Genomic DNA, 57352 nt, shown 5'->3' on the forward strand with positions numbered 1-57352 from the left:
TGTAAGTGTCTACCATGTCTCCGAACAAGTGTTCACTATGTCCCCGGACTGTACAGGGAGAGGGCTGGGGTGAGGGTGAAACCACCCCACCCCGCATCGTCTGCGTCACCTGCTCCTTCGCCATATTCACCGCGCTCAGTTGCCCGTTTACCGTGGGCTTGAGCGGTGCGTCTGCCTGCACTGCCCCGGTGGCGGTGAGCTGAAGGTTACCGTCGCCGCTGATGGGCAGCGCTGGCCATCCCCAGGCCTGCAACGTATTCAGCGGCACGCCGCGAGCGTCGAGGCTGACGTTCACCTGCCGTTGCGGCAACTGAGAAACCGTGGCGGTGGCGTTGAGCTTGCCTTTCTCTGTGTATGCTGCAAGTTCGCTGATATTCACCGTCGAGGCGTTTGCCGACAGCGCGAGGCTCGGACGATTGACGTCTACGCGATTAAACGTCGCCGCTGCCGCGTTGAGTTGCACATTTCCGCCCCATACGCCCCACAGGCGATTTTTCACCAGCTGTAGATTGGTGGCGCTGCCTTCCAGTGCCGTAATCTGCCACGGGAAAGCCGGGTCGATATCGATAACCAGATTGCGGCTGGCGGTGAATTTCTTCAGGGTCACACTGTTGAGCCACTCCGGCAATGCGTCCATCCACAACTGCTTCCAGTTATTGGGTAACGTGTATTCAAGGCCGATAACAGACGCATCATCCAGCGTCAGCGCCTGCCCGTTGCGCAACCAGAAACCGGACGTTCGCACCGTGCTGCCTTCCCAGCGAGTGGTAAACTGGCGCAGAGCGATGCCCTGGTCTGAGAGCTCGCCGTTGAAAATGGGGTCCAGCAGATGCAACGAGCCATAGATAAACTCGCTGGCGTTGAGGGTGATTTTGCCGTCCGTACTTTGCCAGCCCCCCTGGCTTAGGGTCAGGTTGCGCACATTCATATCGAGGTCGGTCACCGCCCAGTCCGGCCCCTGTAAACGGGCATCCACCACCTCAAGGCGGCCAATTTGCAGCGACGGAACGGTACTGAGCGGGGCGAAGAAATCGACCAATGTTTTATCACTTTGCAGACGAATATCGTTCAGGCGCAGATTTTCCACCACCCAGCTTCCGTCGGCGTTGCGGCGGGCATCGCCGGCCAGCGAGCCGCGAGCGACCTCCGCGCCAAGGCTGGTGAGCGTCACTACACCGTTGTCAATATCCCCTTCGATAACGGCGTTGCTGGTGGGTACGCCATTGAGCGTCAGGGAACCGGCATTCACCTGTAGATGCGTTTTCTTGCCCAGTACGTTGCCCGCTTCCGGCGTCCATGGCGCAATGCTGCCGTTAACCCGTTGCGCACTTAATTCCCAGCCGGTTTCCGGGCTGTTGAAAGCCATGTTATTGAGCTGCAGGCGATCGGCGGCAAAGGGAAGTGGCGCGTTAGATGGCGAGAGATTTAACGTCCCGTCTTGCAGCAGGATAGTGTCAACGTGTAGCGGGTCGGTCACCTGGCGGGTGCTCAGGCCGATGTCGACAGCTTTAGCGACCAGCGTCGCGGGTTTGCCATCGCGCCCGAAGGTCACATTTCTGAACAAGAGATGGGAAGGCGATGAGAAACGGTGATCCATCGCATCGAACGTCACCTGGTAATCGGTGTTTTCCGTGAGCCACTGACTGACTTCACGCGCGCCCCAGCGGGTTTGCAGCAGGAAGTAGAAGGCGAGAATGACCAGCAGCAGTGCGACGAGAAGCCAGAGAATCAGCTTTCCAATAAATTTCATGATCTTCCATCCTGAGAAGGGCACATAAGGCAGTTATGCACGAATTATGCGCAATGCTCAAGGTAAGAAGGGTGAAATTCGGTGTCAGCGTGTGGGGATAATGCCGGATGACGTCACCGCCATCCGGCAAAGCGGATCACTCTTTCTCTGGCGGGAAGACCAGATTCAGAACAATCGCGGTGATACCGCCAGCGGCGATACCAGAAGAGAGCAGGTTTTTCAGCCAGTCCGGGGCAAACTGAAGGATTTGCGGCTGCTGGGAAACGCCCAGGCCGATGGCCAGTGAAAGGGCAATAATCAGAATTGCGCGGCGATTCAGCGGTTCGCGGGAAACAATACGCACGCCGGATGCGGCGATGGTGCCGAACATCACAAGCGTTGCGCCGCCCAGAACCGGCTCAGGGATGTGCTGCACAAAACCGCTTACCGCCGGGAACAGACCCAGCACGATCAACATCAGCGCAACGACAAAGCCAACGTAGCGGCTGGCAACGCCGGTCAACTGAATTACGCCATTGTTCTGACCAAAGCAGGAGTTCGGGAAGGTGTTGAACACCGCAGAGACAAACGAGTTCAGGCCATTAGCCAGCACGCCGCCTTTCAGGCGCTTCATGTATACCGGGCCGGAGACCGGTTGCTCAGAGACGTCAGAAGTCGCCGTAATATCACCAATTGTTTCCAGTGAGGTGATCATAAAGACCAGCATCAGCGGTAGCAGCAGGTTCCAGTCAATCCCCAGGCCATAGTACAGCGGGGTTGGGATCATCAACAGGTCGGTGTTGGTCGGCGCGGTATTTTCCGGCAGCATCCCGAGGAACCAGGCCATCAGATAACCCGCCGCCATGGCAATGACCAGAGATGCAATACGCAGGTACGGGTTGCGCTGGCGGTTAAGAAGAATAATCAGTACCAGTACGATACCCGCCAGCAGCAGATTTTTTGGCGCGCCAAAGGTGTTGTTGCTCATCGCCGCATAACCGCCACCAATGGATGTCAGGCCAACCTGAATCAGTGACAGCCCGATAATCATGACTACCACGCCGGAAACCAGCGGCGTGATAATCCGACGCGCCAGATGCAGCACGCGCGAAAGCACCATTTCTGTACAACTCGCCAGCATCAGCGTACCAAACAGCGCCGCCATCATCGTCGGTACATCGGCACCACCGGTTTTCAGCGCGGTACCGCCCATAATCAGCGGCGCAACAAAGTTAAAGCTGGTGCCCTGAATAGACAATAGACCCGAACCCACCGGCCCCCAGGCTTTAATCTGAATGATGGACGCCACACCGGAAGCGAAGAGCGACATACTGATAATGTGCTGAGTATCCGCCGCCGGCAGACCCAGCGCCTGACAAATCAGCAGGGCAGGCGTGATCACCGCAACAAACATCGCCAGCAAGTGTTGCAGTGCGGCAAAGAGGGTTTGTGGCAGCGGCGGGCGGTCTTCTAAGCGGTAAATCAATTCGCTGTTTTGAGTGTGCGCAACCGGTTGCGCATTTTCTGACTCAAGGGTGTTGGCGGACATCAGAGGCGATCTCGTGGTGGAAAAGTGGCGATTTTATCGGACTGGTGGGTAAAAGCAAACGGTTGCTTTGGGAAGGCGTTAAAAAAATATCGGATCTTAATTTTTATCAATTATTCATTACATAAATGATTAATCGGCGTGATTAACCTTTTTCTGTCATTTTTGCGCATTTATTGATTACAATCTGCTCCCTGATCTTACGATGAGATCTCAACGACACAGGAAATACGTCGCGTATGAATGAATCATGCGTCAGGTAAGGAGCTTCAAATATGTTTCATCTCGATACGTTATCTACGCTGGTCGCGGCGACTATGGTGCTGCTGTTAGGGCGCAAACTGGTTCACTCCGTCCCCTTCTTTAAAAAATATACCATTCCAGAACCGGTCGCCGGTGGGCTGCTGGTGGCGCTGGCTCTGCTGGTGCTGAAAAAAAGCATGGGCTGGGAAATCGACTTCGATATGAGTCTGAAAGACCCGCTGATGCTGGCCTTCTTCGCCACCATTGGTCTGAACGCCAACCTCTCCAGTCTGCGAGCGGGCGGAAAAGTATTAGGCACCTTTCTGATAGTGGTGGTGGGGCTGCTGCTGATGCAGAACGCCATCGGCATTGGCATGGCGAAAATGCTGGGGCTGGATCCGCTAATGGGCTTACTGGCAGGCTCGATTACGCTCTCTGGCGGGCATGGTACCGGGGCGGCGTGGGGCAAACTGTTTACCGAACGCTACGGTTTTACCAGCGCAACGGAAGTCGCGATGGCTTGCGCAACATTTGGCCTGGTGCTGGGTGGCCTGATTGGCGGGCCCGTGGCGCGTTATCTGGTCAAACACTCTTCCTCGCCGGACGGTACACCAGAGGATCAGGAAGTGCCGACGGCGTTTGAAAAGCCGGACGTTGGGCGCGTTATCACCTCGCTGGTGTTGATTGAAACCATCGCATTGATTGCGATTTGTCTGACGGTCGGGCGAGTCGTTGCGCAACTGCTGACCGGCACCATGTTTGAATTGCCAACCTTTGTGTGCGTGCTGTTTATTGGCGTTATCCTGAGTAACGGCCTCGCGCTGGTCGGGTTTTATCGTGTCTTTGGACGTGCGGTGTCGGTGCTTGGCAACGTCAGCCTGTCACTCTTCCTGGCGATGGCCTTAATGAGCCTCAAACTGTGGGAGTTGGCTTCATTAGCGCTACCGATGTTGGCGATTCTGGGGGCACAGACGCTGGCGATGGCGCTGTACGCGATGTTCGTCACCTACCGGATGATGGGTAAAAACTACGATGCGGCGGTGCTGGCAGCAGGTCACTGCGGCTTTGGCCTGGGGGCGACGCCAACGGCGATTGCTAATATGCAGGCGATTACCGAACGTTTCGGCCCGTCGCATACGGCGTTCCTGGTGGTACCGATGGTAGGGGCGTTCTTCCTTGATATCGTCAATGCGCTGGTGATTAAGCTCTATCTGATGTTACCGATGTTTGGCTAATCAGTGCGGGGAATGTGGCGGGGGCGCTTCGCTTGCCTGCCCTACAAAGAATTGCGATCGATGTAGGGCGGGCAAGCGAAGCGCCCCCGCCATCGTTTTTTACTCGTCGTGATCTTCCCACGCCAGCGCGCGTTTCACCGCTTTTTTCCAGCCGCTGTAACGATAATTACGCTCGGTCGTTTCGATGCCCGGGCGGAATTCACGCTCAATTACCGCTTTCTCCTGCAATTCATCCAGATTCTGCCAGAAGCCTACTGCCAGGCCCGCGAGATACGCAGCACCTAACGCGGTCACTTCACGGACTTCCGGGCGCTCTACACGGGTACCCAGAATGTCTGACTGGAACTGCATCAGGAAATTATTGGCAACCGCGCCGCCATCCACGCGCAGGGCGTGCAGACGAATGCCGGAGTCAGCCTGCATCGCTTCCAGCACGTCGCGCGTTTGATATGCAATGGATTCCAGCGTGGCGCGAATAATGTGATTCGAGTTGACGCCGCGCGTCAGGCCGAAAATCGCGCCGCGCGCATACGGATCCCAGTAGGGGGCTCCAAGGCCGGTAAACGCCGGAACCACATACACACCGTTGGTATCTTTCACTTTGGTGGCGAAATACTCAGAGTCGAACGCGTCGCTGATGAGTTTCATTTCATCACGCAGCCACTGAATAGAGGCACCAGCCATAAACACCGCGCCTTCCAGCGCATAGTTCACTTCACCGCGCGGGCCACAGGCAATGGTGGTCAGCAGGCCATGCTCCGATTTCACCGCTTTTTCGCCGGTGTTCATCAGCATAAAGCAGCCGGTGCCGTAGGTGTTTTTCGCCATCCCTTCCTTCACGCACAGCTGACCGAAAAGCGCCGCCTGCTGATCGCCTGCGATCCCGGCGATCGGTATACGCGTGCCGCCTTTCCCACCGATGTTGGTCTGGCCATATACTTCGGAGGATTTGCGCACTTCCGGCAGCATAGCGCGCGGGATGTCGAGCACCTCGAGCATTTTGTCGTCCCAGTCCAGTTCATTGATGTTGAACAGCATGGTACGTGAGGCGTTGGTGTAATCAGTGACGTGCACGCGCCCCTGAGTCATTTTCCAGATAAGCCAGGTGTCGACGGTACCGAACAGCAGTTCACCACGGCGGGCGCGCTCGCGGGAACCCTCAACGTGGTCGAGGATCCACTTCACTTTGGTGCCGGAGAAGTACGGGTCAACCACCAGGCCGGTAGCTTTACGCACATACTCTTCCATACCGTCGCGTTTCAATTGTTCGCAGATATCGGCGGTACGGCGGCATTGCCAGACAATGGCGTTATAAATCGGTTTTCCGGTTTCGCGTTCCCACACCACGGTGGTTTCGCGCTGGTTGGTGATACCAATCGCGGCAATCTGATCGGAATTGATATCGGCTTTCGCCAGTACTTCAACCAGCGTGGAGCTCTGGGTTGCCCAGATTTCCATCGGGTCGTGCTCGACCCAGCCTGGCTTAGGATAAATTTGTTCAAATTCGCGCTGTGAAACACTGATGATATTGGCGTCGTGATCCATTACCACGGCGCGGGAACTGGTAGTGCCCTGGTCGAGCGCAACGATATATTTTTTGTCAGTCATAATGCGTGTTCCATAGTCAGATTACAGCGAAGCATTGTGTTGAGCGCTACCGGAGGTGGTGTCTTTTTCTTCAACCACACAGGTATCACACGGCAAATGGCGGCCAATCAGTTTGCGATAGCTGAATGCACCCAGCGCCGCGCCCACCACGGGTGCGAACATCGGCACCACGAAATAAGGAATATCTTTGCCGCCCGTGAAGGCGACGTCGCCCCAGCCCGCCAGCCAGGCGAACGTTTTTGGCCCAATATCACGTGCCGGGTTCATCGCAAAGCCGGTCAGCGGCCCCATGGATGCACCAATAACGGCGATCAACAGGCCAATCAGCAGCGGTGCCAGCGGCCCGCGTGGAATGCCGTTGCCATCATCGCCCAGCGCCATGATGACGCCCATCAGGATAGCGGTTATCACCATTTCTACCGCGAAGGCCTGCACAAAATTGATATGTGGGTTCGGGTAAGTGGAGAATATTCCAGCAAGATCAAGACTTTCTACGCTGCCGCGCACCATATGATGGGTTAATTCGTAATCGTAGAACAGGTTGTAATAAAGCCCGTAAACCAACGCCGCTGCGCAAAACGCGCCGGCAAACTGAGAAAGGATGAAAGGGACCACTTTACGGCGTTCGAAACAGGCGAACAGCCACAGCGCAACGGTGACCGCCGGGTTAAGATGTGCGCCGGAAACCCCTGCGGTCAGGTAGATGGCCATCGCCACGCCCAGACCCCAGATAATACTGATTTCCCACTGACCAAAGCTGGCCCCTGCGACTTTTAATGCCGCAACACATCCTACGCCGAAAAAGATCAACAGCCCGGTACCAAGAAACTCTGCAATGCACTGGCCTTTTAGGGTTGAAGTTTGGCTCATAATCGGTTCCTGAAGACAGTTTACTAGTTATTGTGTCGTGGTGGTCGAAGACACCCACGCTGCCATGTAGGCATCGTGTTAATTTATCGTTAACGAACATAAACGAGAAATATCGAAATCAAAATGTGTGTACTACGTCATAAAATGAGCGATTTCGCGCCAGATTGTGTCTCTTTACGGAACTAAAAAAAGAGAGCTGAATCATTTCATTCACTTCTCGTGTTAACAAATAAGGGGTAAATGCGCCGAAAGCTCCAGGTCTAGACTGAAAATTGTTGCAAACCGCAATCTACGTGCCCTGGCGCTGGACAGGGGGAGCGGGGCTCCATACAATCGAAGGTCAGAAGTGCGCATATTTTCGTTAAGGCGTCGCCGGGTTCCCGGGACGATATCAACGCCTTGCAAGATCAGGAGAGGTATGACGATGTCATTAGAAGTATTTGAGAAACTGGAAGCAAAAGTTCAGCAGGCGATTGATACCATCACCCTGTTGCAGATGGAAATCGAAGAACTGAAAGAGAAGAATAACGCGCTGGCGCAGGACGTTCAGTCTGCACAGCACAGCCGTGAAGAGCTGGAACGCGAAAACAACCAGCTGAAAGAACAGCAGAATGGCTGGCAGGATCGTCTGCAGGCGCTGCTGGGCCGTATGGAAGAAGTGTAATCTTCCACTGAGTTTGCTGCCTTCATCGGGCGTTATGCCAGGAAGGCAGCGACTTCTCTTCGCGTTATTTCCCCGCCGTATATTTCAAAATCACATAATCAATCTTTTTTTATTCTTTAATGTTCAATTTGCTTTCTGGCACGCTAGCCTTATCAACGACACAACATAAGAGAGCGGGCGATGAACAAGTGGGGCGTGGGTTTAACTCTTTTGCTGGCTTCCACCAGCGTACTGGCTAAGGATATTCAATTACTTAACGTTTCTTACGATCCGACGCGCGAACTGTACGATCAGTACAATAAAGCCTTCAGCGCGCACTGGAAAAAAGAAACGGGTGATAACGTGGTGATTCGTCAGTCCCATGGCGGTTCCGGTAAACAGGCGACATCGGTTATCAACGGTATCGAAGCTGACGTGGTGACGCTGGCGCTGGCCTATGACGTTGACGCGATCGCAGAGCGTGGCCGCATCGATAAAAACTGGATTAAACGCCTGCCGGATAACTCCGCGCCGTACACCTCCACCATCGTTTTCCTGGTACGTAAAGGCAATCCAAAACAAATTCATGACTGGAACGACCTGGTGAAACCGGGTGTGTCTGTCATCACCCCGAACCCGAAAAGCTCTGGCGGCGCACGCTGGAACTACCTTGCTGCATGGGGTTATGCGTTGCACCACAATAATGGAGACCAGGCCAAAGCCCAGGAATTCGTCAAATCACTGTTCAAAAACGTTGAAGTGCTCGATTCCGGCGCGCGTGGCGCAACGAATACCTTCGTTGAGCGCGGCATTGGCGATGTGCTGATTGCGTGGGAGAACGAAGCGCTGCTGGCGGCAAATGAGCTGGGTAAAGATAAATTCGAAATCGTCACGCCGAGTGAGTCGATTCTGGCAGAGCCAACCGTTTCTGTGGTCGACAAAGTGGTTGAGAAAAAAGGCACTAAAGAAGTGGCGGAAGCCTATCTGAAGTACCTCTACTCGCCAGAGGGTCAGGAGATCGCGGCGAAAAACTTCTATCGTCCACGCGATCCGGAAGTGGCGAAAAAATATGAAAGCGCGTTCCCGAAACTGAAGTTGTTCACTATCGACGAAGAGTTTGGCGGTTGGACGAAAGCACAGCAGACACACTTCTCTAACGGCGGTACCTTTGACCAGATTAGCAAACGTTAATCGCGGTTGAATGAAGATGGCCCGGTAATCATACCGGGCTTTTTTATTTGTCACGATTATGCGGTACCCTTGCCAGTCATCGAAATACAGGGAACGCACAATGAAAAAAGCTGGCTATCTTATTCTGGCGATAATCGTCATTGCTCTCGCCGCAGGCGCGGCCTGGTGGAAATGGGCCGGAAACCCGAATGCGCTGCGCAACATCGTTCTCGAACAATGTCTTCCAAATCAGTTACAACACCAGCAGCCCGCGCCGTGTGCCGATGTGAAACCGGATGCCGGATACGTGGTGTTCAAGGATCGCAACGGCCCGCTGCAATATCTTCTCATGCCCACTTACCGTATCAACGGCACGGAAAGCCCGATGCTGCTGGAGCCTTATACGCCAAACTTTTTCTGGCTGGCCTGGCAGGCGCGCAGCTTTATGAGCCAGAAATATGGCAAAGAGATCCCGGATAGCGCCGTATCACTGGCGATTAACTCACGAAGCGGACGGACGCAAAATCACTTCCACATTCACATCTCCTGCCTGCGCACGGATGTTCGTCATCAGCTGGATACCAATATGGCGAAAATCAGTACTCGCTGGCTGCCGTTGCCGGGAGGCCTGCGTGGCAAAGAATATCTGGCGCGTCGGGTCACTGAAAGTGAAATGGTGAAAACCAGCCCGTTTATGATGCTGGCGGAAGAGGTTCCAGAAGCGCGCGACCATATGGGAAGCTATGCGCTGGCGATGGTACGTTTGAGCGACGAAAGCTTTGTTCTTCTGGCGACGCAGCGTAATTTATTGGCGCTGAACCGCGCGTCTGCCGAGGAAATTCAGGATCATCAATGTGATATTCTGAAGTAACCCTACCGGTTCTGGCGTTTACCTGATTCTTCTGCCGTCGTATTCTTGCTGAAAAAAACGACAGGAGTCAGGTATGGCGCTCTGGTTTTCACACCCTCTGTTCCTTCCATCGCTGATTGTTGGCATCACTATCCTCCTCTGGGCGACTTCTCTGCTGCCTGAATTTATCACCGCGCTTTTATTCTTTACCGTTGCGATGGCGGCAAAAATCGCCCCGCCGGAGGTGATTTTTGGCGGCTTTGCGTCATCGGCTTTCTGGCTGGTATTCAGCGGCTTTGTGCTTGGCGTGGCGATCCGCAAAACGGGGCTTGCCGACCGGGCGGCGAGGGCGCTCTCGGCAAGGCTCACTGATTCGTGGCTGCGCATGGTGGCGAGCGTGGTGCTGCTGAGCTATGCGCTGGCATTTGTGATGCCATCCAATATGGGGCGAATCGCGCTACTGATGCCGATTGTCGCGGCGATGGCCTCTCGTGCGGGTATTAAAGAGGGCACTCGTCCCTGGTACGGACTGGCGCTGGCGGTGGGTTTCGGCACATTTCAGCTTTCTGCGACCATTCTGCCTGCTAACGTACCCAACCTGGTGATGAGCGGCGCGGCGGAAGGCGCGTGGGGCATTCATCTGAACTATCTACCCTATCTGTTGCTGCATACGCCGGTGCTCGGCTGGTTGAAAGGCGCACTGCTTATCGGGCTGATTTGCTGGCTATTCCCCGGAAAACCGCAGCCGCCGAAATCGGTACAGGCGGCGCCGCCTATGAGCGCGGCAGAGAAGCGCCTGGCCTGGCTGCTGGCGATAGTGTTAACTCTGTGGGTAACGGAGAGCTGGCATGGCATCGGCCCGGCGTGGACGGGGCTGGCGGCGGCGTGCGTAACGTTGCTGCCGCGCGTCGGGTTTATCAACGGCGAAGAGTTTTCGGCAGGGGTGAATATTCGCACCTGTATCTATGTGGCAGGTATTCTGGGGCTGGCTATCACCGTCACCCAGACAGGGATTGGCGATGCGGTAGGCGAAGCGCTGCTACGCGTGATGCCGCTTGACCCTGAACGCCCGTTCACCAGCTTTGTCGCGCTGACGGGGATCACGACCGCGCTCAACTTCATCATGACCGCCAACGGTGTGCCGGCACTCTACACTACCTTTGCGCAAAGTTTTGCCGAGGCGACAAACTTCCCGCTGTTGAGCGTCATCATGATTCAGGTGCTGGGGTATTCAACGCCGCTGCTGCCGTATCAGGCGTCGCCGATTGTGGTGGCGATGGCGTTAGGAAAAGTGCCTGCAAGAGCGGGGGTGATGCTGTGTCTGGCGCTGGCGGCGGCGAGTTATCTGCTGCTGTTGCCGCTGGATTATCTTTGGTATCAGGTGTTGGGGAAGTTGTGAGTTGTTGCCCTCACCGAAAACCGCGCCGGGCGGTTCCCTCTCCTTGCGGGAGAGGGTTAGGGTGAGGGGATTACAACATTAAGCCTGTTTAGCCGCTTCTGCTGCTTTAACGATCACCGCGAAAGCGTCTGCTTTCAGGGATGCACCGCCAACCAGCGCGCCGTCGATGTCCGGCTGGGTGAACAGTTCTGCTGCGTTGCCAGCGTTAACGGAACCGCCGTACTGGATGATGACCTGTTCAGCGATTTTCGCGTCAGCTTTAGCAATGTGGTCACGAATGAATTTGTGAACAGCCTGAGCCTGAGCCGGAGTAGCGGATTTGCCAGTACCGATTGCCCATACGGGTTCGTAAGCGATAACGACGCCTTCGAATGCCGCAGCGCCCTGAGTTTTCAGGACTGCATCGATCTGACGTGCGCACACTTCTTCCGTTTTGCCCGCTTCGTTTTCTGCTTCGGTTTCACCGATGCACAGAACCGGAGTCAGACCTTGCTCTTTCAGCACAGCGAATTTTTTCGCGATCAGTTCGTCAGACTCTTTGTGGTAGGTACGACGCTCAGAGTGACCGATAATGATGTACTGTGCGCCAATGTCTTTCAGCATGGCAGCAGACGTTTCACCGGTGAACGCGCCAGACAGGTTCAGGTCAACGTTCTGCGCGCCCAGCATGATGTGGCTGCCTTCAGCTTCACGTTTCGCCATATCGATGTACAGTTCCGGCGGCGCGATCGCTACGTCGCAGCCTGCAACGCCTGCCAGTTCTTTACGCAGGTTAGAAAGCAGTTCGTGAACCATGTGGCGGCTGCCGTTCAGTTTCCAGTTACCCATCACTAATGGATGTCGCATTTTAATTCTCCACGCTTGTTAGCGAATTAAGGAATATGGCCGCCCGAGTGGGCGGCATGGTCTGTGAATCAGTATAGAGAGTGTTCATCCTGAAGGCTTTGCTTTTTATCATTTATTCGCCTACTTCAAGATTTTCAGATAGCGCCAGCTTAATCGGTTCAACAGCGAAGGTCAGCCCTTTTTCGCCATTATCTGCGACAACATAACGAATTGCGCCCTCGCTGGTGGTGAAGTAATGCTTTCCTTTGCCCTGTGTAAGCAGCTTTTGCAGTTTCTGCTGGCTTTGCGCTTTGGTGAGCGTGGGGGTGAACAGACGCAGCAGCGCCGTCATGTACTCCAGCGCTTTCGCTTTCGCCGCTTTTTGTTCAGGGCCCGGAATGGGCAGCCAGGTTATCTGCATCGACTTGATTTTCAGCGTTCCGCGTTCGAGCGCGGTGGACGCATACAGATTCTCGTTAATTTTGCTCGCTGCGCGCGTCAGGTTCATCTTGTCGCGACTGGAAGAAATCGAGCGGAACTCACTGAGGGGCAGCGACGGGTTATCGATATTAAACCTTTCGCGAAACTGGCTGATGGAGAGATCGAACGTCGGCGCGCCGGAGAGTAAATAGGGCGCGGTGGTATCCGGCGACTCAACGGCAAACGCGAAGCGGCCAGCGCTCAGGGCGATGACGCCTGCAAGACACACAGAGATCCACTTCTTCATGTTTGTCGCTCTCCTATTCTCCAGCAGACGATTAAAACGGGAACGGCCTCGCTTGTCAAAAAGAGCGCGTTTCAGGGTACACTACGCCGCATGATGAGAATAAGGAATCAGACATGACCCTACAGCAATGGTTGTTTTCAATTAAGGGCCGCATTGGTCGCCGCGATTTCTGGATCTGGATGGGGATCTGGCTGCTGGCGATGGTGATTCTGTTTACGCTTGCCGGCGGTGAAATGCTCAGTATTCAGACTGCGGCGTTTATCCTGGTTTGCCTGCTGTGGCCAACGGCGGCGGTCACGGTAAAACGTCTGCACGATCGCGGTAAATCAGGCATCTGGGCTTTGCTGATGGTGCTGGCGTGGATGCTCCTGGCGGGTAACTGGGCGATGCTGCCGGGCGTCTGGCAGTGGGGCGTGGGGCGATTTATTCCGACGCTGATTATCGTGATGATGCTCATTGACCTGGGCGCGTTTGTCGGCACCCAGGGGGAAAACAAGTACGGTAAAGACACGCAGGACGTGAAATACCGCTGATTACCAGTAATGTTCCGCCGTCATATGGCCTGGGCGGCGGCGCAGATGTTTGGTCATCTGGCGGGTATCTTTCAGCAACTGCTGGGTATCGCGCACCATCTGTGGATTTCCGCACAGCATCACGTGGCTGGTTTCGGCGTTCATTGGCAGGCCAACCGCCTCTTCCAGCGCACCACTTTCGATCAGTGCGGGCACGCGTCCGGTCAGGGAATCCGCCACCGTTTCGCGGCTGACAACGGTTTTAATGCGCAACTTCCCTTCGTAGCGTTTCTCCAGTTCCTGCATCAACGGCAAATAACTTAGGTCTGCGGCAAAGCGCGCGGCGTGAACCAGTACGATATTCTTAAAACGCTCTAAATCTTTCCCTTCCTGCAAAATCGACAGATACGGGCCAATCGCCGTGCCGGTCGCCAGCATCCACAGGGTTTCGCAGTCTGGCACTTCATCGAGCACAAAGAACCCAGCCGCTTCGCTGACAATCTGCACATCATCACCCGGCTTCAGTGCGGCGAGGCGCGGGCTCAGTTTTCCCTCCGGTACAGTGACCAGATAGAACTCAAGATCGGGATTGCTGGGGGCGTTAACGTAGGAGTACGCGCGCTGCACGCGCTCGCCGTCAACATCCAGACCCAGCTTGGCGAACTGCCCGGCGGTGAAGGGATTAACGGGGGCGTGAACGGTGAGGCTAAACAGTGCATCGGTCCAGAAATGCACCTTTGTGACTTTACCTGTTACCCAATCGGCCATGATCGTCTCCTCTGCGCGTTGTTACCCTATCTTCGCTGTGTCAGGAGAAGATTTCCAGCCCCGCGGGGCCGGAAAGCTCAATTGAACAAATGATTTACAGGATGTGATTCTGGATCTCAGGGTCTTTGCGATCGAGATAATGAATCGACTGAATGCGGCGAATGGTGCGTGATTTTCCGCGAATCAGCAGCGTTTCGGTGGTGGCGATATTGCCTTTGCGGCTGATGCCGTCCAGCAGGTCGCCTTTGGTGATCCCGGTGGCGGAGAAGATAACGTTATCGCTGCGCGCCATATCATCCAGCGTCAGCACTTTCCCGGCTTCGATACCCATCTCATGACAACGGCGCAGTTCGTCCTCACCAATACGGCGATTCTCTTCGCTATCGCCTTTGACGTGATGACGCGCCAGCAGGCGGCCATGCATATCGCCATCCAGCGCGCGGATCACTGCCGCAGAGACCACGCCTTCCGGTGCGCCGCCGATACCGTAAAGAACATCAACTTCGCTGTCCGGCATACAGGTCAGAATGGACGCCGCGACATCACCATCAGGAATGGCGAACACGCGCACGCCCAGTTTTTGCAACTCGGCAATCACCGCATCGTGGCGTGGTTTCGCCAGAATGGTGACCGTCAGCGCTTCAAAAGGCTTATTCAAAGCGCTTGCGATATTGCGCAGGTTTTCTTCCAGCGACTTGTTGAGGTCGATAACACCTTTTGCGCCCGGCCCGACAATCAGCTTTTCCATGTACATATCCGGCGCGTTCAGGAAGCAGCCTTTATCGCCTACCGCCAGCACTGCCAGCGCGTTTGCCTGGCCCATCGCGGTCATACGGGTGCCTTCAATCGGATCGACGGCGATATCTACCGCGTCGCCTTTGCCTGTGCCGACGTTTTCGCCGATGTAGAGCATCGGCGCTTCATCAATTTCGCCCTCGCCGATCACGATGGTGCCATCAATGTTGACCTTGTTGAGCATGATGCGCATCGCATTTACTGCCGCGCCATCCGCGACATTTTTATCGCCCCGGCCCAGCCATTTGTAACCTGCCAGCGCCGCCGCTTCCGTGACGCGCGAAAATTCGATAGCCAGTTCTCGTCTCATAGCAAACTCGTTAGTAAATGAATGGCACGCAGCGAAAGCGCTTGAGTCGTGTGTTCGCTACGCGTTGGAATAACGTTCGGTCTCTGGCATCCAGCGTTCAATCAGCGCGGTGGCCTGTTGTGGATAACGTTCATGAACGTGGCGGGCGATGCGCTGAACTTCGGGGATCATCGCCTGATCACGCAATAAATCTGCCACTTTGAATTCAGCATTACCCGTCTGGCGCGTACCGAGCAGTTCGCCGGGGCCACGAATTTCGAGGTCTTTTTGTGCAATTACAAAGCCGTCGTTGCTGTCGCGCAGCACCTGTAGACGCATCTGCGCCGTTTTGGAAAGCGGCGATTTGTAGAGCAATACACAGTGAGAAGCCACTGCGCCACGGCCCACGCGGCCACGAAGCTGGTGCAGTTGCGCAAGACCCAGGCGCTCCGGGTTTTCAATAATCATCAGACTGGCGTTGGGCACATCGACGCCCACTTCAATTACCGTGGTGGCAATCAGCAGATGCAGTTCGCCTTGCTTGAAGGATTGCATTACCGCCTGTTTTTCTGCAGGTTTCATACGCCCGTGAACGAGGCCGACGTTCAGTTCCGACAGCGCCAGCTTTAATTCTTCCCACGTGGCTTCTGCCGCCTGCGCTTCCAGCAGCTCCGACTCTTCAATCAGCGTACAGACCCAATAAGCCTGACGTCCCTCTTCGGTGCAGGCGTGACGCACACGATTAATGATATCGCTGCGGCGCGTGTCCGGAATCGCGACGGTTGTGACCGGCGTGCGGCCTGGCGGCAGTTCGTCGATCACCGAGGTATCGAGATCGGCATAGGCAGTCATCGCCAGCGTTCGTGGAATTGGCGTCGCGGTCATAATTAGCTGATGCGGATGGAAGCCCTGCTGCTGGCCTTTCTCCCACAGCGCCAGACGCTGGTGGACGCCAAAGCGGTGCTGTTCATCGATAATCACCAGGGCGAGGCCGTTAAACTGCACCTGCTCCTGGAAAATGGCATGGGTGCCGACAATCATCTGTACCAGGCCGCTGGCAATGGCTTCCTGCTGCGCCTGACGCGCTTTGCCTTTCTGTTTCCCGGCGAGCCAGCCCACTTCGATACCGAGCGGTTCAAACCAGTTGCGGAAGTTATTGGCGTGCTGCTCGGCAAGCAGTTCGGTTGGTGCCATCAGCGCCACCTGCTTGCCGTGGGCAATCGCCCTCAATGCTGCCAGTGCGGCAACCAGCGTTTTGCCTGAGCCCACATCGCCCTGCACCAGACGCATCATCGGCACGTCGAGGGCCATATCGCGTTCAATTTCAGCCACCACGCGGGTTTGCGCCCCGGTGGGTTTGAACGGCAGCGAATCGAGAAACTGATTTTTTAGCTCACCCTGTGCACTCAGCGGCAGGGCATGGTAGCGTTGCGCCCCGGCGCGGAGCGCCAGCATGCTCAGGTTATGGGCGAGTAACTCTTCCAGAATTAAGCGTCGCTGGGCCGGATGCTTGCCGGTTTCCAGGTCGCTGAGTTGTAGCGATGGCGGTGGGCGATGCAAGGTGCGCAGCGCTTCCGGCAGGCTCATCATGCCGGAGGCCAATTCTGGCGGCAGTAGCTCGGCAATGGCGCAGGTATCGAGGAGATCCAACGCCTGGTCGGTTAGCTTGCGCAGCGTCGCCTGCTTAATCCCTTCGGTGGTTGGATAAACCGGCGTGAGCGTCTCCTGCAATTCCGGTGCGCTCAAATCGCCCTGCACGCGATATTCCGGGTGGATCATCTCCGCGCCAAATTTACCGCGCTTCGCTTCACCGTAGGCCAGCACGCGACGCCCGGTTGCAAGGCTGTTTTTCATTGCCGCGTTGAAGTTGAAAAAGCGCATGGTGAGGATGCCCGTGCCGTCGCTAATCTGGCAGGTCATCATTCGGCGGCCGCCGAACGTAATGTTTGAGTTGAGAACTTCGCCTTCTACCGTGGCATAGATACCGGGCAGTAGTTCGCCAATAGGATAGAGTTGAGTGCGGTCTTCGTAGCGCAACGGCAGGTGAAGCAGTAAATCCTGCACCGTATGCAGGCCAATTTTGGCGAGCTTCTGACTTTGCGCTGCGCCAACACCCGTTAGCGAACTGAGTGGAACAGCATCTAACAGGCGACCTTGCATGGATTACCTCGTGGCCTGCATGGTGGCCCACCAGGTCTCGTCGGCTTCGATTTCACCGCGATCGTTGACGTGCGGGTAGGGGAGGCCTTTGCGCTTCGCGACATTTGCTAGCACCGGATAACCGCCTTCAAAAAGCAGGCGCTGTTGTTCGTCGTCCGGCAGCATACTGTTTTCACGTTGATACATACCGGCGTTCTGCCGCTGGCGCTGTGCTTCATACAGAATGAGCGCCGAGGCCACGGAGACGTTGAGCGACTGCACCATCCCGATCATCGGAATAATAATATCCTGGTCTGCGAGTGCTAACGCTTCCTGAGTGATGCCGGTTTTCTCCTGACCCATTAAAATACAGGTCGGGCGGGTATAATCGATTTCGCGAAAATCAACGGCTTTATCAGAAAGATGGGTCGCCAGAACCTGCATGCCGCGCCCTTTAAGATGCGAAACGGCCTCGCCAATCGTCGGGTGCGTTTTTACCTGCACCCAACTGTTGCTGCCCGCCGCTGCAGAGGCCATGGTGCGCATGCGGCTACCCGGCCAGACGGCGTGCACTTCATGTACGCCAACAGCATCTGCGGTACGAATGATCGCAGAAACGTTATGGGGTTTGTGGACCTGCTCCATACAGACGGTCAGATCAGGCTGCCGTCTGGCAAGCATCTCGCAAATTCGCGCATAACGCTGTGCATTCATAAAACTAGTTTCGGTTACGGGTGACTTTAATGACGTCCGGCATCACGCGGATTTTGCGCATGATATTCGCCAGATGTACGCGGTCGCGCGCCGTCAGGCGGATGAAGGCGCTGTAAACGCGGCCATCTTTCTCTTCAGTATTCAGGCTCTGAATATTGGACGTCGCCGTATTGATTGCCGCCGTCAGGTTGGCCAGTGCCCCCTGATGATTGAACATATCAACCTTAATTTCGGTGATAAATTCCTGCTCAGTCTCTTTGTCCCACTCAACCGCCATAAACTTCTCGGGCTCTTTCTGATAGCCACGGATGTTACGACAGGATTCATGGTGGATAACCAGACCTTTGCCTGGGCTGACGTGAGCGATAATCGGGTCGCCCGGAATGGGACGGCAGCATTTTGCGAAGGTGATCAGCACGCCATCCGCGCCTTTAATAGGCAGATGCGCATGGCCAGAAGCACCCGGCGCGGAAGGTGTCGCTTCGCCCTGTTGCAGGTTTTTCGCCACCACCACGCTCATGGCGTTGCCGAGGCCAATTTCAGCGAGTAGATCGTCAAGTGAGGTGAGTTTCATGCGATCCAGTTCGCGCTGGATATGCTCTGGCGGAATTTCCGCGAGCTTACGGCTGCCACCCAACGCGTGGTTGAGCAGGCGACGACCCAGACTTACGGAATCATCACGCTTGAGGTTTTTCAGCAACTGGCGAATTTTGGCGCGCGCTTTCGAGCTGACGACAAAGTTGAGCCACGCGGCATTTGGGCGAGCGCCCGGCGCGGTAATGATTTCAACGGTTTGGCCGCTGGAGAGCGGCTGCGACAGCGGGTAAGGCTGACGGTCGACGCGTGCGCCCACACAGGCATGACCGATATCGGTATGCACCGCGTACGCAAAGTCGACAGGCGTTGCACCGGCAGGCAATTCGACAATGCGCCCTTCCGGTGTGAAAACGTAAATCTCATCCGGGAAGAGATCGGATTTAACGCTCTCGATAAATTCAAACGAGCTACCGGCACTCTGTTGCAGCTCCAGCAGGCTCTGCATCCAGCGCTGGGCGCGGATTTGCGCGGTAGTACTGGTTTCGCCATGCTCTTTATAAGCCCAGTGCGCGGCAACCCCCATCTCTGCCATTTGATCCATATCTTCGGTACGGATCTGAACCTCAACCGGCACACCGTGTGGGCCAATCATTGAGGTGTGCAAAGATTGATAGCCGTTCGCTTTTGGAATGGCGATGTAGTCTTTCACGCGACCTGGACGCGGCTTATACAGGCTGTGCATCTGGCCGAGCACGCGATAGCAGGTATCGGAATCATTGACGATCACGCGGAAAGCGTAGATATCCATGATCGAGTGAAAACGCTGCTCTTTGAGCACCATTTTGCAGTAAATCGAATAAAGATGTTTCTCGCGACCACTGACGCGGCACGGTATTCCCGCTTCCTGCAAACGCCCTTCGATTTCTGAGAGGATTTTTTGGATCATCTCTTTACGGTTGCCGCGCGCGGCTTTCACCACTTCTTTGATCACGCGGTAACGGTTGGGATACAGCGCCTCAAAACCCAGCTCTTCGAGTTCGGTTTTGATGTGATGGATACCTAAACGGTGTGCCAGCGGGCTGTAGATTTCGAGGGTTTCACGGGCGATGCGGCGACGTTTGTCCGGGCGAAGTGAGCCCAGCGTACGCATGTTGTGGGTACGGTCAGCGAGTTTGATGAGAATGACGCGGATATCCTGCACCATCGCCATAATCATCTTGCGAAAGTTTTCGGCCTGCGCCTCTTTCTTATCGCGGAACTTGAGTTTATCAAGTTTCGACACCCCCTCTACCAGTTCGGCGACGCTTTTACCAAAAAGCTGTTCCATATCCTGGTAGGTGGCAGGGGTATCTTCAATCACGTCATGCAGCAGCGCCGCCATTAGCGTTTCATAGTCGAGTTTCATCTCGGCCAGAATGCAGGCAACCGCCACCGGGTGCGTGATGTAGGGCTCACCGCTTGAACGTGTCTGGCCCTCGTGAGCGTCACGTGCAACGAGGTACGCCTGCCGCAGACGTTTGATTTGATCTTCCGGCAGGTAGTTTTGAATCAGCTGATTCAGGCTTTCAAACAGATACAAGGGCGACCCGCTCTGTAATTAACGACGACCTTCAGCAATAGCGGTAACGGCCTGTAATTCAGCGGCTTCCTGCTCTTGCTGTTCCTGGCGCTCGCGCACGTCGAGGATCTGGTTGTTGATCAGACCTTCTTCGATTTCGCGCAGTGCGATTACTGTGGTTTTATCGTTTTCTTCCGGTACCAGCGGATCCTTTCCGCCTACCTGCATCTGACGAGCGCGACGCGCGGCGACCAGTACCAGGTCAAAACGGTTACCAATTTTCTCTACAGCGTCCTGAACAGTTACGCGTGCCATACTTTAATGCTCCACAGGTGAAGAAATGACTGGGCATGATACTGAAAGTGGGTTCAGTCTGCCAATAGTTTGCTGATTAAAGCGTCATGTCGCTGCTTTTGGCGGCTCATGCGCAGACGTTCAGCACGGATAATCGTTTTCAGATCGCCTAAAGCGGTATCGAAATCGTCGTTCACGATCAGGTAATCATATTCCGCATAATGGCTCATTTCTGCAACTGCCTGCGCCATTCGTTTGGTGATCACCTCTTCGCTGTCCTGACCGCGGCCACGCAGGCGGCGATCCAGTTCAATTTTGGACGGCGGCAGGATAAAAATACTGCGCGCGTGCGGCATTTTGCTGCGAATTTGCTGCGCGCCCTGCCAGTCGATATCAAGGAAAACATCGACGCCCGTTGCCAGCACTTGCTCAATGGTTTCACGCGAAGTGCCGTAGTAATTACCAAACACTTCCGCATGTTCAAGAAACGCGTCTCTGCTAATCATGTTTTTGAATTCGTCATGATTCACAAAGTAATAATGTTCACCGTGCACTTCACCCGGACGCGGCGCGCGCGTGGTATGTGAAACAGAAACCTGAGTGTCGTATAACGGTTGGGTTTTCAATAAAGCCTGAATCAGGCTGGATTTACCTGCGCCACTGGGGGCAGAAACAATATAAAGCGTGCCTTGAGCCATGAGTATTTGTGTATGTTGCCAGCAATGAAGTTCTACATACGGGCTTATTATACACGTCGGCGCATCGTGACGTAGTCTTTGTCACACTTTTTGCGCTGGTTTCTTTCATTTTGCGTGCCACTTTCCTGATTTCCTTACCTGTTGCTGCAACAAATCAATTTCCCTGGAAGCCTCCTCGGGGAATTCGCATGAGGCATTCGCAATCTTTTTTGCCTGGCGGTACAACGCCTTTACAGTGCAAAAGGAGGGGCGAAAGTGAAAAGGATACTGCTGCTGTTAATCGCGACCGTAGCGGGGGCTCAGGCAACTTGCCCTGCCTGGGCTCCTGCTCGTGCGAAACAAGAAGTTGCGCAGCTTACGATGCAAATTGCACGCTGGAATGATGATTACTGGCGGCAGGGCGCGAGCGAGGTGAACGACGGCGTTTACGATCAGCTCTCAGCGCGATTGACGCAGTGGCAGCGCTGCTTTGGCTATGCCGAAGAGGCTGAGAGCACGCCACCGGGGCAGATTTCCGGCACTATGCATCCGGTTGCCCATACAGGCGTACAGAAGCTGGCAGATGCGCAAGCGGTCAGTCAGTGGATGGCAGGGAAAAACAATCTCTGGGTACAGCCTAAGGTCGATGGCGTCGCGGTGACGCTGGTTTATCACCAGGGACGCTTGCTGCAGGTCATCAGCCGTGGCGATGGGCTAAAAGGGGAAGACTGGACCGAGAAAGCGCGGCACATCCCAGATATTCCCAAAACCGTCACAGGCAGGCTGGCGGAAAGTGTGCTGCAGGGGGAGATTTTCCTGCAGCGCAACGACCATATTCAAAAGCAGATGGGGGGCGTGAATGCCCGCGCTAAGGTCGCCGGTGCCCTGATGCAACGAAGTGAAAGTAAAACGCTGGCGAATCTTGGCGTGTTTATCTGGGCGTGGCCTGATGGGCCGCAGCATATGGAAGAGCGGCTGGCCTTGCTGAGCCAGGCTGGCTTTCCGCTGGCGCAGCGTTACACGAAACCGGTGATGCGGGTTGAAGATATCGCGAGCTGGCGCGACCGCTGGTTTACCTCGCCGCTGCCGTTCGTGACCGATGGCGTGGTGGTTCGCTCAGCCGATGAGCCAGAAGGAAAACACTGGCTACCCACGCAGGGCAGTTGGGTTGTCGCCTGGAAATATGTTCCGGCAGCACAGGTGGCTGAGGTAAAAAACGTAAGCTTCACGGTGGGGCGTACAGGAAAGATTGCCGTCGTCGCCCAGCTTGTGCCGGTGAAGCTGGATGATAAACAGGTTCAGCGGGTGAATATCGGTTCAGTCGCACGCTGGCAAACACTGGATATCGCCGAGGGCGATCAGGTGCTGGTCAGCCTGGCCGGACAGGGGATCCCACGCATTGATAGCGTGGTATGGCGCAGTACGCAGCGTATCAAGCCCACGCTGCCTTTGCAGAAATACAATGCGCTCACCTGCTTTTACGCTACGCCCGGCTGCGAAGAGCAGTTTATAGCGCGGCTGGAATGGCTGAGTTCGAAGGCGGTTTTTGATATTGATGGCCTGGGCCGCGCGGGCTGGCAGACGCTGCATCAGGCACAATCTTTCGAGCATCTTTTTTCATGGCTGGCACTGACGCCGGAACAACTGCGCCGCACGCCAGGTATTACACCCTCCCGTGCGACGCAGTTATGGCATCAATTCAACCTGGTACGCCAGCAACCGTTCAAACGCTGGGTGACGGCGTTTGGCTTACCGCTGAGCAAAGCGGCGCTGGGTGCGCTTGCGGATAACCGCTGGGATACGTTGGCGTCGAGAAGCGCTCAGGACTGGCAACGCTTTCCAGGTATGGGAAACCTGCGCGCGCAGCAGATGGTGGAGGCGGTACATCATCCGGACATTTCCCGGCTGGCGCAGTGGCTTGCCAGCCAGACAATCCCCGGATTTTAAACTCAGTGCGCGTTGTGCTTGTAATAAAACACCGGCAGGCCCAGCTTCAGACGCAGCGCCAGCAGGCGGGCTGTGAAGCCAAACAGCAGGGTGGCGATCACCACGACGTCCTGGTTGCTAACATAGTGCTGCAGGGCAACATAGAGCACGGCGGCGGAAAACGACACGCCCGCGTAAAGTTCTTTCTGAAACACCAGGGGAATGCGCTTACAGAACATATCGCGCAGCACACCGCCAAAGACGCCGGTGACGACGGCAGCAATGGTCGCGATGACCGGGCCTTCGCCCATGTCCAGCGCGATTTGCGCGCCGATGATGGAAAATACCACCAGGCCCAGCGCATCCAGCACCAGAAACACTTTACGCAAATAGGGCATGACCGGGGCCACAATAGTCGTCAACACTGCCGCTGTTGCCACGATAATCACGTATTCCGGGTGCTTCACCCAGCCCAGCGGATAGTGGCCTAGCAGGATATCACGCACCGAACCGCCGCCAAGCGCTGTGGCGGTCGCGATGATAATGACCCCAAAGGTATCCATGCGTCGACGCCCGGCAGCCAGCGCGCCGGTCATGGCTTCGGCGGTAATGCCGATAAGGTAAAGAACATGCAATAACATATGAGCCCCCGAAATCGATGGCGGAAGGGTAACGATTTGTGCGCGGCGTCACGATTGAGATTTTCTAAGGTGAAGGGATTTGGCTTAGGAAAAGTAATGACGGAATTTTGTTTGGCTGAGGGCTAACGGGGTTGAAGCATTTTCAAAAACGAATTTTAACTTAGAAAAACTAAAGTGGCCCACATGAGGTGGGCCAACGAAGAACCGATTACTCGATGTTCTGGATCTGTTCGCGCATCTGCTCAATCAAAACTTTAAGTTCGATAGCAGAATTTGTCACATCGGCATTAATGGATTTCGACGCCAGGGTATTCGACTCGCGGTTAAATTCCTGCATCATAAAGTCGAGACGACGACCAACGGCCTCTTTCTTCTTCAGGATGTTATAGGTTTCTTTAACGTGCGCTTCCAGACGGTCGAGCTCTTCGGCGACATCAATACGCTGCGCCATCAGCACCAGTTCTTGCTCAAGGCGGTTATTTTCCAGCTGAACTTCGGCATCTTCCAGTTTGGCGACCAGGCGTTCACGCTGCCATTGCAGAATTTCCGGCATATGTGCACGCACTTTGGTGACTTCATTGCTGACGCCTTCCAGGCGTTGTTCGATCAATGCTTTCAGCGCCTGACCTTCTGTTTCGCGGGCGATGATGAAGGCATCCAGGGCTTTATCCAGCGCCGAAAGAATTTCAGTGGTAATGGCGTCCAGATCCTGTTCCTGTGCTGCCATCACGCCCGGCCAGCGCAGAATATCGACCGGATTAATCTCGCCTTCGTCGCTCTGCATTTTGACCCAGTTTGCCGCGTTAACCAGCTGTTTAGCCAGTTTCTCGTTGAGGATCAGCTCGCCCTGTGCGCTGGCGTCAGGCTCAAAACGCAGGGTGCATTCGACTTTACCGCGCGTCAGACGCGTGCGCAGACGCTCGCGGACTACCGGCTCCAGGCTGCGGAACTGCTCAGGCAGACGGAAATAGGTTTCGAGATAACGCTGGTTCACTGAGCGCAGTTCCCAGGAGGCACTGCCCCATTGGCCCTTGATTTCATGGCGGGCGTAGGCGGTCATACTGCGGATCATAGACGTTCCTGTTTTTAAAGGAGTGATGGAGGGATTATAGCTATCCCTCACCTGCCAGGATAGGAATAACCGCCGGAAGTCCGTATAATGCGCAGCCACATTCGTTTCAAGCCGGAGATTTTATCATGCGTCCAGCAGGCCGTAGCGCTAACCAGGTGCGTCCCGTCACCCTGACCCGTAATTATACAAAACACGCTGAAGGCTCCGTGCTCGTCGAATTCGGTGAAACCAAAGTCCTGTGCACTGCCTCTGTAGAAGAGAGCGTGCCACGTTTTCTGAAAGGTCAGGGCCAGGGTTGGATCACCGCAGAATATGGCATGTTACCCCGCGCCACCCACACCCGTAACGCACGCGAAGCGGCGAAGGGCAAGCAGGGCGGTCGTACCATGGAAATTCAGCGCCTGATTGCACGTGCGCTGCGCGCGGCGGTTGATCTGAAAGCGCTGGGCGAGTTCACCATCACTCTCGACTGTGACGTGATTCAGGCCGATGGCGGCACCCGTACTGCATCTATCACCGGTGCCTGCGTGGCATTGGCCGATGCGCTGAACAAACTGGTTGCTGCCGGCAAACTGAAAACCAACCCAATGAAAGGTATGGTGGCCGCGGTTTCCGTTGGCATTGTCGATGGTGAAGCGCGTTGTGACCTCGAGTACGTTGAAGATTCGGCGGCAGAAACCGACATGAACGTGGTGATGATGGAAGATGGCCGCATGATTGAGGTGCAGGGCACCGCAGAAGGCGAGCCGTTCAGCCACGAAGAGCTACTCACCTTGCTGGCGTTGGCCCGAGGGGGTATCGAATCCATTGTAGCGACGCAGAAGGCGGCGTTGGAAAACTGATTTTTAAGGCGACTGATGAGTCGCCTTTTTTTTGTCCGTAGAAAAGTAAGGAGCGAATCCATGAAACCGTATCAGCGCCAGTTTATTGAATTTGCGCTTAGCAAGCAGGTACTGAAGTTTGGCGAATTTACGCTGAAATCCGGGCGCAAGAGCCCCTATTTCTTCAACGCCGGGCTGTTTAATACCGGGCGCGATCTGGCGTTGTTAGGCCGCTTCTACGCCGAAGCGCTGGTCGATTCCGCGATCGAGTTCGACCTGCTGTTTGGCCCGGCCTACAAGGGTATTCCGATTGCCACCACCACTGCGGTCGCGCTGGCGGAGCATCATGATCGCGATCTACCGTACTGCTTCAATCGTAAAGAAGCGAAAGACCACGGTGAGGGTGGTAGCCTGGTGGGTAGCCCACTACAGGGTCGCGTGATGCTGGTAGATGATGTGATCACCGCAGGCACGGCGATCCGCGAATCAATGGAAATCATCCAGGCTAACGGCGCGACACTGGCTGGCGTACTGATCTCTCTCGATCGTCAGGAGCGTGGCCGTGGCGAGATTTCTGCGATTCAGGAAGTGGAGCGCGACTACGGTTGCAAAGTTATCTCCATCATCACCCTGAAAGACCTGATTGCCTATCTGGAAGAAAAACCTGAAATGGCGGAGCATCTTGCCGCCGTTCGCGCCTATCGCGAAGCTTACGGCGTCTGATTCATTACGCTGCGGGTTCCGCCCGCAGCGTGATATGCCGAATAGTTTTCCCCGTCATGCCCATGTTATGCTTTCTGTGTCAGCAGTGGCGATAGCGTTTCTGGAGTTATCCAGAAGGGTCGGCGAGTCGCCGACTTCACGCCCGCAGTTCACTCATATACCCAAAGTCGTTCCATTGTACCTCGGCACGTTTCACGTGCGCGCGCTGTCGCGCGAAGTACATTTCCACGCCTTCGGGATGGTTTTCGAGTATCGCCGCTGTTGGCACCCACTTTTCTCAGCGATGTGGAGCGTTGAATGGATGCGACCCGGGTTTGCCTTCTGGCGCTGGACTTATTTAGCTCTCCGGGCTGGAGCGCGAACGAAGAGATACGCCGGCTGTATGCACTCAGCAACAGCACATCGAAGCATTACCGGACTATCGTGTTGTCAAAGCGCGACGGCGGTGAGCGACAGATCCTGGCGCCTGATTATTTGTTGAAAACGGTGCAGCGCAATATCCTCAGGAACGTCCTCTCTCATTTCCCTGTTTCACCCTTTGCAACGGCCTATCGCTCTGGTAGTACCGTGGTTCACAACGCGCGGCCTCACCTTTCTCAATCGCAGATTCTGAAGCTCGACATTGAAGGCTTTTTTGAAAATATCAGTGGGTTACTGGTGTGGCGGGTTTTCCGCCAGACCACACTACCCAACGCTGTGGTGACGATGCTGACCCACCTTTGTTGTTATCGCGATGCGTTACCGCAGGGGGCGGCCACCTCGCCGGCGATTTCTAACCTGGTCATGCGGCGTTTTGATGAACGGATGGGCCGCTGGTGTCAGGAGCGGCATATTGTTTATACCCGCTATTGCGACGATATGACTTTTTCCGGCGAATTTTCCGCCCGGCAGGTGCGTAATAAAGCGGCGGCGCTGCTGGCTGAACTGGGGCTGCGGCTGAATAAACGCAAAACTGCATTGATACCAGCATATAAACAACAGACGGTAACGGGGATCGTGGTGAACGAAAAGCTGCACATTTCCCGGGAACAACGCCGATTGTTGCGCCAGGAAGTGCATTACTGTCTGAAATTTGGCGTTGCGGCCCATCTGAGTCACAGCGGAAAATCAACAGAATCGGCGCTGTGTTACCTTCAGCGTTTGCAGGGGAAAATCGCCTGGCTGCTACAGGTTAACCCGGATGACCGGGCATTCAGGAGGGCGCTGCGTGACGTGCAGCAAATGATAAGGCAGATTGCTCTGCCTGAAACACGTTAGCGAAGCTGCGTGGCCATGAGCGGCCAGCGGGCGTCAAAATCGTCGGTAGGGCGATATTTGAATTCGCTGCGGACAAAACGAGAGAGCATTCCTTCACAGAAGGCGAGCAGCTGACTTGCCAGCAGGGTTTCATCCGTCTCGTAGCCTTCACCTTCACGCATTTTCCGCTCGCGCAGTACCTGGCGCAGCTGGGCTTCAATGCGTTCGAAAAGCTGGTTGATACGCCCCTGCAGGCGATCCTGTTCGAACATTAGCGCGTGACCGGTAAGAATACGCGTCAGGCCCGGATTACGTTCACCAAACCCGAGAATAAGCAGAACAATCAGGCGCAGACGCGCGGTAGTGTCCTTTTCATCTTTTAAAATCAGGTTGATGCGGGTAATCAGGCTATCTTCGATAAACTCGATAAGGCTATCGAACATGCGTGTTTTGCTGGGAAAGTGACGATAGAGCGCGGCTTCGGAAACGCCCACAGAAGCCGCCAGCTTTGCCGTAGTAATGCGTTGGCTACCATCACTGGATTCAAGCATCAGCGCCAGAGATTGAAGTATTTCTTCGCGACGATTCCGTTTCGCAGTTTGCTTTTCTGCCATGTTCTAAAATACCCCTGAAAATAAATGCTCGTCAGGCAGACATCCACACAGTGACCGCAAATCCAAATTTGCAGTGATGTTATTGCATTATGACGCTGTGGGATGCGTTCAAATGTCTCCGCCCCGCATCAAGCCGGGCAGAGACAGAACCGGTTACTGACGCCCGGAGTGGCCGAAGCCGCCTTCGCCACGTTCGGTGGCATCGAAATCTTCAACCAGATTAAACTCGGCCTGTACGACCGGCACAATAATCATTTGTGCGACACGTTCACCCGGTTCGATGGTGAAGGTGGTTTGCCCACGGTTCCAGATAGAAACCATCAGTTGTCCCTGATAATCAGAATCAATAAGGCCGACCAGGTTGCCCAGAACGATACCGTGTTTGTGGCCCAGACCCGAGCGCGGCAGCATCATCGCCGCCAGAGAGGGATCAGCGATGTGAATCGCCAGACCGGTCGGCAGCAGCGTGGTTTGGCCCGGTTCCAGCACGATTGCGCTATCAAGGCAGGCGCGCAGATCAAGCCCGGCAGAGCCAGGTGTTGCATAAGTTGGCAGCGGGAATTCCTGACCAATACGCGGGTCCAGAATCTTAACGTCGATTTTTTTCATCATAACGGGTAACGATCTCGTTCAGTAAAAGTTGGCCCAGCAGCGCTTTGCTGCTTAACGGTAAGCGTTTATCGCCGTCCTGCCAGAAAAGGTGTAATGCATTGTTATCGCTATTAAAGCCTTGATTTGCCTGTGATACATCGTTAGCGCAGATCAGATCGAGGTTTTTGCGGGCGCGTTTTTGCCGCGCATATTCTTCCACATTATTCGTTTCGGCGGCAAATCCGACGACATAAGGGCGGTGCGTTTTCAGCGCTGCAACGCCTGCCACGATGTCCGGGTTTTTCACCATTTTGATAATGAATTCATCGCCCTGCGTGTCCTGCTTTTTAATTTTTTCATCGGCAATGATGGCGGCTCGATAATCTGCGACGGCGGCACAGCCAATGAAAATATGCTGTTTTTGCGCGCCAGCCTGCACGGCGGCGTCCATCTCTTGCGCCGTGGTTACGTCAATGCGTTGCACGAAGGCAGGCGTCGCAAGCGACACCGGGCCGCTCACCAGGGTGACATTTGCCCCGCGTTGTGCGGCAGCCTCAGCAATCGCAAAGCCCATCTTGCCGGAGCTGTGATTGCTGATATAGCGAACGGGATCTAACGGCTCGCGGGTGGGGCCAGCCGTAATCATGATGTTCAGATGTTGCAGATCTTTGACAGGCGAGAAATGCGCCGCAGCCATATCAACGATGGTTAACGGGTCGAGCATGCGGCCCGGCCCGATATCGCCGCAGGCCTGGCTTCCGCTATCCGGGCCCCAGATAAGCAGGTCGCGAGAGGCCAGCACTGACAGATTATGCTGCGTGGCCGCCGCACGATACATCTGCTGATTCATCGCAGGCACCACGGCAACCGGCGATGGCGTCGCCAGGCAAATGGTGGATACCAAATCGTTAGCCATACCGGCCGCTACGCGAGCGATGAGGTCTGCCGTGGCAGGGGCGAGAATCACGAGATCCGCCCACTTACCCAGCTCAATGTGGCCCATTGCTGCTTCTGCCGCCGGGTCGAGGAGGCTGTCGGAAACCGGATATCCGGAGACGGCTTGCAGGCTCAGCGGGGTGATGAAAGCTTTCGCCGCCTCGGTCATGGCAACGCGCACCTCGGCACCACGGTCGCGCAGACGGCGCACCAGTTCGGGGGCTTTATAGGCCGCGATACCGCCGCTCACGCCGAGAACAATTTTTTTTCCGGCCAGGCTCATCATGATTCTTTCCTGTCGAGTTCATCTGAAAGTGGGATTTTATCACAATATTTTCGGGGTCGTGCGGTTAGGGAGTATCCACTTTGCGAGGGGCTACGCAAGAGTAAAAAGTGACCCGCGCAGGTCGTGCATTGCTGTGGCAGGATGGCGAATATTGTCAGGGAGGAGCCGTTATGGATAGCTCAGATGCGCTGATGCCGCGCGAAAAAATGCAGAAAATGGGCATCGAATCGCTGTCAGATGTGGAATTGTTAGCGCTGTTTTTGCGCACCGGCACGCGGGACAAAGACGTCATGACCTGGTCGCGTGATTTACTGCATCACTTCGGCTCGCTGTATGGGCTGCTTTCGGCTTCAGAGCAAGACATCACCGAGCAATATGGCATGGGGCTGGCGAAGTGCGCGCAGCTAAAAGGTATTGCCGAGCTGGCGCGGCGCTATTTCAGCCTGCGGGTACTGGCGAAGAATGCGTTACTCAGCCCGGAGATGACCCGTGAATTTTTGCAAAGTCAGCTCAGTGATGAAATGCGCGAGATCTTTATCGTGATCTTTCTCGATAACCAGAACAGGGTGCTCAAACACAGCCGGCTTTTTGCCGGCACACTCAGTCACGTGGAGGTGCATCCGCGCGAAATTGTACGAGAAGCCATCAAAGTGAACGCGGCCGCGGTGATCCTGGCGCATAATCATCCTTCAGGCAGTGCTGAACCCAGTAAATCAGACAGACTTATCACTGAAAGGGTGGTAAAATCATGCCAATTCATGGATATACGCGTCCTTGACCACCTTGTTATTGGGCGAGGTGAGTATGTCTCTTTTGCCGAACGCGGCTGGATTTAGCCGATAATTACGCGATCCACCGGGATCTTTGTCTGTTCGGGACTTGAGCATAACGCCGGGTCAGCGTATACTACGCCACCTTTGAGAATCTCGGGTTTGGCATTTGGGCCTGGCAATCGAGAGTTCACTTAGAACTATGCGATGACCGGGCTGTAAAGCCTGACGAGGCGCCGATACCCCATACGAAGCTCGAGCTAATTTGATTTTTGGAGAATAGACATGTCCCGAGTCTGCCAAGTTACTGGCAAGCGTCCGGTGACCGGTAACAACCGTTCCCACGCACTGAACGCGACTAAACGCCGTTTCCTGCCGAACCTGCACTCTCACCGTTTCTGGGTTGAGAGCGAGAAGCGTTTTGTCACCCTGCGCGTATCTGCTAAAGGTATGCGTGTAATCGATAAAAAAGGCATCGATACAGTTCTGGCTGAACTGCGTGCCCGTGGCGAAAAGTACTAAGTACTTAGAGGAAATAAATCATGGCTAAAGGTATTCGTGAGAAAATCAAGCTGGTTTCTTCTGCTGGTACTGGTCACTTCTATACCACTACGAAGAACAAACGTACTAAGCCGGAAAAACTGGAACTGAAAAAATTCGATCCAGTTGTCCGTCAGCACGTTCTGTACAAAGAAGCTAAAATCAAATAATTTTAGATTCGATGTCACGAAAAACCTCGCTCCGGCGGGGTTTTTTGTTTTCTGGCCGTCCCCATATTGAAGACATCAGTTAAACAGTCGGAGACGTTATGCCTGAATTACCCGAAGTTGAAACCAGCCGCCGCGGCATTGAACCGCATCTGGTTGGCGCCACCATCCAGTATGCGATCATCCGCAACGGACGCCTGCGCTGGCCCGTCTCCGATGAAATTCACCGCCTGAGCGACAAACCCGTCCTCAGCGTTCAACGTCGCGCCAAATATCTGCTGCTGGAGCTGCCGGATGGCTGGATTATCATCCACCTTGGCATGTCGGGAAGTCTGCGCATATTGACGGAAGAACTTCCGGCAGAAAAGCACGACCACGTCGATCTGGTGATGAGTAACGGCAAAGTGCTGCGATATACGGACCCGCGTCGTTTTGGTGCCTGGCTGTGGGCCAAAGAGCTGGAAGGTCACAATGTGCTGGCGCATCTCGGCCCTGAGCCGCTGAGTGACGAATTCAGCGCAGAGTATCTGCAACAGAAGTGCGCGAAAAAGAAAACAGCGATTAAGCCTTGGCTGATGGATAACAAGCTGGTCGTTGGGGTTGGGAATATTTATGCCAGTGAATCGCTGTTTGCGGCGGGGATTCATCCTGATCGACTCGCGTCCTCGCTGTCGCCGCAGGAGTGCGCGCTGCTGGTAAGTACCATTAAGGCGGTCTTGCTGCGCTCTATTGAGCAGGGTGGAACGACGCTGAAAGACTTCCTGCAAAGCGACGGTAAGCCGGGCTACTTTGCCCAGGAGCTACAGGTGTACGGTCGCAAGGGCGAGCCTTGCCGGGTGTGTGGTACGCCGATTATTGCCACCAAACACGCGCAGCGCGCGACGTTCTATTGTCGTCAGTGTCAGAAATGAGCGGGCTGCGAGCCGGATGACGCCATCCGGCAAACCCCTATTTGAGCTTTTCCATTAACGCCTGATGGACGTTAGGCGGCAAAAAGTCGGTGACATCACCCTGATGGCGCGCTACCTCTTTGACTAAAGAAGAGGAGATAAACGACCACTCTTTTGACGGCATCAGGAAAACGCTTTCCAGCTCCGGCATCAGGTGACGGTTCATGTGCGCCAGCTGCATTTCATATTCGAAATCGGCCACCGCGCGCAGGCCGCGAATCAAAATAGTGGCCTGCCTATCGCGCGCAAAGTTGGCCATTAAATCGCTAAAACCGACAACTTCCACGTTATCCAGATGCGCAATCGCCTGCTGGGCCAGCGCGACGCGTTCATTGAGATCAAACATCGGTTTCTTGCTGGGGCTGGCGGCAATCGCCAGAATCACCCGATCGAACATTTTGCTCGCGCGGGTAATGATATCGATATGTCCGTTAGTAATGGGATCGAACGTGCCTGGATAAATCGCCCGTTTTTGCATGACAGCCTCAGTGCGCTCTGGGTGGCAGATAAGGTTCCAGCAGTTGCAGCATGCGCTGTAGCGCGCCCTGGTTTTGATAGAGCACTTCAACTGCGTGTCGACCGTAGAAGTTACGATAATCTTCGTCGGTCAGTAAAGAGGAGATCTCTTTCGCCAGCGACGCAGCGTCGGTCACCGTAATCAGGCCGCTGGCCTGATCGAGACGCGCGCAGATGTCTTTAAAGTTGAAAGTATGCGGCCCCATAAGCACCGGAATGGCGTGCGCCGCCGCTTCCAGCGGGTTATGACCACCACGCTCAACCAGCGAACCGCCCACAAAAGCGAGATCCGCAATACCGTAAAGCAGCATCAGTTCGCCCATTGTGTCGCCCACGACAACCTGGGTGCCCGCCGAGGGAACTTCACCAGAGGAGCGAGTAATAAAGCTTAAACCTGCCTGGCGTACCAGATTGATGGTGTCCGGGAAACGTTCCGGATGGCGCGGGACCAGAATCAACAGCAGGTCGGGGAAGGTTTTTAGCAACTGCTGATGTGTTTCCAGCATGATGCTCTCTTCGCCTTCGTGCGTACTGGTGGCAATCCATACCGGGCGATGCGGCGCCCACTGGCGGCGCAGGGTAATAGCCTTTGTCGCCAGTTGTGGCGTGACGGAGATATCAAATTTCAGGCTACCGGTAACGGAGAGTTGATTGCGTTTCGCACCCAGCGCGATAAACCGTTCACCGTCTTCTTCGTTTTGCGCGGCAATTAGCGTGATGCGGCGTAGCAGCGTCTGTACAAACTTGCCGAGCTTGGCATAACCCGCTGCGGAGCGCGCAGAAAGACGTGCGTTAGCAATCACCAGCGGGATTTTACGTTTATGCAGCGCGGCAATAAGGTTCGGCCACAGCTCGGTCTCCATAATCAGCACCAGCTTGGGGTCGACTTTATCGAGAAAACGACTGATGGCGTCCGGGAGATCGTAAGGAAGATAGACGTGCTGTACGTCACTGCCGAAGGCGGAAAGGACGCGCTCAGAGCCTGTGGGCGTCATGGTGGTCACAGTAATCGGCAGGTCGGGATAGCGATGGCGGAGCGCGCGCACCAGCGGAATGGCCGCCAGAGTTTCACCGACGGAAACCGAGTGCAGCATAATGCCGCCCGGCATCAGTGGCTTATGATAAAAACCGTAGCGCTCACCCCAGCGTTTGCGATATGCCGGCGCTTTACGTCCACGCACCCAAAGCCGTATCCAGATCAAAGGCTGAATAAGGTAGAGGAGAGATGTGTAGAGCAATTGGAGCATAGTACGCAGCTGGCTTAGGAATGTGCTGAGGATTCTAAGTATTTAGCCCAACCTTTACCATCATTTTTGCCGATTTGAGCTGATTTAGCGGGAAAAAGGGCTTTGCACCATTAAACGTTAAACTATATTTGCTTTTTTATATGATTAATTGAGGTTGTTGAGGCGTGGCTCAACGGTCTTACTCTTAAAGTAAACCCGTTGCGTAAGCATATTACTCATTGTTTTAAAAAAGAATATACTTAATTGAGGTTAAAAAATATTCAATTCGGTTTGCTTAGGAATAAGTGATACACTAAGCCGCAATTAGAGCACGACGTCAGTATTCAGGTAACTGTGAGCCTGGGGCGGTAGCGTGCCTTTTTTTCAATTTCGACTGGTTATTATCATCATAAAGAGCCGCTTGTGGAAAAAACGTTCACCCGAATTCTGGTTATTAAAATGCGTTTTCATGGGGATATGTTGCTGACTACGCCAGTTATCAGCACGCTGAAACGTAATTACCCTGATGCGAAAATCGATATGCTGCTGTATCAGGATACGATCCCCATTATTTCGGAAAATCCGCAAATCAATGCGTTATATGGCATCAGTAATAAAGGCACAGCGGCAACCGCGAAAATAGCGAATTTTTACGGATTGGTGAAAACCCTGCGGGCGAATCAGTATGACCTGATTGTCAATCTGACCGATCAATGGATGATTGCGGTGCTGGTGCGTTTGTTGAACGCTAAAGTCAAAATCTCACAGGATTTTGCCCATCGCCAGTCGGCATTCTGGAAAAAAAGTTTTACCCACCTTGCGCCGTTTCAGGGCGAACACTGCGTGCTACGCAATCTCTCTGCGCTGGCGCCGCTGGGGTTAACTCAAATCTGTCAGGAAACATCCATGCCCTACGCGCCAGAACATTGGGAGCGTATGCGGCAGCAACTGGATGCTTTCGGCGTGGGTGACAACTATGTCGTTATTCAACCGACCGCACGCCAACCGTTCAAGTGCTGGGATAACGATAAATTCGCGCAGGTCATCGATTCGCTCCAGCAGCGTGGTTATCAGGTCGTGCTGACCTCCGGGCCCAGCGCGGAGGATCTCGCTTGTGTGGAAGATATCGCCGCGCAGTGTAAATCTCGCCCGGTGACGGGGCTTGCGGGAAAAACGCGCTTTCCTGAACTGGGCGCGTTAATCGACCACGCCGTACTGTTTATTGGCGTCGATTCGGCACCCGGTCACATTGCCGCTGCGGTAAAAACGCCGGTGATTTGTCTGTTTGGCGCGACCGACCATGTTTTCTGGCGCCCCTGGACGGAAAATATTATTCAGTTCTGGGCCGGGAATTATCAGGCGATGCCGCCGCGCTCGCAGCTCGATCGCAATAAAAAGTACATGTCCGTTATTCCTGCCGCCGATGTGATTGCGGCAACGGAGAAAATGTTGCCGCCGGGAGAGGCGCTATGATTGTCGCCTTCTGTCTCTATAAATATTTTCCGTTCGGTGGCCTGCAGCGCGATTTTTTGCGCATCGCCCAAACCGTTGCGGCGCGCGGCCACCACGTTCGCGTTTATACGCAATCCTGGCAGGGAGACTGCCCGGCTGAGTTTGAATTGATTACCGTTCCGGTGAAATCGCGAACCAATCACGGGCGTAACGCCGAGTATTACGCGTGGGTGCAGGCGCATCTGAAAGCGCATCCTGCGGATCGTATTATTGGTTTCAATAAAATGCCGGGTCTGGATGTTTATTACGCCGCCGACGTTTGTTATGCCGAGAAAGTGGCGCAGGAGAAAGGTTTTTTCTATCGTCTGACCGCTCGTTATCGTCACTACGCGGCGTTTGAACGCGCTACGTTTGAGAAAGGCAAATCCACACAGTTACTGATGCTGACGAATAAGCAGATCGCCGATTTCCAGAAGCATTATCAAACCGAGCCTGAGCGCTTCCATATTTTGCCGCCGGGGATTTACCCGGATCGCAAATATAGTCAGCAAATTCCTGATGCTCGCACAGTGTATCGCGCGAAAAACGGCATTGGTGAACACGATTTCTTGTTGCTTCAGGTCGGTTCCGATTTCAGCCGAAAAGGTGTGGATCGCTCGATTGAAGCACTGGCGGCGCTACCGGATGCCCTTCGCTGCAAAACCACGCTTTATGTGGTCGGGCAGGATAAACCCGGTCGATTTGAAGCGCTGGCCACGAAGCGTGGCGTGCGTGAGAACGTCCACTTTTTCTCGGGGCGTAATGACGTCTCTGAACTGATGGCCGCCGCCGATGTGTTACTGCATCCAGCTTATCAGGAAGCTGCCGGGATCGTGCTGCTCGAAGCGATTACCGGCGGCCTGCCGGTGTTGGTAAGTGAAGTTTGCGGCTATGCGCACTACATCGCGGCGGCAAACTGCGGCGAGGTACTGGGCGAGCCCTGGAAGCAGTCGGCGCTTAATGATGCGCTACGTAATGCATTGACGAATCCGCAACTCCGTCAGGCGTGGGCTGAAAATGCCCGCCATTACGCGGATACGCAGGATCTCTACAGCCTGCCTGAGAAGGCGGCTGATATCATAATTGGTGATGTCCATGGTTGAGTTGAAAGAACCTCTTGCGACCCTCTGGCGCGGAAAAGATCCGTTTGAAGAGGTGAAAAAGCTGCAGGGGGAAGTTTTCAGAGAGCTGGAAACGCGTCGTACGCTGCGTTTTGAACTGGCCGGGAAAAGCTACTTCCTGAAGTGGCACCGCGGCACCGCGATGAAAGAAGTGGTGAAAAATCTGCTTTCGCTGCGTATGCCGGTGCTCGGTGCAGACAGAGAGTGGAACGCGATCCATAAATTGCGCGATGTCGGCGTAGATACTATGTGCGGCGTGGGTTACGGCGAAAAAGGTCTGAACCCTGTGCGCAAAGTGTCGTTTATCATCACCGAAGATCTGACCCCGACGATCAGTCTGGAAGATTACTGTGCAGATTGGGTCAACAATCCGCCGCAGCCGCGCGTAAAACGGATGATCATCAACCGTGTCGCGACAATGGTAAGAAAGATGCACCTCGCGGGGATTAACCATCGCGACTGTTATATCTGTCACTTTCTGCTACATCTGCCGTTTGATGGCAATGAAGAGAATCTGAAGATTTCGGTTATCGACCTGCATCGCGCGCAAATGCGCAGTCAGGTACCGTTGCGCTGGCGTGATAAAGACCTGATTGGGCTCTATTTTTCATCGATGAACATTGGATTGACCCAGCGAGATATCTTCCGCTTTTTGAAGGTTTATTTTGCGAAGCCGCTGCGGGATATTCTGCATGACGAGAAAAATCTGATGGTTCAGGCAGCAGCAAAAGCCGAACGTATCAGAGAGCGGACTTTAAGAAAGCATCTGTAGCCCTGAGTTATTTATTTGTTTCGCAAGACGAAGAACTAGCCTACGATTTTTCTGCATGCCTGACGGTTAGTGAAAAGCCAGATAACACTATTGCGAAACGTTGATTCATCGTATTGATGAGAAAGAGTGATTAATGAACCAGACTTACTTTGATGAGAGAGACGTCATTCTCTCAGTCAATGACTACAATTATCTGCCTGATTCAGAGAGTGGCGCGTTCGATATCGCTTACGGGATTGATAAGAATTTCCTGTACGGCTGCGGTATTTCAATAGCATCGATCCTGTTTGCTAATCGCAATAATCGCCTGGCGTTCCACGTTTTTACTGATTTTCTGACCGACAGCGTGCGAGAGAAATTTGCCGCGCTTGCGAAACAGTATCAGGCTCGTATTGTTATCTATCTGGTGAATTGCGATACGCTTAAGTCCTTACCCAGCACTAAAAACTGGAGTTACGCGACGTACTTCCGTTTCATCATCGCCGATTATTTTGCAGGTAAAAGCGATAAAGTGCTTTATCTGGATGCGGATATCGGCTGTAAAGGAAGCGTTCAGGAACTCATTGATCTTCGCTTTACCGATAATGAGATTGCGGCAGTGGTGATGGAAGGCAATACCGCATGGTGGACAAAACGCGCGGAAACGCTGTCGACACCGGGCCTGGCAGAGGGTTACTTCAATGCCGGTTTCCTGCTCATTAATATCCCCGCATGGAATACCGAAGATATTTCGAAGAAAGCCATTGAAATGCTGCGCGACCCGGAAGTTACCCGCAAGATAACGCACCTTGATCAGGATGTCCTGAACATGCTGTTGGTGGGAAAAGCGCGCTTTATCGATCCGAAGTTTAATACCCAGTACAGTCTCAACTATGAACTGAAGAAATCCGTTGTCAGGCCGGTGAATGATAAGACTGTGTTTATCCATTACATCGGCCCAACGAAACCGTGGCACCTCTGGGGAGATTACCCGGTTTCAGCCTGCTTCCTGAATGCCAAAAAACATTCACCATGGCAGGATGATGCACTATTGACGCCTAAAACGGCGGCTCAATACCGATACTGTGCCAAGCATCAGCTGCATCAGAAGCAATTTATTAAAGGTATTTTGAGTTACGTTCTTTATTTTAAAAAGAAAATCACAAAATAAAATATATATAGGTGATGCTGTGAACTCACTTCCTGTAATTGAAATATCTGAGTATAAGGTTTTTGATGATAGAACAAATACTCATGATGATAATGATGCGTTAAATATCGCGTATGGCGTAGACAGAAACTACCTTGACTGGGTGGGGATTTCTATTACGTCTGTGGTCATCAATAACAGTATTGATATCAATTATCATATTGTTGCTGATGAATATAATTCCTCTTTCCTCGCCAATATTGAAGCGTTAGCTAAAAAGTATAAGCTTAAAATAAGTCTATACTTGATTAATGCAGAACGACTGGACTGCCTGCCACGTACTAAAGTCTGGTCTCGGGCCATGTACTTTCGACTATTTGCATTCGAACTCTTTAGTAATAAACTGGATAAGCTGCTTTATCTGGACGCCGATGTGTTCTGTAAAGGACGTCTGGATGAGTTAGCAACCTGCGATCTTAATGGAAAGATCGCTGCGGTTGTGAAAGATGTTGATTCAATGCAGAAGAAAGTGATCGATAGATTGAAAGACCCTGAGCTTCAGGGAAACTATTTCAACTCTGGCGTAGTTTATGCCAACCTGAAGGAGTGGGTGAAAAATGATTTAACCCACCGAATTCTGGCAATGCTGACGCATGATAATCACAATGATATTGTCTATAAATACCCTGATCAGGATGTATTAAATATTTTACTTAAAGGTAAAATAAAATTCCTCCCGCGAAAATTTAACACTATTTATACAATAAAAAGCGAGTTAAAAGACCGAACACATCAAAAGTATAAAGAAACTATATTTGATGAAACGGTACTCATCCATTATACCGGTGTCACCAAACCGTGGCATAAGTGGGCTGTTTATCCCTCTGTTCGTTATTACTTGCAGGCACTGGCTGTATCGCCCTGGAAAGACCAACCTCCTCGCGATGCGCAGACTATCGTTGAATTGAAAAAGCGCTACAAACATCTGCTCGTTCAACACAAATATTACTCCGGGTTTGTTGCTGGTGTGTCCTATTTGCTGAGAAAACATTCCATTCGCTGAATAATTTATTAACTTTTGGTTTATTATGAGTATTAAACATCACATTAACGATTATGTCGTTTTCACGAAGTCAGATGGTGAAAAATACATCGATGTGTTTAACGATTTTTTATCCTACAATATCAAAATTATAAAAGTATTCCGTAATATTGAGGACACTAAAGTTTTATTGATCGATACCCAGTACGGGAAAATGATCTTAAAAATTTTTGCACCAAAAGTTAAGCAGAATGAACGTTTCCTCAAAGCAATGGTGAAGGGCGACTACTACGAGAAACTGTTCGAGCAAACCGAGCGCGTCAGAAAAGAAGGCCTGGATTCAGTTAACGATTTCTATCTGTTAGCGGAGAAGAAAACGTTACGTTTTGCACATTACTACATCATGCTGATTGAGTATATTGAAGGTGTTGAACTGGTTGATATTCCTGAAATAGACGATGAACTCAAACAAAAAATTAAGGCGTCAATTTCCGGTTTACATCAGCACGGCATGGTTTCTGGCGATCCGCATAAAGGCAACTTTATCATTGAAAATGGCGTAGTCAGGATTATCGACTTGTCTGGTAAATCACCGTCTGCGATGCGTATGGCTAAGGACCGCATCGATCTTGAACGTCATTATGGTATCATTAATGAGGTTAAAGATGCGGGTTATTATCGTCTGATTTTTAAAAGGAAATTTCGGAACTTTATCAGACGACTTAAGGGCAAAAAAGTTCGCTGAATCCTGGAGTGAATTTAGTTAATGAATATTTACTTTATTAACTGGACAGCCAGCTATGAGATCAAAATGATCGACTATTTGGCTAATGATTATCCAGTTACCAGGGTTACCACGCCGGCATCATTAAATTGGCTAAGTCGAAAGTTTAAAAGACTTAAGTTCGTCAAAAAGATTTTAGCAAATTTATTTATTAGCCGATATTTTCCGAAACTGACCCCAGAAGATGTCATTATTTATAATGACAGTCATGTGCTTAAAAGGCTTAATCCAGAAATTATAGAAGCCATCAATTGCCAACGAATACTGTTACTCAGAAATCCAGTCAGTGCCGATTTCATTAAAGAGATGAAGACGCGTTTTGAGAAAATTTATGGATTCGAAGAAATAATTTGTCAACAGAATAATATCTCTTATATTCCACAGTTTTTTCCGATTGGTTTTAATGATCGAGACGTGGGGATAAATTCTTGGAATCCTATTCGTCATCGCCGTTGTTACTTTATTGGAAAGGATAAAGGTCGCTTTGCTGTAGTTAACGCGTTAGCAGAACAATTACGTAAATATGGCTGTAATCTTAATTTCCAGGTCGTCCGAGATAATACATCTCAAGTGGTATCTCAACTATATTGTGATGAAAATATTACGTATGAACAAAACCTGGTAAATGCGCGTGAAACAGATTGCATTGTAGATATCACTCAGGATGCTCAGACTGGATGGACTCTCCGTGTAATTGAAGCAATTTATTTTAATAAGAAACTTATAACAAACAATATATCTCTCTTAAAGAGTGATATTTATTCAAGTGATCGCATTTTTATTATTGGTCATGACTCATGGGATCGTTTTAGCAACTTTTTGGAATCAGAATTGCAACCTCTGCATGAAGATATTCTCTATCAGTATAGCCCCGATTATATGATTGAAAAGCTTATTGATGATGCTAATAAAAAAATCAACGATAGGAAAGGATAAATTTAAACTGTATATGCTATATACGTTTTTGTGGAGTTCATCGTAGTTTAAAGTTTGCTGCATTTGCCGGCGAAAAGTAGCCTATCTCTACAGGTTTTTTATGAAACACATTAAATATATTACACATGCTGATGTTCAGAGCCTGATCAAACGCAAAACATCGGATGATGTCATCATTTTTCTGTCCGGGCCAACATCAAAAAAGACGCCAGTATCCGTTTTGCAGTCAAGGGATGTTATTGCGGTTAACGGCTCAGCTCGTTACCTTCTCGATAACAATGTAAAACCTTACATTTATTTGCTAACAGATGTCCGTTTCTTACATCAACGTCACGACGATTTTTACGAATTTAGTCAAAATAGCCAGCATACAATTGTTAACATTGATGTGTATGAATCTGCATCTGAAGAAGATCGACAATATATTCGTGAGCATTGTTTGATGATTCGCTCTTTTTACCGTAGAGAGAAGGGAGGGTTAATTAAAAAAATCAAGTTTAATATTCTTAAGCGGCTCCATAAAGATTTACTGATTTCTATACCTTTATCTAAAAAAGGCCGCCTTGTTGGATTCTGTAAGGATATCAGCGTTGGTTATTGTTCATGCCATACCATTGCCTACGCAGCAATACAAATTGCTTATTCTTTGAGGTATAAAAGAATTATTTGTTCCGGATTAGATTTAACGGGTAACTGTCAGCGATTCTATGATGAATCAAATAATCCAATGCCGTCTGAGCTTAGCCGCGATCTCTATAAAATACTTCCTTTTTTCCAGTTTATGAGAGACAGGGTGAAAGATATAAATATCTACAATTTTTCTGATGATACGGCTATTCACTACAGTATCATACCTTTTATCGAACCATCGGAACTGGATGGTGAAATTGTCTATGACAAGATAAGTTAATTCAGCAGAGTTTTTTCATATTGTCAACTTTATAAAGTTAAATTGGGGCTGGTTTCATCATGATTAAGAAAATAGTGTTTACAGTGACACCCATATTTTCTATCCCACCTCGTGGCGCAGCAGCCGTTGAGACCTGGATTTATCAGGTTGCAAAAAGATTATCCATCTCCAATGCGATAGCATGTATTAAAAATCCAGACTATCCAGACTTTTACAAAGTAAACGATAATTGTAATATCCATTATATTGGTTTCAGTAAACTATATAAACGAATTTTCCAGAAGTGGACACGTCTGGATCCGGTACCGTATTCTAAAAGGATTCTTAATATCAGAGACAGTTATGCAAATGATGAAGAGAGCGTTATTGTCATTCATAACAGCATGAAGCTCTATCGACAGATTCGCGATAAACGTCCACGGGCAAATCTGGTGCTTCACATGCATAATGCGTTCGAGCCTAAGGGAATTGATAAAAATACAAAAATGCTGGTTCCAAGCCAGTTCCTGAAAACCTATTATCAGGAACGTATTCCAGGGATTGATATTAAGGTTGTGCCGAATGGATTTTGTGCTGAGACCTATTCTCTACAAAGCGCCTGCACTCTCCGCCAGCAACTCCACATTAATAAAAATGACCGAGTGCTCCTCTACGCTGGCCGTGTTTCCCCCGATAAAGGTATCTTAATGCTGTTGCAGGCTTTTAAGATACTGGTTGCTGAACAACATGATTTGAAACTCGTAGTTGTCGGCGATCCTTTTGCCAGCCGCCGTGGAGAAAAAGCGGAGTATCAGAAGAAAGTGTTAGAAGCCGCAAAAGAAGTTGGAGACAACTGTATTCTGGTTGGAGGCCAGCCCCCTGAAAAAATGCATGATTATTATGCCTTAGCTGATCTTGTGATTGTTCCTTCTCAAGTTGAGGAGGCATTCTGCATGGTAGCTGCTGAAGCCATGGCGGCAGAGAAGCCTGTCCTGGCGAGTAAGAAAGGGGGAATTAGTGAGTTCGTTAAACCGGGGTTAACGGGCTATCATCTCTCCGAACCCATTACCATAGAAAGTATTGCTGCAGATATACGTCATGTTCTGATGGATGAGAACAGTAAACAAATATCTTCTAATGCGAAAGCGTATGTGTTCTCTCATTACAGCTGGGAGCACGTAACGGAATGCTTCGAGCGAAGTATTAGGGAATGGTTTAAATAAGAAAAATGCTTCGAAGAACTAAAAGCCGTGGCACCAAAAGTGCCACGGTTTTTTTTATTTATTTTTCATGGCAAGCAGCAAGCCGGCGTAAATACCCAAATGTGATATTTCCACCTGTTCGAAGGTGCCGCGAATGATATAGAACCCAATAAAAGAAAGAAGAATCAGCAAATGTGCATCATAGGCGGGCGTATCGCCTCGCTTAAACGCATTTTTCACGCTCTCTTTGGCGATCACCCAGTAAAGTGATAACAGCGCAAGTAACCCAATCAGACCGGCACCAAACCAAATATACAGCACAAGATTATGCGGGCCAATGGATTTCTTAAATGTCCAACTTGGGAAATCTTTTACCCTTTTATTGTAAACCTCATGGTAGATATCATCGCCATAACCGTAGCCTTTGACAGGATTCTCGGTAATCAGAATCCAGGCGGTGCCCTGGGTACCGTTATTGTAGCGTGCGGAACTATCGGTTTGCTGAAGCTTAAAGATCAGACTTTCTCTATTAGAGCTGTGATTTTTCTGTGTGACGACAAAAGTAGCCGCAATGGCCAATATGATCGTCCCTGCCGCCAGTAACTTCCACTGGCGATTTAATACGGCCCAAAGTATTCCGACAATAAACACAGCAACCCAGGCGCCGCGAGACAATGACCCCAGTAAAAGAAATAAAAATACAACGCTGAGTGAGAAGAATGCCGCCTTGTACTTAGGTCCTTTTAACAGCCACAGGCTTAATAATGCCGGGAACAGGAAAACCAGTGAGTCTGACACGTGCCTGTTAGCATAACTCTCAAATGGCATAATTCCATGAGTATAATTATCAATGTATATAATTATTTCACCGATTGATCGCAGGCAAAGGCTGGCAAGGAAAGAAAACAAGATTAATTTTTGAATGTTCTCTTTATTTTCATCCTTTAATAGTATGGGCAGTAAAAGTGTATAGGCCAGGAACCCCTTTAGCACGGTATTATTGAATTCTTTAAAGCTGATACGCATATCCGGTGATATGAATATTGAATAAACGAGAACAACGGATAGCAACGCAATCGCATAAAAAATCGTGTTTTTATATAAAGGAAGGTAAGACTTTGGCGCTCTGGTGAATTGATAGATAACGGTTAGTATCATCAAAATTTCAATGATATGTTTATATCGTGTCACACCATTTAAAAAATAGGTCGCGATAAAGAGAAAGACCAGAATTCTGTTCCAGTGTGGCTTCCACTTCTCTTTATTCTGAAACATCGACGATGCTGCTAACATCTTAACCCCATGATAATTTATATAAAATCAAATACTATTCGTAAGCTTTTCGTACACAGTTTCTGCCTCTAATTGGGCAAGGTCATGTGTGACAGAGCAGCACGCTACCTGGTTCTTCCCATAACCACCAATTAACCCAGGATCCGTTGGGCCATACAACGTAATATTCGGTCGATCCAGCGCCGCCGTAAGATGGCTAAGCCCCGTGTCCACCGAGACAACATAGTTTGCGCCAGCCAGCACATGTGCGATGGCTTCCAGGCTCAGGCGCGGCAGAACCTCCACATAATCAAATCCTTCCGCTAATCGCTTCGCGCGTGCTTCTTCGTGCGGCGCGCCCCACGGCAATTTCACCTTTAGCCCACTCTCTTTCAGCAAGCCAATTAACGCTCGCCAGTGCGTTTCCGGCCAGTGTTTGTCATCACGCGTGGTGGCATGAAGGAATACGACGTAAGGCTCCGCAGCGGTTTGCGTCAGGAAGTGACGTGCAATCGCATAGTCGCCCTGTGTCTGAGGTTTTGCATAACCCAGACTTTTTGCAAACAGTTCGCGCGTGCGTTCAACGGCGTGTTGCTGTTTGGCGATGTGATGGCGACGGTTGTAGAACAGGCTTGCCAGCGGTTCGCGGGCCGTTTGCCAGTCCATGCCGTGCTTAATGCCATGGGCCAGACGCGTGACGAGGGCTGCACTTTTCACCAGCCCCTGCGCATCTATCACGGCATCGTATTTCACGGCCTGAAGCGTCTCGCGAAAAGCCTTACGCTCGGCTTTAATCGGTGCAGAGAACCACGCTTTGCGCCAACGACGAATCGCCACCGGGATAACGCGCTCAACGGCTTCGTGCCACGAAGGGATCTGTGCGAACCCCTCTTCAACCACCCAGTCAAAACGAATGCCCGGAAATGCCTGCATAGCGTCAGTTAACGCAGGTAACGTATGTAATACATCACCCATGGAAGATGTTTTAACGATCAATACCCGCATCCGTCAGGCTTCCTCGTCCAGCAGCAGGGCGTTTAGCTCTTCCAGCACGCGGGCAGGCGTGATGTCTATCAGGCTTTGATGGTAGCCTTCCGCGGCATCGCCTTTGCGCACTTTGTGGTAGCCGGTAATCAGGCGGATGACGCGTGCTTTGTTCGACAGCGGCGGGGTGAAGTCCGGGCTGCTGGGGCCGTAAAGGGCGACCAGCGGGCGATCCAGGGCCGCGGCGACGTGCATTAGACCGGAGTCGTTAGTGACTATCGCTTTGCAGGCGGCAATCAGGACGACCGCCTGTTCCAGTTGCGTTTCTCCGGCCAGGTTGCGGCACCATGCCTGCTGTTCGGTACTCAGCGCGGCGAGAATTTCATTGCCAGCTTCATGATCTTTCGCAGAGCCAAACAGTGTGATTTGATAGCCTTCGTCAATCAGTTGCTTCGCCAGTTCAGCGTAATGATAGTGCGGCCAGCGCTTTGCCGGGCCGAACTCCGCGCCAGGGCAGAAGCCAATTATCGGGCGTTCAGAGGAGAGGTTGAACGTGTTGCACATTTGCGATTTCTCGCCTTCGGCAACATGCAACTGCGGCCACAGCAGCGGCTGCGGCAAATCTTTCGCGCAGCGCATCACGCCTTTATCAAAGGCCAGCGCCACATAACGCTCGACCATCAGCGGCCAGGCGTCTTTATCCAGCACGCGGGCGTCATTGAGCAGGCCGTAACGCATTTCGCCACGCCAGCCTGTCCGCAGTGGAATACCGGCAAAGAAGGGAACCAGTGCCGATTTAAACGAATTAGGCAGCACGTACGCACGGTCATAGCGGCGCTCACGCAGGCTGTGACCCAGTCTGCGACGTTCGCCCAGCGCCAACGCCCCGTGGCCGAGCGGCATTGGGATCGCGTCGTTGACTTCCGGCATTCGTGCTAAAAGCGGACGGCACCACGCGGGTGCCATCACGTCAATGATAGCCTGGGGATAGCGCGCCTTGAGCGTGCGATAGAGACTTTGCGACATCATCATGTCGCCTACCCAAGACGGGCCAATCACCAAAATATTCATTGTTAAGCGTCGCGGTTTAACCAGGCCATATATTCCGCCACACCTTCGGCGACGGTTTTGAATGGCTTGTCGTAGCCAGCAGCGCGCAGGTTTGTCAGGTCAGCCTGAGTAAATGCCTGATAGCGGCCTTTTAGTTTTTCCGGGAACGGAATGTATTCCAGCGTGCCTTTTTTGTGATATGCCAGCGCAGCATCCGCTACGGCCTGGAAGGATTCCGCGCGACCGGTACCCAGGTTGAAGATGCCGGATACACCGTTTTCCCAGAACCACAGGTTCACATCTGCCACATCGCCCACATAAACGAAATCGCGTTTGAAGCCATCGCTGCCTTCGAACAGTTTCGGGCTTTCGCCGTTGTTCAGTTGGGTATTGAGGTGGAAGGCTACGCTCGCCATGCTGCCTTTGTGGCCTTCACGCGGGCCGTAGACGTTGAAGTAACGGAACCCGACAATCGGCGAGTTCGCTTCTGGCAGGATTTGACGGACATATTCGTCGAACAGGAACTTCGAGTAGCCGTAAACGTTCAGCGGTTTCTCATATTCGCGGGATTCGATGAAGTCGCTGGTGCGGCCGCCGTAGGTGGCTGCGGAAGAGGCGTACAGGAACGGAATTTCGCGCTCCAGGCAGTAGTGCAGCAGCTCTTTGGAGTACTGATAGTTGTTATCCATCATGTACTTGCCGTCCCACTCAGTGGTGGAGGAGCAGGCACCTTCGTGGAAGATCGCTTCGATTTCACCGAACTCTTCACCCGCCATAATCTGGATCAGAAAATCTTCTTTATCCATGTAGTCGGCGATGTTCAGGTCGACCAGGTTTACGAACTTGGTGCCGTCTTTCAGGTTATCTACCACCAGAATGTCGGTGATGCCTTTGTCATTGAGCGCTTTAACGATGTTGCTGCCGATAAAGCCAGCGCCGCCGGTAACGATGATCATAACTGTAACCTTTGAAATGTGAGTACCCTGGACAATCCAGGGCGCTAATGACTCTTATCATAACATCACATCGACCCGCCTTCAGCCTTTCGCCATCAAAGCCCCGTGTGACGCGTGATTTATGCTGCAAAAAATGTAACTGGTGCTGTGTCATCTCGTACATACGTATAGCTTTAGGTAATATGTGCCGACATTTGCCGAATCTGGAGAGTTGCAATGCGTGGTGATTTTTACAAACAGTTAGCCGGTGACCTGGATACCGCCCGCGCGGAAGGGTTGTTTAAAGAAGAACGTATTATCACGTCTGCGCAGCAGGCAGATATCACTGTGGGTGATGGCAGCCACGTGATCAACTTCTGCGCCAATAACTACCTTGGGCTGGCGAACCATCCGGCGCTGATTACCGCCGCGAAAGCAGGCCTCGACAGCCACGGTTTTGGTATGGCGTCCGTGCGCTTTATCTGCGGCACCCAGGATAACCACAAAGTGCTGGAGCAGAAACTGGCGGAATTCCTCGGTATGGAAGACACGATTCTCTATTCCTCCTGCTTTGATGCCAATGGCGGCCTGTTTGAAACGCTGCTCGGCCCGGAAGATGCGATTATCTCCGACGCCCTGAACCATGCATCCATTATTGACGGTGTGCGCCTGTGTAAAGCGAAGCGCTTCCGCTACGCCAACAATGACATGCAGGAACTGGAAGCACGTCTGAAAGAGGCGCGTGACGCCGGGGCGCGCCACGTGCTGATCGCCACCGACGGCGTATTCTCAATGGACGGCGTGATTGCTAACCTGAAAGGTGTCTGCGATCTGGCAGACAAGTACGACGCGCTGGTGATGGTCGATGACTCCCACGCCGTCGGTTTTGTCGGTGAAAACGGTCGTGGTTCCCACGAATATTGCGACGTAATGGGCCGCGTGGACATCATCACCGGCACGCTCGGCAAAGCGCTCGGCGGCGCATCCGGCGGTTACACCGCGGCGCGTAAAGAAGTGGTTGAGTGGCTGCGCCAGCGCTCCCGCCCGTATCTGTTCTCCAACTCGCTGGCTCCGGCGATTGTCTCTGCGTCTATCAAAGTGCTGGAAATGGTCGCCAGCGGCGCTGAACTGCGCGATCGCCTGTGGGCTAACGCCCGCCTGTTCCGCGAAAAAATGAGTGCCGCAGGTTTCACCCTGGCGGGTGCCGATCACGCGATTATCCCGGTGATGTTGGGCGATGCGGTGGTGGCGCAGGAGTTTGCGCGCTTGCTGCAAAAAGAGGGGATCTACGTGACCGGTTTCTTCTATCCGGTGGTGCCAAAGGGTCAGGCGCGTATTCGCACCCAGATGTCGGCGGCACACTCCCCTGAACAAATCGAACGTGCGGTGGAAGCCTTTATCCGCATTGGTAAACAACTGGGCGTGATTGCCTGAGGAAGCCAGATGAAAGCGTTGTCGAAACTGAAAGCGGAAGAGGGGATCTGGATGACCGACGTGCCGAAACCGGACGTGGGCCATAACGATCTGCTGATTAAAATCCGTAAAACGGCGATTTGCGGTACGGATGTGCACATCTATAACTGGGATGAATGGTCGCAGAAAACCATTCCGGTTCCGATGGTGGTCGGTCATGAGTATGTCGGCGAAGTCGTTGGCATCGGCCAGGAAGTGAAAGGCTTTAAAATCGGCGATCGCGTCTCCGGTGAAGGCCATATCACCTGCGGTCACTGTCGTAACTGCCGTGGCGGGCGCACGCACCTGTGCCGCAACACCATTGGCGTGGGCGTGAATCGCCCAGGCTGTTTTGCAGAATATCTGGTGATCCCGGCGTTCAACGCCTTCAAAATCCCGGATAATATCTCCGATGATTTAGCCTCTATTTTTGACCCGTTCGGCAACGCGGTACACACGGCGCTCTCATTCGACCTGGTCGGTGAAGATGTACTGGTGTCCGGCGCAGGCCCGATTGGCGTGATGGCAGCGGCGGTCGCCAAACACGTGGGCGCGCGCAATGTCGTTATCACTGATGTGAATGAATACCGTCTCGACCTGGCGCGTAAAATGGGCGTCACCCGTGCGGTAAACGTCGCGAAAGAGAACCTGACTGACGTGATGGCTGAACTGGGTATGACCGAAGGGTTTGATGTCGGTCTGGAGATGTCCGGCGCGCCAGCGGCCTTCCGCACCATGCTCGACACCATGAACCACGGCGGGCGTATTGCGATGCTGGGTATTCCGCCATCTGATATGTCGATCGACTGGACTAAGGTCATCTTCAAAGGGCTGTTTATCAAAGGGATTTATGGCCGCGAAATGTTTGAAACCTGGTACAAGATGGCGGCGCTGATTCAGTCTGGTCTCGATTTAACGCCGATTATCACCCACCACTTCGGCATTGATGATTTCCAGAAAGGCTTCGACGCGATGCGTTCGGGCCAGTCTGGTAAAGTCGTTCTGAGCTGGGATTAAGGCTCATCGCCTCATGTCTCTTCAGGCATGAGGCGTATTTCCTGAAGCTAATCTTAAAATCGCCTGATATATGTAAAGCTTTGTCATTGTCATAAATGTTTCGTATTCGGGCGTTAGTCTTATTTCATTACAAATCTCTCTGCTGCACGCTACCTTCTGTTTATAAAAATAAACTTCGCCGGATCGAAGGAATGACGCCGAAATATCTTTCGCCCTTAATTCATTCTTAAGGTGTGAAGGATAAAACGTAACCTACACGTTAAGGTGATCAGGTAATGAAAAAGATGAATAGCCCAGGGACACTCAGTGTCATTATCCCTCTTTATAACGCAGGCGATGCATTTAAAGCCTGTATGGAATCTCTGCTGGCGCAAACCTGGACGGCGCTGGAAATTATCATTGTGAATGACGGCTCTACGGATAATTCTGTCGATATCGCAACGTATTATGCCGAGAATTACCCGCAGGTTCGTTTGGTGCACCAGGCCAACGCCGGGGCATCTGTTGCCCGAAATCGCGGTCTGGAGCTGGCACACGGTGAGTACATCGCGTTTGTGGATGCCGATGATATTACCTATCCGCAAATGTATGAAACGCTGATGACCATGGCGTTGCAGGATAATCTCGACGTCGCCCAGTGTAATGCTGACTGGTGCGAACGTGAGACGGACAAAACCTGGCAATCCATTCCGCAGGAGCGTATCCGCTCAACCGGTGTAATGAGCGGCCCGGAGTGGCTGCGTATGGCGTTAGCCAGCCGCCGCTGGACGCACGTGGTCTGGATGGGCGTTTATCGTCATGAATTAATTAAGCAATGTAACCTGAAATTTGTACCGGGATTACATCACCAGGATATTCTCTGGTCGACGGAATTTATGTATAACGCCACGCGCGCGCGATATACCGATGAATCGCTCTATAAATATTTTCTGCATGATGTTTCGGTGAGCCGTAAAAAACGTATCGGCCGTAAAAACCTTTCTTATCAACGTCATTACATTAAAATCACCCGCCTGCTGGATAAATTAAATCGGGATTATGCAGATAAAATTAAGATGTATCCTGAGTTTTACCAGCAAATAACCTATGAAGCATTACGTGTTTGTCATGCGGTGCATAAAGAGCGGGATGTGATTACGCGTAAAATGATGATTGCCGAGATATTTGCGTCCGGGATGTATAAACGGATGGTGGCGAATGTTCGTAGCCCGAAGATGGCGTATCAGGTGCTGCTGTGGTCGGTGCGGTTATACAGCTGGCAGGATCGCGGGCTGGCGAGCCGCAGGCTGGCTCGTAAGGCGCTTAGCCTGCGTTAATGTTCGGCCAGATCAGTAGGCCCGGTAAGCGAAGCGCCACCGGGCGATAATGCGAATTTGCCTGTCAATGGGTTACGGCTTATCCCAACCCTGCCACTGTAAGCGCAGGTACTGCATCACGGTGCTGTTGCTGATGCTGTCCGCCATTACGGTGAAGAACTGGGTGGCGTAAACCGGCTCTGGCGCTTTCTTCGTTTTACACAGCTTCACGCCGCGGAACGGATTACGCGGTGCGTCTGGTGTTGTGCCTTTCGGTGGCGTCGCGTTTGGCGTCGAGGTATCCACCTGCGGTTCATTCAGCAGGCTGCTCGGGCGTACCAGGGTGATATCGGACGGCAACGTGGGCAGCATCTGCTGTAACACGCGAACTGTGGTCGGGTGTGGATGCCCAATCGCAATCGCCGAACCATTACGGCGTGCCAGCTCAACCGCCCGGTTAAACTGACGGCGGATATCGGCTTCGTTCTGCGTATCGTCGAGGAACACTTTGCGTTTAATCACCTTCACGCCCGTGCCGCTGGCGGCGCGCATCGCCTGGCTGTTGCCAATCGTCATGCTATCGAGGAAATAGAGGTTATAGCGGCTCAGCGCCTGCATCACTTTCTGCATACCGAACAGGCTGGAGGTCATCGCGCTGCCCATGTGGTTGTTCAAGCCCACGGCATACGGCACTTTGTTTACCGCTTCGCGAATAATGCGCTCGATTTCATCACTGCTCATTTCCGGGCGCAGGGTGTCTCTTTCCAGCGGCTGCTTGCTAAGCGGCGCCATTGGCAGATGGATGAGCACTTCATGCCCGCTATTATGCGCTTTAGTCGCCATTTCATGGGCATGCGGCGCATTAGGGAGAACGGCGACGGAGACGGCTGACGGCATTGCCAGCACCTGGTTTTCGTTATGCGGACGATAGCCAAAATCATCAATGACAATCGCCAGCTTCCCCGCAAAGACAGGCGCCGCTAAGGTGAGGGCGCCAAGAAGAAGGATCCTGCGAAATTGAAGCAAACTTATCTTCCCAACCACGGTAGTGGATTGACCGCCTGACCCTGGCGGCGAATTTCGAAATAGAGCGACGGTCGACCCTGACCTCCGCTGTTACCAACCAGCGCAATCGGCTGTCCGGCGCGAACCTGCGTACCTACGCTGACCAGCGCACTCTGATTATAGCCGTAAAGACTCATATCGCCTTTCCCGTGTTCCACCACCACGACCAAACCGTAGCCCTGCAACCAGTCAGCGAGGATCACACGGCCATCGGCGATGGCTTTCACTTCAGTGCCTTCAGAGGCACTGATAACCATCCCTTTCCAGCGCAGCTCACCCTGCAACTGTTCGCCGTAACGGTGCAGCGTGGTGCCGCGAACCGGCCAGAATGCCTGGCCACGTGGTGCGCCAAGGCCACCCGTGCGCGACATCAGCGAGCGTTCGCTTTCAGTTGGTTTGTACGTTTTGCCTTTGCTGGTGGCTTCTTTCTGACGGTTGCGAACCGCATCGGCTTCACGGGCTTCACGTTCGGCGCGCGCTTTGGCCGCCGCCGCGGCGCGGGCGATGCTGTTACGTAAACGAGACTCGTTAGCACGCAGTTCATTTAACTGCTGCTGACCTTTCTGGATAGAGGATTCCAGCCCGGCGATGGTTTTCTGACGCTCGCTGCGCGCCTGCTCAAGTTTCGCCTGCTGCGCTTTTTGTTCATACAGCAACGTTTGTTGCTGGCTTTGTTTCTCTTCCAGCTCGGCTTTCTGCGCAGTAACCTGCTCGCGCGTCTGTTTCAGCTCGACGATGGTCTCCTGGCGCGCCTGATTGAGGTAGCCAAAGTAAGCCTGTAAGCGCTGACCGCGCTGGCTCTCTTCGCCGCTGAGAATAAGTTGAATACCGGTATGTTCACCCTGACGGAACGCGGCGTCGAGCTGAGCGGCAAGGTTGCGCTCCTGCGTGGCGCGCTGCGCTTCCAGTTTGGCAATCGAGGCGTTCATTTCGTCGATTTGCTTATTGAGCTGCGTCAGCGTGGCTTGCGTTTCGCGAAGCTGACGCGCGGCGGCGGCGATGGCCTGATCCTGCGCTTTCAACTGGGCGAGCAGAGAGGAACGTTGCTGTTGTTGCTGGCGTACTGCGCGCTCTTTAGCGGCAATATCGGCCTGAATTGATTGCAGCTGCGAGCGATCGTCGGCGTGGGCAGATGACGCGCACAGCAATACGCCAGCGCTGAGTGCGCTGGCGTATAAGGTGGACCGCAGCGTAACCGCGGCCCCTTTAAGTACAAATATCGCCTTTCCCCTCATGGGGAGGGATTATTCCACGATGAACAGCGGCTTACCAGTCATCTCTTGCGGGATTTCCATGCCCATCAGCGCCAACATAGTTGGTGCGATATCGGAAAGCTTGCCGCCGTCGACTGCTTTCAGATTTTTCTCGCCAACGTAGATCAGCGGAACCGGCAGGTTGGTATGGGCTGTATGCGCCTGCCCAGTCGCCGGGTCACGCATCTGTTCAGCGTTTCCGTGGTCTGCGGTGATCAGCAACTGGCCGCCAACGGATTCAACCGCTTTCGCAACTTGATCGACACAATTATCCAGCGCTTCAACGGCTTTAATTGCCGCATCCATCACGCCGGTGTGGCCGACCATGTCGCCGTTCGGGTAGTTACAGATGATGGTGTCGTATTTACCGCTCTTGATTGCCGCGACCAGTTTTTCGGTCAGCTCTTCGGAGCTCATTTCCGGTTGCAGATCGTAGGTTGCGACTTTCGGGGAGTTGATCAGAATGCGGTCTTCACCTTTGAACGGTTCTTCTACACCGCCGTTAAAGAAGAAGGTGACGTGTGCGTATTTCTCGGTTTCGGAGATACGCAACTGAGTTTTGTCGTTTTTCGCCATCCACTCGCCGAAGGTATTTGCCAGAGACGCCGGCGGGTAAGCGCACGGTGCTTTGATGTCGGCCGCGTATTCGGTCAACTGGATGAAGTCGCCCAGTTTCACTTCTTTCTGACGTTTGAAACCGTCGAAATCAGCGTTTACGAATGCGCGGGTGATTTCACGCGCGCGGTCAGCACGGAAGTTCATGAAAATCAGCGCATCGCCGTCTTCCATTGCAGCATCGGCCTGGCCTGCTGCGCGGATAACGGTCGCTTTCACGAACTCATCGTTTTCGTCACGTGCGTAGGCCGCCTGCAGGCCTTCTACCGCTGTGTCAAACTGGAACTCGCCTTTGGCCAGGGTCATCAGGTTGTAGGCTTGTTCAACGCGATCCCAACGGTTGTCGCGATCCATAGCGTAGTAACGGCCAATGATAGACGCTACGCGGCCTTTACCCAGGGCGGCAAATTTGTCTTCGAATTTTTTCAGCGAGCCTTCAGCGCTGCGTGGCGGCGTGTCGCGGCCATCGAGGAATGCGTGCAGATAGATTTTTTCCGCACCGCGTTCGGCAGCCAGTTCAACCATCGCCATAATGTGATCTTCGTGGCTATGAACACCGCCCGCAGAGAGCAGACCCATAATGTGCACGGCTTTGCCTGCTTTCGCGGCTTTATCAACCGCGCCGCACAGCACCGGGTTCGCGAAGAATGCGCGATCTTTAATTTCCACGTCGAGACGGGTCAGATCCTGATACACGATACGGCCCGCGCCCAGGTTCACGTGACCCACTTCGGAGTTGCCCATCTGACGATCAGGCAGGCCAACTTCCAGACCGGATGCGTCGATCAGAGTGTGTGGACGTTTGGCCCACAGGGCGTCCATGACAGGGGTTTTTGCGCTGAAGATAGCGTTATCCTGGTGTTCTTCGCGATAACCGTAGCCATCAAGGATTACCAGTACCATAGGTTTTTTAGAAACCGACATTGCGACAACCTCATGCTCGAAGGAGATAAAAAATTTTGCGTAATTTTACTACAGCTGAATCGATCAAACAGCCACTGAAGATCAAAAAAAGGGGAAGGATTAAGCAATGAAAGGGCGCTTTTGTGGCATTTTTTCCGGAGTACGCCGCAGAAAATAGATTACATCGCGCGGCCTGGCTGTATTTGCTCCACTGCACAGGTATACTCCTTCCCTGGTTTTTTAATCATTAAGTCGGGAGTCGTTACCCCCCATGCAAGAAATTATGCAATTTGTTAGCCGTCACCCTGTGCTGAGCATCGCATGGATCGCCTTACTGGTGGCTGTATTGTTCACCACGTTTAAAGGCCTGGCGTCTAAAGTTAAAGTGATTACCCGTGGTGAAGCTACGCGTCTTATCAACAAAGAAGACGCGGTGGTTGTCGACCTGCGTCAGCGCGATGATTTCCGTAAAGGCCACATCGCAGGCTCCATCAACCTGCTGCCGGCGGAAGTGAAAGCCAACAACGTGGGTGAGCTAGACAAGCACAAGAATAAGCCGGTGATCGTCACCGACGGTTCTGGCATGCAGGCACAGGAATCCGCAAACGCGCTGATTAAAGCGGGTTTTGAACAGGTTTATGTGCTGAAAGAAGGTATTGCAGGCTGGAGCGGCGAAAATCTTCCTTTAGTTCGCGGTAAGTAAGGAGAATTGTCATGGCTACTATCGAAATCTATACCAAAGCGACCTGCCCGTTTTGCCATCGCGCGAAAGCATTGCTGAGCAGCAAAGGCGTTACTTTCCATGAACTGCCGATCGATGGCGACGCGGAAAAACGCGAAGAGATGATTAAGCGCAGTGGCCGCACGACGGTTCCGCAGATTTTTATTGATGCACAGCACATTGGCGGCTGTGATGACTTGTATGCGCTTGATGCACGTGGTGGACTTGATCCCCTGCTGTGATAACGCATTTGCGTGAGCGTCATGCCGACACGTATCGGCTTGAAGAATAACGCGTATTTTAAGGACAACACGAAAGGGTTTTTACACATGTCTGAGCAAAACAACACCGAAATGAATTTCCAGATCCAGCGTATCTACACCAAGGACGTATCTTTCGAAGCGCCAAATGCACCGCACGTTTTCCAGAAAGATTGGCAACCAGAGGTTAAACTTGATCTTGATACGGCTTCCAACCAACTGGCGGAAGGCGTGTTTGAAGTGGTGCTGCGTGTCACCGTAACGGCGACGCTGGGCGAAGAAACGGGCTTCCTGTGTGAAGTTCAGCAGGGTGGTATTTTCTCCATCGAAGGTATCGAAGGTACTCAGATGGCGCACTGCCTGGGTGCTTACTGCCCGAATATCCTGTTCCCGTATGCGCGTGAATGCATCACCAGTCTGGTTTCCCGTGGGACTTTCCCGCAACTGAACCTTGCGCCGGTTAACTTTGATGCGCTGTTCATGAACTACTTGCAGCAGCAGTCCGGTGAAGGTGCAGAACAACATCAGGATGCCTGATGAACGCACTTAATGCTTCAATGACTGTGATCGGTGCCGGTTCGTACGGCACCGCTCTTGCCATCACGCTGGCAAGAAACGGCCACCAGGTCATACTCTGGGGCCACGACCCCGAACATATCGCGACGTTACAGCGTGACCGCTGCAACGTGGCGTTTCTTCCCGATGTTCCCTTCCCGGATTCTCTGCATCTCGAAAGCGATCTCGCGACGGCGCTGGCCGCCAGCCGCAATATTCTGGTCGTTGTGCCAAGCCATGTATTCGGGCAGGTACTGCGTCAGATGAAACCGCTGATGCGCAGTGATGCGCGCGTGGTGTGGGCGACGAAAGGGCTGGAAGCGGAAACGGGGCGTCTGTTGCAGGACGTGGCGCGAGAAGCCCTTGGCGATGATATTCCGCTGGCGGTGATCTCCGGCCCAACGTTTGCGAAAGAACTGGCAGCAGGCTTGCCGACTGCAATTTCTTTGGCATCAACCGACCCGGT

57 protein-coding genes (1 of these 57 cut by a window edge) are annotated in these 57352 nt (G+C 52.8%); 30 read left to right on the forward strand and 27 right to left on the reverse strand.

Annotated features, from left to right (window positions below):
- On the reverse strand, positions 1–1750 hold a 1750-nt coding region (locus tag DBY68_RS13135; RefSeq protein WP_233503889.1), incomplete at its 3' end, for an AsmA family protein.
- 136 nt (positions 1751–1886) lie between these two features.
- On the reverse strand, positions 1887–3278 hold the full coding sequence (locus DBY68_RS13140; RefSeq protein WP_015343983.1) for a uracil-xanthine permease family protein: 1392 nt from the start codon (positions 3276–3278) through the stop codon (positions 1887–1889).
- 272 nt (positions 3279–3550) lie between these two features.
- On the opposite strand from DBY68_RS13140, the gene gltS reads away from it, so the two are divergent.
- Entirely contained in the window at positions 3551–4753 is a 1203-nt protein-coding gene (gene gltS, locus DBY68_RS13145) for a sodium/glutamate symporter (RefSeq protein WP_108476557.1), read from the forward strand.
- Positions 4754–4852: 99 nt separating this feature from the next.
- On the opposite strand, the gene glpK is transcribed toward gltS, so the two are convergent.
- Positions 4853–6361, reverse strand: coding sequence for a glycerol kinase GlpK (gene glpK / locus DBY68_RS13150; RefSeq protein ID WP_108476556.1), 1509 nt, complete (start codon positions 6359–6361; stop codon positions 4853–4855).
- A gap of 21 nt (positions 6362–6382) precedes the next feature.
- On the reverse strand, positions 6383–7231 hold the full coding sequence (locus tag DBY68_RS13155) for an MIP/aquaporin family protein (protein ID WP_108476555.1): 849 nt from the start codon (positions 7229–7231) through the stop codon (positions 6383–6385).
- A 418-nt stretch (positions 7232–7649) separates the two neighbouring features.
- On the opposite strand from DBY68_RS13155, the gene zapB reads away from it, so the two are divergent.
- The 4 genes from zapB (at position 7650) to DBY68_RS13175 (ending at position 11293) form a co-directional block, all read left to right on the forward strand.
- Positions 7650–7895, forward strand: coding sequence for a septal ring assembly protein ZapB (gene zapB, locus DBY68_RS13160; RefSeq protein WP_108476554.1), 246 nt, complete (start codon positions 7650–7652; stop codon positions 7893–7895).
- A gap of 180 nt (positions 7896–8075) precedes the next feature.
- Entirely contained in the window at positions 8076–9065 is a 990-nt protein-coding gene (locus tag DBY68_RS13165; protein WP_108476553.1) for a sulfate ABC transporter substrate-binding protein, read from the forward strand.
- Positions 9066–9165: 100 nt separating this feature from the next.
- Complete coding sequence (locus DBY68_RS13170) at positions 9166–9915, forward strand: CDP-diacylglycerol diphosphatase (RefSeq protein ID WP_108476552.1); 750 nt, start codon at positions 9166–9168, stop codon at positions 9913–9915.
- A gap of 73 nt (positions 9916–9988) precedes the next feature.
- Positions 9989–11293, forward strand: coding sequence for an SLC13 family permease (locus DBY68_RS13175; RefSeq protein WP_108476551.1), 1305 nt, complete (start codon positions 9989–9991; stop codon positions 11291–11293).
- A gap of 78 nt (positions 11294–11371) precedes the next feature.
- Here the strand turns inward: DBY68_RS13175 and tpiA are convergent, their stop codons facing one another.
- Positions 11372–12139, reverse strand: coding sequence for a triose-phosphate isomerase (tpiA, locus tag DBY68_RS13180; protein ID WP_108476550.1), 768 nt, complete (start codon positions 12137–12139; stop codon positions 11372–11374).
- Positions 12140–12251: 112 nt separating this feature from the next.
- Positions 12252–12845 (reverse strand): YiiQ family protein, encoded by a 594-nt coding sequence (locus DBY68_RS13185; RefSeq protein WP_108476549.1) that lies wholly within the window; start codon positions 12843–12845, stop codon positions 12252–12254.
- Between the two features lie 113 nt (positions 12846–12958).
- Here DBY68_RS13185 and DBY68_RS13190 point away from each other — a divergent pair, with 113 nt between their 5' ends.
- On the forward strand, positions 12959–13378 hold the full coding sequence (locus DBY68_RS13190) for a DUF805 domain-containing protein (protein WP_015343994.1): 420 nt from the start codon (positions 12959–12961) through the stop codon (positions 13376–13378).
- Here the strand turns inward: DBY68_RS13190 and fpr are convergent, their stop codons facing one another.
- From fpr to gmk, 7 genes are all read right to left on the reverse strand, one after another.
- Complete coding sequence (gene fpr / locus DBY68_RS13195) at positions 13379–14125, reverse strand: ferredoxin--NADP(+) reductase (protein WP_108476548.1); 747 nt, start codon at positions 14123–14125, stop codon at positions 13379–13381.
- Between the two features lie 94 nt (positions 14126–14219).
- Positions 14220–15230, reverse strand: coding sequence for a class II fructose-bisphosphatase (glpX, locus tag DBY68_RS13200; RefSeq protein ID WP_108476547.1), 1011 nt, complete (start codon positions 15228–15230; stop codon positions 14220–14222).
- A gap of 57 nt (positions 15231–15287) precedes the next feature.
- The gene (gene recG, locus DBY68_RS13205) at positions 15288–17369 is read right to left on the reverse strand and encodes an ATP-dependent DNA helicase RecG (RefSeq protein WP_108476546.1); all 2082 of its coding nucleotides are present in this window, start codon (positions 17367–17369) and stop codon (positions 15288–15290) included.
- 3 nt (positions 17370–17372) lie between these two features.
- Positions 17373–18062, reverse strand: a complete 690-nt coding sequence (gene trmH / locus DBY68_RS13210) for a tRNA (guanosine(18)-2'-O)-methyltransferase TrmH (RefSeq protein ID WP_108476545.1) — start codon at positions 18060–18062, stop codon at positions 17373–17375.
- A gap of 4 nt (positions 18063–18066) precedes the next feature.
- The gene (gene spoT / locus DBY68_RS13215; RefSeq protein ID WP_108476544.1) at positions 18067–20178 is read right to left on the reverse strand and encodes a bifunctional GTP diphosphokinase/guanosine-3',5'-bis pyrophosphate 3'-pyrophosphohydrolase; all 2112 of its coding nucleotides are present in this window, start codon (positions 20176–20178) and stop codon (positions 18067–18069) included.
- Positions 20179–20196: 18 nt separating this feature from the next.
- Positions 20197–20472, reverse strand: coding sequence for a DNA-directed RNA polymerase subunit omega (rpoZ, locus tag DBY68_RS13220; protein WP_000135058.1), 276 nt, complete (start codon positions 20470–20472; stop codon positions 20197–20199).
- A gap of 53 nt (positions 20473–20525) precedes the next feature.
- On the reverse strand, positions 20526–21149 hold the full coding sequence (gene gmk / locus DBY68_RS13225; protein ID WP_108476543.1) for a guanylate kinase: 624 nt from the start codon (positions 21147–21149) through the stop codon (positions 20526–20528).
- Positions 21150–21404: 255 nt separating this feature from the next.
- Here gmk and ligB point away from each other — a divergent pair, with 255 nt between their 5' ends.
- On the forward strand, positions 21405–23075 hold the full coding sequence (ligB, locus tag DBY68_RS13230) for an NAD-dependent DNA ligase LigB (RefSeq protein ID WP_108476542.1): 1671 nt from the start codon (positions 21405–21407) through the stop codon (positions 23073–23075).
- A gap of 2 nt (positions 23076–23077) precedes the next feature.
- Here the strand turns inward: ligB and DBY68_RS13235 are convergent, their stop codons facing one another.
- Positions 23078–23695, reverse strand: coding sequence for a trimeric intracellular cation channel family protein (locus DBY68_RS13235; protein ID WP_108476541.1), 618 nt, complete (start codon positions 23693–23695; stop codon positions 23078–23080).
- Between the two features lie 208 nt (positions 23696–23903).
- A complete protein-coding gene (locus DBY68_RS13240; RefSeq protein ID WP_108476540.1) occupies positions 23904–24767 on the reverse strand; it encodes a YicC/YloC family endoribonuclease in 864 nt (287 codons plus the stop codon).
- 125 nt (positions 24768–24892) lie between these two features.
- On the opposite strand from DBY68_RS13240, the gene rph reads away from it, so the two are divergent.
- The 3 genes from rph to DBY68_RS13255 all read left to right on the forward strand — a co-directional run bounded on the left by rph (position 24893) and on the right by DBY68_RS13255 (position 27568).
- Positions 24893–25609, forward strand: coding sequence for a ribonuclease PH (gene rph / locus DBY68_RS13245; RefSeq protein WP_015962461.1), 717 nt, complete (start codon positions 24893–24895; stop codon positions 25607–25609).
- Between the two features lie 60 nt (positions 25610–25669).
- Positions 25670–26311, forward strand: coding sequence for an orotate phosphoribosyltransferase (gene pyrE / locus DBY68_RS13250; protein WP_108476539.1), 642 nt, complete (start codon positions 25670–25672; stop codon positions 26309–26311).
- 297 nt (positions 26312–26608) lie between these two features.
- Entirely contained in the window at positions 26609–27568 is a 960-nt protein-coding gene (locus DBY68_RS13255) for a reverse transcriptase domain-containing protein (RefSeq protein ID WP_108476538.1), read from the forward strand.
- Here the strand turns inward: DBY68_RS13255 and slmA are convergent.
- From slmA to coaBC, 3 genes are all read right to left on the reverse strand, one after another.
- Positions 27565–28161, reverse strand: a complete 597-nt coding sequence (gene slmA, locus DBY68_RS13260) for a nucleoid occlusion factor SlmA (RefSeq protein ID WP_108476537.1) — start codon at positions 28159–28161, stop codon at positions 27565–27567. The two genes, DBY68_RS13255 and slmA, sit on opposite strands and share 4 nt — an antisense overlap.
- Positions 28162–28314: 153 nt before the next feature.
- Complete coding sequence (gene dut / locus DBY68_RS13265; RefSeq protein WP_015962466.1) at positions 28315–28773, reverse strand: dUTP diphosphatase; 459 nt, start codon at positions 28771–28773, stop codon at positions 28315–28317.
- Positions 28751–29971 carry a bifunctional phosphopantothenoylcysteine decarboxylase/phosphopantothenate--cysteine ligase CoaBC gene (gene coaBC, locus DBY68_RS13270; RefSeq protein ID WP_108476561.1) on the reverse strand — a complete coding sequence of 407 codons (1221 nt, stop codon included), beginning with the start codon at positions 29969–29971 and terminating at the stop codon, positions 28751–28753. The genes dut and coaBC overlap by 23 nt, the downstream gene beginning before the upstream one ends.
- A gap of 173 nt (positions 29972–30144) precedes the next feature.
- Between coaBC and radC the strand changes: the two genes are divergently transcribed.
- The 4 genes from radC to mutM all read left to right on the forward strand — a co-directional run bounded on the left by radC (position 30145) and on the right by mutM (position 32362).
- Positions 30145–30810: a DNA repair protein RadC gene (radC, locus tag DBY68_RS13275; RefSeq protein WP_108476536.1), complete on the forward strand. Its 666-nt coding sequence runs from the start codon at positions 30145–30147 to the stop codon at positions 30808–30810.
- A 219-nt stretch (positions 30811–31029) separates the two neighbouring features.
- Positions 31030–31266: a 50S ribosomal protein L28 gene (gene rpmB / locus DBY68_RS13280; RefSeq protein ID WP_000091955.1), complete on the forward strand. Its 237-nt coding sequence runs from the start codon at positions 31030–31032 to the stop codon at positions 31264–31266.
- Positions 31267–31286: 20 nt separating this feature from the next.
- On the forward strand, positions 31287–31454 hold the full coding sequence (gene rpmG, locus DBY68_RS13285) for a 50S ribosomal protein L33 (RefSeq protein ID WP_003024094.1): 168 nt from the start codon (positions 31287–31289) through the stop codon (positions 31452–31454).
- Positions 31455–31552: 98 nt separating this feature from the next.
- Positions 31553–32362: a bifunctional DNA-formamidopyrimidine glycosylase/DNA-(apurinic or apyrimidinic site) lyase gene (mutM, locus tag DBY68_RS13290; RefSeq protein ID WP_108476535.1), complete on the forward strand. Its 810-nt coding sequence runs from the start codon at positions 31553–31555 to the stop codon at positions 32360–32362.
- Between the two features lie 37 nt (positions 32363–32399).
- On the opposite strand, the gene coaD is transcribed toward mutM, so the two are convergent.
- Complete coding sequence (coaD, locus tag DBY68_RS13295) at positions 32400–32879, reverse strand: pantetheine-phosphate adenylyltransferase (protein WP_108476534.1); 480 nt, start codon at positions 32877–32879, stop codon at positions 32400–32402.
- A 7-nt stretch (positions 32880–32886) separates the two neighbouring features.
- A complete protein-coding gene (waaA, locus tag DBY68_RS13300) occupies positions 32887–34164 on the reverse strand; it encodes a lipid IV(A) 3-deoxy-D-manno-octulosonic acid transferase (RefSeq protein WP_108476533.1) in 1278 nt (425 codons plus the stop codon).
- A 402-nt stretch (positions 34165–34566) separates the two neighbouring features.
- On the opposite strand from waaA, the gene rfaQ reads away from it, so the two are divergent.
- From rfaQ to DBY68_RS13345, 9 genes are all read left to right on the forward strand, one after another.
- Positions 34567–35616 (forward strand): lipopolysaccharide core heptosyltransferase RfaQ, encoded by a 1050-nt coding sequence (rfaQ, locus tag DBY68_RS13305; RefSeq protein ID WP_108476532.1) that lies wholly within the window; start codon positions 34567–34569, stop codon positions 35614–35616.
- Positions 35613–36737, forward strand: coding sequence for a glycosyltransferase family 4 protein (locus DBY68_RS13310; RefSeq protein WP_108476531.1), 1125 nt, complete (start codon positions 35613–35615; stop codon positions 36735–36737). Before rfaQ ends, DBY68_RS13310 begins: the two co-directional genes overlap by 4 nt.
- Positions 36730–37527, forward strand: coding sequence for a lipopolysaccharide core heptose(I) kinase RfaP (rfaP, locus tag DBY68_RS13315; protein ID WP_108476530.1), 798 nt, complete (start codon positions 36730–36732; stop codon positions 37525–37527). The genes DBY68_RS13310 and rfaP overlap by 8 nt, the downstream gene beginning before the upstream one ends.
- A gap of 133 nt (positions 37528–37660) precedes the next feature.
- Positions 37661–38677, forward strand: a complete 1017-nt coding sequence (gene waaO, locus DBY68_RS13320) for a lipopolysaccharide 3-alpha-galactosyltransferase (protein ID WP_108476529.1) — start codon at positions 37661–37663, stop codon at positions 38675–38677.
- A gap of 19 nt (positions 38678–38696) precedes the next feature.
- On the forward strand, positions 38697–39719 hold the full coding sequence (locus tag DBY68_RS13325; RefSeq protein WP_108476528.1) for a glycosyltransferase: 1023 nt from the start codon (positions 38697–38699) through the stop codon (positions 39717–39719).
- 25 nt (positions 39720–39744) lie between these two features.
- Complete coding sequence (gene rfaY / locus DBY68_RS13330; RefSeq protein WP_108476527.1) at positions 39745–40443, forward strand: lipopolysaccharide core heptose(II) kinase RfaY; 699 nt, start codon at positions 39745–39747, stop codon at positions 40441–40443.
- Between the two features lie 21 nt (positions 40444–40464).
- On the forward strand, positions 40465–41418 hold the full coding sequence (locus DBY68_RS13335) for a lipopolysaccharide biosynthesis protein (protein WP_108476526.1): 954 nt from the start codon (positions 40465–40467) through the stop codon (positions 41416–41418).
- A 100-nt stretch (positions 41419–41518) separates the two neighbouring features.
- Complete coding sequence (gene waaZ, locus DBY68_RS13340) at positions 41519–42328, forward strand: 3-deoxy-D-manno-oct-2-ulosonate III transferase WaaZ (protein WP_108476525.1); 810 nt, start codon at positions 41519–41521, stop codon at positions 42326–42328.
- Positions 42329–42387: 59 nt separating this feature from the next.
- Positions 42388–43530, forward strand: a complete 1143-nt coding sequence (locus DBY68_RS13345; RefSeq protein WP_108476524.1) for a lipopolysaccharide N-acetylglucosaminyltransferase — start codon at positions 42388–42390, stop codon at positions 43528–43530.
- A 54-nt stretch (positions 43531–43584) separates the two neighbouring features.
- Here DBY68_RS13345 and rfaL read toward each other — a convergent pair whose 3' ends face one another.
- The 4 genes from rfaL to rfaD are packed head-to-tail and all read right to left on the reverse strand — an operon-like array spanning position 43585 to position 47771.
- A complete protein-coding gene (rfaL, locus tag DBY68_RS13350; RefSeq protein ID WP_108476523.1) occupies positions 43585–44802 on the reverse strand; it encodes an O-antigen ligase RfaL in 1218 nt (405 codons plus the stop codon).
- 27 nt (positions 44803–44829) lie between these two features.
- Positions 44830–45786, reverse strand: coding sequence for a lipopolysaccharide heptosyltransferase RfaC (gene rfaC / locus DBY68_RS13355; RefSeq protein ID WP_108476522.1), 957 nt, complete (start codon positions 45784–45786; stop codon positions 44830–44832).
- 3 nt (positions 45787–45789) lie between these two features.
- Positions 45790–46836: an ADP-heptose--LPS heptosyltransferase RfaF gene (rfaF, locus tag DBY68_RS13360; RefSeq protein WP_108476521.1), complete on the reverse strand. Its 1047-nt coding sequence runs from the start codon at positions 46834–46836 to the stop codon at positions 45790–45792.
- 2 nt (positions 46837–46838) lie between these two features.
- Positions 46839–47771 (reverse strand): ADP-glyceromanno-heptose 6-epimerase, encoded by a 933-nt coding sequence (rfaD, locus tag DBY68_RS13365; RefSeq protein ID WP_108476520.1) that lies wholly within the window; start codon positions 47769–47771, stop codon positions 46839–46841.
- A gap of 216 nt (positions 47772–47987) precedes the next feature.
- On the opposite strand from rfaD, the gene kbl reads away from it, so the two are divergent.
- The 3 genes from kbl (at position 47988) to DBY68_RS13380 (ending at position 51535) form a co-directional block, all read left to right on the forward strand.
- On the forward strand, positions 47988–49184 hold the full coding sequence (gene kbl / locus DBY68_RS13370; protein ID WP_108476519.1) for a glycine C-acetyltransferase: 1197 nt from the start codon (positions 47988–47990) through the stop codon (positions 49182–49184).
- A gap of 9 nt (positions 49185–49193) precedes the next feature.
- Complete coding sequence (gene tdh / locus DBY68_RS13375; RefSeq protein ID WP_108476518.1) at positions 49194–50219, forward strand: L-threonine 3-dehydrogenase; 1026 nt, start codon at positions 49194–49196, stop codon at positions 50217–50219.
- Positions 50220–50503: 284 nt separating this feature from the next.
- Positions 50504–51535, forward strand: coding sequence for a glycosyltransferase (locus DBY68_RS13380; RefSeq protein ID WP_146745459.1), 1032 nt, complete (start codon positions 50504–50506; stop codon positions 51533–51535).
- Positions 51536–51607: 72 nt separating this feature from the next.
- Here DBY68_RS13380 and DBY68_RS13385 read toward each other — a convergent pair whose 3' ends face one another.
- From DBY68_RS13385 to gpmM, 3 genes are read right to left on the reverse strand one after another with little or no spacing between them, the layout of a single operon-like run.
- A complete protein-coding gene (locus DBY68_RS13385) occupies positions 51608–52540 on the reverse strand; it encodes a divergent polysaccharide deacetylase family protein (protein WP_108476516.1) in 933 nt (310 codons plus the stop codon).
- Between the two features lie 2 nt (positions 52541–52542).
- Positions 52543–53814 (reverse strand): murein hydrolase activator EnvC, encoded by a 1272-nt coding sequence (gene envC / locus DBY68_RS13390; RefSeq protein ID WP_108476515.1) that lies wholly within the window; start codon positions 53812–53814, stop codon positions 52543–52545.
- A gap of 9 nt (positions 53815–53823) precedes the next feature.
- On the reverse strand, positions 53824–55371 hold the full coding sequence (gene gpmM / locus DBY68_RS13395) for a 2,3-bisphosphoglycerate-independent phosphoglycerate mutase (RefSeq protein WP_108476514.1): 1548 nt from the start codon (positions 55369–55371) through the stop codon (positions 53824–53826).
- Positions 55372–55621: 250 nt separating this feature from the next.
- On the opposite strand from gpmM, the gene DBY68_RS13400 reads away from it, so the two are divergent.
- The 4 genes from DBY68_RS13400 to gpsA all read left to right on the forward strand — a co-directional run.
- Entirely contained in the window at positions 55622–56053 is a 432-nt protein-coding gene (locus DBY68_RS13400) for a rhodanese-like domain-containing protein (protein ID WP_108476513.1), read from the forward strand.
- Between the two features lie 11 nt (positions 56054–56064).
- Positions 56065–56313 (forward strand): glutaredoxin 3, encoded by a 249-nt coding sequence (gene grxC, locus DBY68_RS13405; RefSeq protein WP_108476512.1) that lies wholly within the window; start codon positions 56065–56067, stop codon positions 56311–56313.
- A gap of 87 nt (positions 56314–56400) precedes the next feature.
- Complete coding sequence (gene secB / locus DBY68_RS13410; protein WP_041686358.1) at positions 56401–56868, forward strand: protein-export chaperone SecB; 468 nt, start codon at positions 56401–56403, stop codon at positions 56866–56868.
- Positions 56868–57352 carry the 5' portion of an NAD(P)H-dependent glycerol-3-phosphate dehydrogenase gene (gene gpsA, locus DBY68_RS13415; protein ID WP_108476511.1) on the forward strand. It continues 535 nt past the right edge of the window, so only the first 485 of its 1020 coding nucleotides appear in the window; its start codon is at positions 56868–56870; its stop codon lies beyond the right edge, outside the window. Before secB ends, gpsA begins: the two co-directional genes overlap by 1 nt.

This window comes from Pseudocitrobacter sp. RIT415, from assembly GCF_003057695.2.
Classification (GTDB): Bacteria; Pseudomonadota; Gammaproteobacteria; order Enterobacterales; family Enterobacteriaceae; genus Pseudocitrobacter; species Pseudocitrobacter faecalis.

Coding starts and splice junctions, on each gene's coding strand:
- slmA (WP_108476537.1), bottom strand. CDS start 28,161: ATGGCAGAAAAGCAAACTGCGAAACGGAATCGTCGCGAAGAAATACTT.
- fpr (WP_108476548.1), bottom strand. CDS start 14,125: ATGGCCGATTGGGTAACAGGTAAAGTCACAAAGGTGCATTTCTGGACC.
- rpmG (WP_003024094.1), top strand. CDS start 31,287: ATGGCTAAAGGTATTCGTGAGAAAATCAAGCTGGTTTCTTCTGCTGGT.
- tdh (WP_108476518.1), top strand. CDS start 49,194: ATGAAAGCGTTGTCGAAACTGAAAGCGGAAGAGGGGATCTGGATGACC.
- gpmM (WP_108476514.1), bottom strand. CDS start 55,371: ATGTCGGTTTCTAAAAAACCTATGGTACTGGTAATCCTTGATGGCTAC.
- DBY68_RS13165 (WP_108476553.1), top strand. CDS start 8,076: ATGAACAAGTGGGGCGTGGGTTTAACTCTTTTGCTGGCTTCCACCAGC.
- mutM (WP_108476535.1), top strand. CDS start 31,553: ATGCCTGAATTACCCGAAGTTGAAACCAGCCGCCGCGGCATTGAACCG.
- rpmB (WP_000091955.1), top strand. CDS start 31,030: ATGTCCCGAGTCTGCCAAGTTACTGGCAAGCGTCCGGTGACCGGTAAC.
- rfaF (WP_108476521.1), bottom strand. CDS start 46,836: ATGAATATTTTGGTGATTGGCCCGTCTTGGGTAGGCGACATGATGATG.
- DBY68_RS13240 (WP_108476540.1), bottom strand. CDS start 24,767: ATGATCCGCAGTATGACCGCCTACGCCCGCCATGAAATCAAGGGCCAA.
- DBY68_RS13140 (WP_015343983.1), bottom strand. CDS start 3,278: ATGTCCGCCAACACCCTTGAGTCAGAAAATGCGCAACCGGTTGCGCAC.
- gltS (WP_108476557.1), top strand. CDS start 3,551: ATGTTTCATCTCGATACGTTATCTACGCTGGTCGCGGCGACTATGGTG.
- pyrE (WP_108476539.1), top strand. CDS start 25,670: ATGAAACCGTATCAGCGCCAGTTTATTGAATTTGCGCTTAGCAAGCAG.
- DBY68_RS13175 (WP_108476551.1), top strand. CDS start 9,989: ATGGCGCTCTGGTTTTCACACCCTCTGTTCCTTCCATCGCTGATTGTT.
- coaBC (WP_108476561.1), bottom strand. CDS start 29,971: ATGAGCCTGGCCGGAAAAAAAATTGTTCTCGGCGTGAGCGGCGGTATC.
- glpK (WP_108476556.1), bottom strand. CDS start 6,361: ATGACTGACAAAAAATATATCGTTGCGCTCGACCAGGGCACTACCAGT.
- DBY68_RS13170 (WP_108476552.1), top strand. CDS start 9,166: ATGAAAAAAGCTGGCTATCTTATTCTGGCGATAATCGTCATTGCTCTC.
- DBY68_RS13335 (WP_108476526.1), top strand. CDS start 40,465: ATGAATATTTACTTTATTAACTGGACAGCCAGCTATGAGATCAAAATG.
- DBY68_RS13310 (WP_108476531.1), top strand. CDS start 35,613: ATGATTGTCGCCTTCTGTCTCTATAAATATTTTCCGTTCGGTGGCCTG.
- DBY68_RS13345 (WP_108476524.1), top strand. CDS start 42,388: ATGATTAAGAAAATAGTGTTTACAGTGACACCCATATTTTCTATCCCA.
- waaO (WP_108476529.1), top strand. CDS start 37,661: ATGAACCAGACTTACTTTGATGAGAGAGACGTCATTCTCTCAGTCAAT.
- glpX (WP_108476547.1), bottom strand. CDS start 15,230: ATGAGACGAGAACTGGCTATCGAATTTTCGCGCGTCACGGAAGCGGCG.
- rph (WP_015962461.1), top strand. CDS start 24,893: ATGCGTCCAGCAGGCCGTAGCGCTAACCAGGTGCGTCCCGTCACCCTG.
- kbl (WP_108476519.1), top strand. CDS start 47,988: ATGCGTGGTGATTTTTACAAACAGTTAGCCGGTGACCTGGATACCGCC.
- waaZ (WP_108476525.1), top strand. CDS start 41,519: ATGAAACACATTAAATATATTACACATGCTGATGTTCAGAGCCTGATC.
- rpoZ (WP_000135058.1), bottom strand. CDS start 20,472: ATGGCACGCGTAACTGTTCAGGACGCTGTAGAGAAAATTGGTAACCGT.
- DBY68_RS13190 (WP_015343994.1), top strand. CDS start 12,959: ATGACCCTACAGCAATGGTTGTTTTCAATTAAGGGCCGCATTGGTCGC.
- DBY68_RS13380 (WP_146745459.1), top strand. CDS start 50,504: ATGAATAGCCCAGGGACACTCAGTGTCATTATCCCTCTTTATAACGCA.
- trmH (WP_108476545.1), bottom strand. CDS start 18,062: ATGAATGCACAGCGTTATGCGCGAATTTGCGAGATGCTTGCCAGACGG.
- secB (WP_041686358.1), top strand. CDS start 56,401: ATGTCTGAGCAAAACAACACCGAAATGAATTTCCAGATCCAGCGTATC.
- grxC (WP_108476512.1), top strand. CDS start 56,065: ATGGCTACTATCGAAATCTATACCAAAGCGACCTGCCCGTTTTGCCAT.
- envC (WP_108476515.1), bottom strand. CDS start 53,814: ATGAGGGGAAAGGCGATATTTGTACTTAAAGGGGCCGCGGTTACGCTG.
- dut (WP_015962466.1), bottom strand. CDS start 28,773: ATGATGAAAAAAATCGACGTTAAGATTCTGGACCCGCGTATTGGTCAG.
- DBY68_RS13155 (WP_108476555.1), bottom strand. CDS start 7,231: ATGAGCCAAACTTCAACCCTAAAAGGCCAGTGCATTGCAGAGTTTCTT.
- rfaP (WP_108476530.1), top strand. CDS start 36,730: ATGGTTGAGTTGAAAGAACCTCTTGCGACCCTCTGGCGCGGAAAAGAT.
- rfaY (WP_108476527.1), top strand. CDS start 39,745: ATGAGTATTAAACATCACATTAACGATTATGTCGTTTTCACGAAGTCA.
- DBY68_RS13400 (WP_108476513.1), top strand. CDS start 55,622: ATGCAAGAAATTATGCAATTTGTTAGCCGTCACCCTGTGCTGAGCATC.
- zapB (WP_108476554.1), top strand. CDS start 7,650: ATGACGATGTCATTAGAAGTATTTGAGAAACTGGAAGCAAAAGTTCAG.
- tpiA (WP_108476550.1), bottom strand. CDS start 12,139: ATGCGACATCCATTAGTGATGGGTAACTGGAAACTGAACGGCAGCCGC.
- rfaC (WP_108476522.1), bottom strand. CDS start 45,786: ATGCGGGTATTGATCGTTAAAACATCTTCCATGGGTGATGTATTACAT.
- coaD (WP_108476534.1), bottom strand. CDS start 32,879: ATGCAAAAACGGGCGATTTATCCAGGCACGTTCGATCCCATTACTAAC.
- waaA (WP_108476533.1), bottom strand. CDS start 34,164: ATGCTCCAATTGCTCTACACATCTCTCCTCTACCTTATTCAGCCTTTG.
- rfaD (WP_108476520.1), bottom strand. CDS start 47,771: ATGATCATCGTTACCGGCGGCGCTGGCTTTATCGGCAGCAACATCGTT.
- radC (WP_108476536.1), top strand. CDS start 30,145: ATGGATAGCTCAGATGCGCTGATGCCGCGCGAAAAAATGCAGAAAATG.
- DBY68_RS13235 (WP_108476541.1), bottom strand. CDS start 23,695: ATGTTATTGCATGTTCTTTACCTTATCGGCATTACCGCCGAAGCCATG.
- gmk (WP_108476543.1), bottom strand. CDS start 21,149: ATGGCTCAAGGCACGCTTTATATTGTTTCTGCCCCCAGTGGCGCAGGT.
- DBY68_RS13255 (WP_108476538.1), top strand. CDS start 26,609: ATGGATGCGACCCGGGTTTGCCTTCTGGCGCTGGACTTATTTAGCTCT.
- rfaL (WP_108476523.1), bottom strand. CDS start 44,802: ATGTTAGCAGCATCGTCGATGTTTCAGAATAAAGAGAAGTGGAAGCCA.
- DBY68_RS13185 (WP_108476549.1), bottom strand. CDS start 12,845: ATGAAGAAGTGGATCTCTGTGTGTCTTGCAGGCGTCATCGCCCTGAGC.
- recG (WP_108476546.1), bottom strand. CDS start 17,369: ATGCAAGGTCGCCTGTTAGATGCTGTTCCACTCAGTTCGCTAACGGGT.